The sequence below is a fragment of the Thiothrix unzii genome, assembly GCF_017901175.1.
Classification (GTDB): Bacteria; Pseudomonadota; Gammaproteobacteria; order Thiotrichales; family Thiotrichaceae; genus Thiothrix; species Thiothrix unzii.
In genome coordinates this window covers 2,863,416-2,921,086 of record NZ_CP072793.1, presented here as the reverse complement: position 1 = coordinate 2,921,086, position 57,671 = coordinate 2,863,416, and the positions used below count along the sequence as shown (strand labels likewise).

At 51.0% G+C, this 57,671-nt stretch carries 52 protein-coding genes and 1 riboswitch (2 of these 53 cut by a window edge); of the genes, 26 read left to right on the top strand and 26 right to left on the bottom strand.

The genetic code is table 11. From position 1 onward, the window contains the following. Window positions 1-528 carry the 3' portion of a DUF6174 domain-containing protein gene (locus J9260_RS14575; protein WP_210218445.1) on the top strand. 153 nt of this gene lie to the left of the window's left edge, so only the last 528 of its 681 coding nucleotides appear in the window; its start codon lies beyond the left edge, outside the window; the stop codon is at window positions 526-528. A 131-nt stretch (window positions 529-659) separates the two neighbouring features. Next, a complete protein-coding gene (locus J9260_RS14570; RefSeq protein WP_210218444.1) occupies window positions 660-1,055 on the top strand; it encodes a hypothetical protein in 396 nt (131 codons plus the stop codon). A 5-nt stretch (window positions 1,056-1,060) separates the two neighbouring features. Here the strand turns inward: J9260_RS14570 and J9260_RS14565 are convergent, their stop codons facing one another. Continuing rightward, window positions 1,061-1,990, bottom strand: a complete 930-nt coding sequence (locus J9260_RS14565) for a histone deacetylase family protein (RefSeq protein ID WP_210218443.1) — start codon at window positions 1,988-1,990, stop codon at window positions 1,061-1,063. Window positions 1,991-2,098: 108 nt separating this feature from the next. Between J9260_RS14565 and J9260_RS14560 the strand changes: the two genes are divergently transcribed. From J9260_RS14560 to J9260_RS14535, 6 genes are all read left to right on the top strand, one after another. Continuing rightward, window positions 2,099-4,810 (top strand): bifunctional acetate--CoA ligase family protein/GNAT family N-acetyltransferase, encoded by a 2,712-nt coding sequence (locus J9260_RS14560; protein ID WP_210218442.1) that lies wholly within the window; start codon window positions 2,099-2,101, stop codon window positions 4,808-4,810. A gap of 14 nt (window positions 4,811-4,824) precedes the next feature. Continuing rightward, entirely contained in the window at window positions 4,825-5,604 is a 780-nt protein-coding gene (gene thiD / locus J9260_RS14555) for a bifunctional hydroxymethylpyrimidine kinase/phosphomethylpyrimidine kinase (protein ID WP_210218441.1), read from the top strand. 92 nt (window positions 5,605-5,696) lie between these two features. Then, on the top strand, window positions 5,697-6,311 hold the full coding sequence (thiE, locus tag J9260_RS14550; RefSeq protein WP_210218440.1) for a thiamine phosphate synthase: 615 nt from the start codon (window positions 5,697-5,699) through the stop codon (window positions 6,309-6,311). 83 nt (window positions 6,312-6,394) lie between these two features. After that, window positions 6,395-7,675, top strand: coding sequence for a glutamate-1-semialdehyde 2,1-aminomutase (hemL, locus tag J9260_RS14545; RefSeq protein WP_210218439.1), 1,281 nt, complete (start codon window positions 6,395-6,397; stop codon window positions 7,673-7,675). Window positions 7,676-7,777: 102 nt separating this feature from the next. Continuing rightward, on the top strand, window positions 7,778-9,043 hold the full coding sequence (locus J9260_RS14540) for a S1 family peptidase (RefSeq protein ID WP_210218438.1): 1,266 nt from the start codon (window positions 7,778-7,780) through the stop codon (window positions 9,041-9,043). Beyond that, complete coding sequence (locus J9260_RS14535; RefSeq protein ID WP_210218437.1) at window positions 9,031-9,984, top strand: FHA domain-containing protein; 954 nt, start codon at window positions 9,031-9,033, stop codon at window positions 9,982-9,984. Before J9260_RS14540 ends, J9260_RS14535 begins: the two co-directional genes overlap by 13 nt. A gap of 2 nt (window positions 9,985-9,986) precedes the next feature. On the opposite strand, the gene J9260_RS14530 is transcribed toward J9260_RS14535, so the two are convergent. The 5 genes from J9260_RS14530 to metK all read right to left on the bottom strand — a co-directional run bounded on the left by J9260_RS14530 (window position 9,987) and on the right by metK (window position 15,668). Further along, window positions 9,987-10,718 carry a 16S rRNA (uracil(1498)-N(3))-methyltransferase gene (locus J9260_RS14530; protein ID WP_210218436.1) on the bottom strand — a complete coding sequence of 244 codons (732 nt, stop codon included), beginning with the start codon at window positions 10,716-10,718 and terminating at the stop codon, window positions 9,987-9,989. Further along, window positions 10,718-11,590, bottom strand: a complete 873-nt coding sequence (gene metF, locus J9260_RS14525) for a methylenetetrahydrofolate reductase [NAD(P)H] (protein WP_210218435.1) — start codon at window positions 11,588-11,590, stop codon at window positions 10,718-10,720. The genes J9260_RS14530 and metF overlap by 1 nt, the downstream gene beginning before the upstream one ends. Next, window positions 11,583-13,013, bottom strand: a complete 1,431-nt coding sequence (locus J9260_RS14520) for a class I SAM-dependent methyltransferase (RefSeq protein ID WP_210218434.1) — start codon at window positions 13,011-13,013, stop codon at window positions 11,583-11,585. Before J9260_RS14520 ends, metF begins: the two co-directional genes overlap by 8 nt. A 66-nt stretch (window positions 13,014-13,079) precedes the next feature. Then, window positions 13,080-14,486 (bottom strand): adenosylhomocysteinase, encoded by a 1,407-nt coding sequence (ahcY, locus tag J9260_RS14515; RefSeq protein ID WP_210218433.1) that lies wholly within the window; start codon window positions 14,484-14,486, stop codon window positions 13,080-13,082. Between the two features lie 18 nt (window positions 14,487-14,504). Beyond that, on the bottom strand, window positions 14,505-15,668 hold the full coding sequence (gene metK, locus J9260_RS14510; RefSeq protein WP_210218432.1) for a methionine adenosyltransferase: 1,164 nt from the start codon (window positions 15,666-15,668) through the stop codon (window positions 14,505-14,507). Between the two features lie 26 nt (window positions 15,669-15,694). Continuing rightward, window positions 15,695-15,768: riboswitch (S-adenosyl-L-homocysteine riboswitch) on the bottom strand. A 111-nt stretch (window positions 15,769-15,879) separates the two neighbouring features. On the opposite strand from metK, the gene hisB reads away from it, so the two are divergent. Together hisB and hisH are read left to right on the top strand one after the other, a co-directional pair. Next, window positions 15,880-16,473 carry an imidazoleglycerol-phosphate dehydratase HisB gene (gene hisB, locus J9260_RS14505; protein ID WP_210218431.1) on the top strand — a complete coding sequence of 198 codons (594 nt, stop codon included), beginning with the start codon at window positions 15,880-15,882 and terminating at the stop codon, window positions 16,471-16,473. After that, entirely contained in the window at window positions 16,473-17,111 is a 639-nt protein-coding gene (gene hisH, locus J9260_RS14500; RefSeq protein WP_210218430.1) for an imidazole glycerol phosphate synthase subunit HisH, read from the top strand. Before hisB ends, hisH begins: the two co-directional genes overlap by 1 nt. A gap of 6 nt (window positions 17,112-17,117) precedes the next feature. Here hisH and J9260_RS14495 read toward each other — a convergent pair whose 3' ends face one another. Then, window positions 17,118-17,738, bottom strand: coding sequence for a histidine phosphatase family protein (locus J9260_RS14495; RefSeq protein WP_246499463.1), 621 nt, complete (start codon window positions 17,736-17,738; stop codon window positions 17,118-17,120). Window positions 17,739-17,864: 126 nt separating this feature from the next. Here J9260_RS14495 and J9260_RS14490 point away from each other — a divergent pair, with 126 nt between their 5' ends. Further along, window positions 17,865-19,736 carry a tetratricopeptide repeat protein gene (locus J9260_RS14490; RefSeq protein WP_210218429.1) on the top strand — a complete coding sequence of 624 codons (1,872 nt, stop codon included), beginning with the start codon at window positions 17,865-17,867 and terminating at the stop codon, window positions 19,734-19,736. Window positions 19,737-19,746: 10 nt separating this feature from the next. Here the strand turns inward: J9260_RS14490 and J9260_RS14485 are convergent, their stop codons facing one another. Further along, on the bottom strand, window positions 19,747-21,330 hold the full coding sequence (locus tag J9260_RS14485) for a flotillin family protein (RefSeq protein ID WP_210218428.1): 1,584 nt from the start codon (window positions 21,328-21,330) through the stop codon (window positions 19,747-19,749). Window positions 21,331-21,452: 122 nt separating this feature from the next. Here J9260_RS14485 and J9260_RS14480 point away from each other — a divergent pair, with 122 nt between their 5' ends. Continuing rightward, window positions 21,453-22,496, top strand: coding sequence for a tRNA (5-methylaminomethyl-2-thiouridylate)-methyltransferase (locus J9260_RS14480; protein WP_210218427.1), 1,044 nt, complete (start codon window positions 21,453-21,455; stop codon window positions 22,494-22,496). Here J9260_RS14480 and J9260_RS14475 read toward each other — a convergent pair. Further along, entirely contained in the window at window positions 22,491-23,234 is a 744-nt protein-coding gene (locus J9260_RS14475; RefSeq protein ID WP_210218426.1) for a lipoprotein intramolecular transacylase Lit, read from the bottom strand. The two genes, J9260_RS14480 and J9260_RS14475, sit on opposite strands and share 6 nt — an antisense overlap. Window positions 23,235-23,378: 144 nt before the next feature. On the opposite strand from J9260_RS14475, the gene J9260_RS14470 reads away from it, so the two are divergent. Continuing rightward, window positions 23,379-25,001, top strand: coding sequence for an ABC-F family ATPase (locus tag J9260_RS14470; protein WP_210218425.1), 1,623 nt, complete (start codon window positions 23,379-23,381; stop codon window positions 24,999-25,001). A 19-nt stretch (window positions 25,002-25,020) separates the two neighbouring features. Beyond that, a complete protein-coding gene (locus J9260_RS14465; protein WP_210218424.1) occupies window positions 25,021-26,667 on the top strand; it encodes an RNA-binding domain-containing protein in 1,647 nt (548 codons plus the stop codon). Between the two features lie 207 nt (window positions 26,668-26,874). Here the strand turns inward: J9260_RS14465 and J9260_RS14460 are convergent, their stop codons facing one another. Both J9260_RS14460 and J9260_RS14455 read right to left on the bottom strand, forming a co-directional pair. Next, window positions 26,875-29,028 carry a RelA/SpoT family protein gene (locus J9260_RS14460; RefSeq protein ID WP_210218423.1) on the bottom strand — a complete coding sequence of 718 codons (2,154 nt, stop codon included), beginning with the start codon at window positions 29,026-29,028 and terminating at the stop codon, window positions 26,875-26,877. 53 nt (window positions 29,029-29,081) lie between these two features. Next, window positions 29,082-29,768 carry an HAD family hydrolase gene (locus tag J9260_RS14455; RefSeq protein ID WP_210218422.1) on the bottom strand — a complete coding sequence of 229 codons (687 nt, stop codon included), beginning with the start codon at window positions 29,766-29,768 and terminating at the stop codon, window positions 29,082-29,084. 79 nt (window positions 29,769-29,847) lie between these two features. Between J9260_RS14455 and J9260_RS14450 the strand changes: the two genes are divergently transcribed. Then, on the top strand, window positions 29,848-30,654 hold the full coding sequence (locus tag J9260_RS14450) for an esterase/lipase family protein (RefSeq protein WP_210218421.1): 807 nt from the start codon (window positions 29,848-29,850) through the stop codon (window positions 30,652-30,654). Window positions 30,655-31,096: 442 nt separating this feature from the next. On the opposite strand, the gene J9260_RS14445 is transcribed toward J9260_RS14450, so the two are convergent. The 4 genes from J9260_RS14445 to J9260_RS14430 form a co-directional block, all read right to left on the bottom strand. Then, the gene (locus J9260_RS14445) at window positions 31,097-31,405 is read right to left on the bottom strand and encodes a chitin binding peritrophin-A domain-containing protein (RefSeq protein ID WP_210218420.1); all 309 of its coding nucleotides are present in this window, start codon (window positions 31,403-31,405) and stop codon (window positions 31,097-31,099) included. 792 nt (window positions 31,406-32,197) lie between these two features. After that, a complete protein-coding gene (locus J9260_RS14440; protein ID WP_210218419.1) occupies window positions 32,198-32,449 on the bottom strand; it encodes an AbrB/MazE/SpoVT family DNA-binding domain-containing protein in 252 nt (83 codons plus the stop codon). A gap of 307 nt (window positions 32,450-32,756) precedes the next feature. Continuing rightward, a complete protein-coding gene (locus tag J9260_RS14435; protein WP_210218418.1) occupies window positions 32,757-33,332 on the bottom strand; it encodes an HNH endonuclease in 576 nt (191 codons plus the stop codon). 122 nt (window positions 33,333-33,454) lie between these two features. Further along, entirely contained in the window at window positions 33,455-33,925 is a 471-nt protein-coding gene (locus J9260_RS14430; RefSeq protein ID WP_210218417.1) for a PDDEXK-like family protein, read from the bottom strand. A 561-nt stretch (window positions 33,926-34,486) separates the two neighbouring features. On the opposite strand from J9260_RS14430, the gene J9260_RS14425 reads away from it, so the two are divergent. Beyond that, window positions 34,487-34,810 (top strand): helix-turn-helix transcriptional regulator, encoded by a 324-nt coding sequence (locus J9260_RS14425; RefSeq protein ID WP_210218416.1) that lies wholly within the window; start codon window positions 34,487-34,489, stop codon window positions 34,808-34,810. Window positions 34,811-34,929: 119 nt separating this feature from the next. On the opposite strand, the gene J9260_RS14420 is transcribed toward J9260_RS14425, so the two are convergent. Continuing rightward, entirely contained in the window at window positions 34,930-35,682 is a 753-nt protein-coding gene (locus tag J9260_RS14420; RefSeq protein WP_210218415.1) for a carbonic anhydrase, read from the bottom strand. A 54-nt stretch (window positions 35,683-35,736) separates the two neighbouring features. Beyond that, window positions 35,737-37,455 carry a 30S ribosomal protein S12 methylthiotransferase accessory factor YcaO gene (ycaO, locus tag J9260_RS14415; protein WP_210218414.1) on the bottom strand — a complete coding sequence of 573 codons (1,719 nt, stop codon included), beginning with the start codon at window positions 37,453-37,455 and terminating at the stop codon, window positions 35,737-35,739. 122 nt (window positions 37,456-37,577) lie between these two features. Here ycaO and J9260_RS14410 point away from each other — a divergent pair, with 122 nt between their 5' ends. After that, window positions 37,578-38,108: an anti-sigma factor gene (locus J9260_RS14410; RefSeq protein WP_210218413.1), complete on the top strand. Its 531-nt coding sequence runs from the start codon at window positions 37,578-37,580 to the stop codon at window positions 38,106-38,108. A 116-nt stretch (window positions 38,109-38,224) separates the two neighbouring features. Here the strand turns inward: J9260_RS14410 and J9260_RS14405 are convergent, their stop codons facing one another. Next, window positions 38,225-40,399, bottom strand: a complete 2,175-nt coding sequence (locus tag J9260_RS14405) for a malate synthase G (protein ID WP_210218412.1) — start codon at window positions 40,397-40,399, stop codon at window positions 38,225-38,227. 313 nt (window positions 40,400-40,712) lie between these two features. Between J9260_RS14405 and J9260_RS14400 the strand changes: the two genes are divergently transcribed. Further along, a complete protein-coding gene (locus J9260_RS14400) occupies window positions 40,713-40,976 on the top strand; it encodes a UPF0175 family protein (RefSeq protein ID WP_210218411.1) in 264 nt (87 codons plus the stop codon). A gap of 63 nt (window positions 40,977-41,039) precedes the next feature. Here the strand turns inward: J9260_RS14400 and J9260_RS14395 are convergent, their stop codons facing one another. Next, window positions 41,040-42,230: an AAA family ATPase gene (locus J9260_RS14395; protein ID WP_210218410.1), complete on the bottom strand. Its 1,191-nt coding sequence runs from the start codon at window positions 42,228-42,230 to the stop codon at window positions 41,040-41,042. 154 nt (window positions 42,231-42,384) lie between these two features. On the opposite strand from J9260_RS14395, the gene J9260_RS14390 reads away from it, so the two are divergent. From J9260_RS14390 to J9260_RS14360, 7 genes are read left to right on the top strand one after another with little or no spacing between them, the layout of a single operon-like run. Continuing rightward, complete coding sequence (locus tag J9260_RS14390) at window positions 42,385-44,334, top strand: transglycosylase SLT domain-containing protein (RefSeq protein WP_210218409.1); 1,950 nt, start codon at window positions 42,385-42,387, stop codon at window positions 44,332-44,334. Beyond that, entirely contained in the window at window positions 44,306-45,337 is a 1,032-nt protein-coding gene (gspK, locus tag J9260_RS14385; RefSeq protein WP_210218408.1) for a type II secretion system minor pseudopilin GspK, read from the top strand. The genes J9260_RS14390 and gspK overlap by 29 nt, the downstream gene beginning before the upstream one ends. Beyond that, window positions 45,309-46,490, top strand: a complete 1,182-nt coding sequence (gene gspL / locus J9260_RS14380; protein WP_210218407.1) for a type II secretion system protein GspL — start codon at window positions 45,309-45,311, stop codon at window positions 46,488-46,490. Before gspK ends, gspL begins: the two co-directional genes overlap by 29 nt. Next, window positions 46,487-46,960 (top strand): type II secretion system protein GspM, encoded by a 474-nt coding sequence (gene gspM / locus J9260_RS14375; RefSeq protein ID WP_210218406.1) that lies wholly within the window; start codon window positions 46,487-46,489, stop codon window positions 46,958-46,960. The genes gspL and gspM overlap by 4 nt, the downstream gene beginning before the upstream one ends. Further along, window positions 46,957-47,727, top strand: coding sequence for a type II secretion system protein N (locus tag J9260_RS14370; protein WP_210218405.1), 771 nt, complete (start codon window positions 46,957-46,959; stop codon window positions 47,725-47,727). Before gspM ends, J9260_RS14370 begins: the two co-directional genes overlap by 4 nt. 27 nt (window positions 47,728-47,754) lie before the next feature. Then, entirely contained in the window at window positions 47,755-49,230 is a 1,476-nt protein-coding gene (locus J9260_RS14365; RefSeq protein ID WP_210218404.1) for a SulP family inorganic anion transporter, read from the top strand. A gap of 12 nt (window positions 49,231-49,242) precedes the next feature. Beyond that, on the top strand, window positions 49,243-50,109 hold the full coding sequence (locus J9260_RS14360; protein ID WP_210218403.1) for a universal stress protein: 867 nt from the start codon (window positions 49,243-49,245) through the stop codon (window positions 50,107-50,109). A gap of 143 nt (window positions 50,110-50,252) precedes the next feature. Here the strand turns inward: J9260_RS14360 and J9260_RS14355 are convergent, their stop codons facing one another. From J9260_RS14355 to J9260_RS14340, 4 genes are all read right to left on the bottom strand, one after another. Next, window positions 50,253-50,435 carry a hypothetical protein gene (locus J9260_RS14355; RefSeq protein ID WP_210218402.1) on the bottom strand — a complete coding sequence of 61 codons (183 nt, stop codon included), beginning with the start codon at window positions 50,433-50,435 and terminating at the stop codon, window positions 50,253-50,255. A gap of 172 nt (window positions 50,436-50,607) precedes the next feature. Further along, a complete protein-coding gene (locus J9260_RS14350; RefSeq protein WP_210218401.1) occupies window positions 50,608-52,002 on the bottom strand; it encodes a KamA family radical SAM protein in 1,395 nt (464 codons plus the stop codon). Window positions 52,003-52,254: 252 nt separating this feature from the next. After that, window positions 52,255-52,641, bottom strand: coding sequence for a succinate dehydrogenase, hydrophobic membrane anchor protein (gene sdhD, locus J9260_RS14345; RefSeq protein WP_246499461.1), 387 nt, complete (start codon window positions 52,639-52,641; stop codon window positions 52,255-52,257). A gap of 36 nt (window positions 52,642-52,677) precedes the next feature. Next, window positions 52,678-54,030: a dicarboxylate/amino acid:cation symporter gene (locus J9260_RS14340; RefSeq protein ID WP_210218400.1), complete on the bottom strand. Its 1,353-nt coding sequence runs from the start codon at window positions 54,028-54,030 to the stop codon at window positions 52,678-52,680. Window positions 54,031-54,166: 136 nt separating this feature from the next. Here J9260_RS14340 and nhaD point away from each other — a divergent pair, with 136 nt between their 5' ends. Continuing rightward, window positions 54,167-55,579, top strand: a complete 1,413-nt coding sequence (nhaD, locus tag J9260_RS14335; RefSeq protein WP_210220805.1) for a sodium:proton antiporter NhaD — start codon at window positions 54,167-54,169, stop codon at window positions 55,577-55,579. A 43-nt stretch (window positions 55,580-55,622) separates the two neighbouring features. On the opposite strand, the gene purU is transcribed toward nhaD, so the two are convergent. From purU to trmB, 3 genes are all read right to left on the bottom strand, one after another. Beyond that, window positions 55,623-56,486: a formyltetrahydrofolate deformylase gene (gene purU, locus J9260_RS14330; RefSeq protein ID WP_210218399.1), complete on the bottom strand. Its 864-nt coding sequence runs from the start codon at window positions 56,484-56,486 to the stop codon at window positions 55,623-55,625. Between the two features lie 48 nt (window positions 56,487-56,534). Then, entirely contained in the window at window positions 56,535-57,314 is a 780-nt protein-coding gene (locus tag J9260_RS14325) for a cadherin (protein WP_210218398.1), read from the bottom strand. A 126-nt stretch (window positions 57,315-57,440) separates the two neighbouring features. After that, window positions 57,441-57,671 carry the final stretch of a tRNA (guanosine(46)-N7)-methyltransferase TrmB gene (trmB, locus tag J9260_RS14320; RefSeq protein ID WP_210218397.1) on the bottom strand. It continues 471 nt past the right edge of the window, so only the last 231 of its 702 coding nucleotides appear in the window; its start codon lies beyond the right edge, outside the window; it ends in the stop codon at window positions 57,441-57,443.

The following is a 57,671-nucleotide window of genomic DNA, read 5'->3' as shown; positions in this document are numbered from 1 at the left end:
CCACCAGTTGCCGTTGCTCCAGAACCGATTAATTCCCCTGCGCCACCGATAGGTAACAAGCCAGACCCTAAAATGCCTCAAATCAAGCGACGTTATGAGGCAAATCTCAAGAAGTGGCAGGCAAGAAAACTGCAAAACTATACTTTTACACTGCAACGCAGTTGTTTCTGCTTACCGGAGTACACAACGCCCATGACGATTACTGTCAACAATGGAAAAATTGTTTCCGCTGTGGCAGAAAGTCTGATGGTGGAAATAAAGGACGATGGCAGTGAAACCACGCCTAAGATGGTGGATGTCAGTGATCGTGCTATGACTGTGGATCAATTGTTCAATGAAATTAAGCAAGCAATTGATAATAAAGCGGCATCAGTCAATGTAAAATATGACGCAAGATGGGGCTACCCGCGCTCTATTTACATTGATTTGGATACAAGAATGGCAGATGAGGAAATAGCCCTAACGAGTACGGCGTTGAAACCAATATCTGGTAATACCGTTATCAAGCCATTGCCTGTCACCAAGTAATCTTGAAAAGTAGACTCAGGGTGTTGAATATTTTCTGCCCTGAGTCGCTAAAAGTGTTAAGTAAGCCACAGCTTTTGCTAAAATCCGCTCGAAGTGTTCCTAAATAATAACCCGATAGAGTCTTTACCCCCATGAATGACTTTGGCAGCACCTTCTGGACTATCATTTTTATCTTTGCGCTTGCGTGGCTGGCCTACTATTTTGGCTGGCAGCGCGGTCACGCCTACGGCTATCTGGAAGGTGAGGAAGAGGGCAAGAAAAAAGGCAAAGCCGAAGGTGAAAAGCTCGGTATCACCAAAGGCGTTACCGAACGGGTATTAAACAGCATTGCTGGTTCCAGAGGTGGGGTGTTGGAAGACACTGAAAAAGCGGTGCGCGAACAGCTTTACGCCAAACTCACCGAGAAAGCACCGCCCCCTAAAAAGCCGCCCGGTTTTATGGAATCCCTAGTCGACGGCTTGAAAAAGTTGTTTTGGTGGGCGTTGCTCACCGGCATTGTGGCCTTGGTGGTTTATAACACCAAGTAACCGGCTCAATGGAATTCCGCTAATTCCTTGATATGGGTAGTGACGCTGCGCCCCAGCGGGGATAATTCGTAACCACCTTCCAAGCACGATACCACGCGCCCATCGCTGAATTCTTTGGCGATTTGACACAATTCGCGGGTAATCCACTGGTAATCGCGTTCCACCAGATTGAACCCGCCCATGTCGTCTTCAAGGTGCGAATCAAATCCCGCTGAAATCATTACCAGTTGAGGCTGGAATTCCCGTAACGCGGGCAACCAAGTAGCACTAACCGCTTCACGCCATGCGGCTCCACCCGTACCCGCAGGCAATGGTAAGTTACGCAAATTCGGATAATTGGTATCCGCGCCAGTAAACGGGTAAAACGGATGCTGGAACGATGAGCAAAACATAACGCGCTGTTCGTCGCGGAAAATTTCTTCCGTGCCGTCACCGTGGTGTACGTCGAAATCAATAATCGCAATGCGTTCCAAAGCGTAAACTTCCAGCGCGTGTGCCGCCCCGACTGCTACGTTATTGAAAATGCAAAAGCCCGCCGCGCAGTTACGTCCGGCATGATGACCGGGTGGGCGCACTGCGCAAAAAGCGTGTTTGTGTGTGCCAGCCATGACCAAATCCACAGCCATGACGGTTGCGCCTGCTGCGTGTAATGCCGCATCCAAGGAATGCACATTCATCCCGGTGTCGCCATCCAGCATCGAAAAGCCCGTTTGAGGGGCGGTGGCAAAGACCCGTTCCACGTAATCGGCATCGTGCGCCCGCAATAAGTGTTCGCGTTCGGCGCAATGCGAATCGTAATGCCGCGAAATCCAGTCAACGCCCGACATGATCATGCGATTGTTGATAGCGTCCAAACGTTCGCCACATTCGGGGTGATGGGGTGTCCCATTGTCGTGTAAATTGCAATGGGAATGGGTTATTACAGCAACTGTCATGTCTTTTTTACAGAAACCCGCGTAGAATATGTTGCAATGCAGCATCTGGCGTTTTTAGGCTTTCGTCACCGCTGCGCTTAATCTTCGTCCAGTCTAGAGGTTTGGACCATGGGTCACCATTACTTAAATCAACTTTTTACGCCACAATCCATCGCGGTCTTTGGCGCAAGTGACAGCCCCGACGGGGTGGGAACCCTTGTGTTCAAAAATCTGCTGAATGCTAAATTCAAGGGTACAGTTTACCCCATCAATCCCAAATACGCGAAAGTTCAAGAGCATGTCGCTTTTCCCAATTTAGTCGCGTTGAATAAACCTGTCGATCTGGCGGTTATTACCACCCCGGCTGCGAGCGTGCCCAGCATTCTTCAGCAATGCGGCGAACACGGGGTAAAAGGCGTGGTGGTGCTTTCTTCTGGGTTTGCAGAAACGGGCGCACGCGGGGCGCGGTTGCAAAAAGACTCGGTAGATATTGCGCAACAGTACGGAATGCACATTATTGGCCCCAACTGTTTGGGCATTATGCGTCCGTCGGTAGGGTTAAATGCCACTTTTAGCCGCAATCAGGCGTTGCCCGGTAATTTAGCACTGGTGTCGCAATCCGGTGGTATGTGTACTGCGATTTTGGATTGGGCTTCCCCACGGCAAATCGGTTTTTCCACGGTAATGACTTTGGGCGATGCGGCGGATGTTGATTTTGGTGATGTGCTGGATTTCCTCGCGCTTGACCCGAAAACCGATAGCATTTTGCTGTATATCGAAGGTGTACACGACGCACGCGGTTTCATGAGCGGTTTACGTACTGCCTCGCGGATGAAGCCGGTGGTGGTGTTGAAAGCAGGGCGTTACGAGGAAGGTTCCCGCGCAGCAAGCACTCACACGGGTGCAATTGTGGGCGGTAGTGAAGCTTTCACCGCCGCGTTAGAGCGTGCTGGTGCGGTGCAGGTTGATACCATTAGCCAGTTGTTTTCAGCGGCGCAAATTTTATCGTCAGGGTTGCGTACTCAGCAAAACCGTTTGCTGATTTTAACCAATGGCGGCGGCCCCGGCGTAATGGCAACGGATCGTGCAGTGGAAACCGGCTTGCGCATGGCAACCTTAAGTGCGCCGACGCTGGTGGAATTGAATAAGGTATTGCCACCCACTTGGTCGCACGGTAATCCGGTGGATATTTTGGGCGATGCCACCCCGGAACGTTACGCCGCCGCGCTGCAATGTTGCATGAAAGACGAAAACGTCGACGGTGTGCTGGTAATGTTGACCCCACAAGCCATGACCGACCCCGCAGGTGTGGCAAAGGTGGTGGCGAATTTATGTAAAGACCCCAAGTCCAGCAAAATCTGCAAACCAGTGTTAGCGTGTTGGATGGGTGATGAGCAAGTGGCAGCGGGACGTGAGATGTTAGCTGCTGCCAATGTGCCGCATTTCCGTACCCCGGAAGCGGCGGTTGAAGCTTTTTCGTACCTGACGCATTACCGCGATAACCAAAAAATGCTGATGCAAGTGCCGCCGTCGGTGCAGGAGCAAACCCGTGAACCCGATGTGCAGGGCGCGCGCCTGATTTTGGAAAGTGTGCTGGCGGAAGGGCGACGTGCCTTATCCACCACCGAATCACGGGCAATTTTATCAGCGTTTCGGATTCCAGCCGTGCCGACGATTTTAACCCGCAGTCCGGCAGAAGCCTTGGTCGCGGCGGAATCGCTGGGTTTCCCGGTAGTGATGAAAATCAGCTCGCCGGATGTATTGCACAAATCCGATGTGAACGGAGTACGCTTAAACATTGCCAGTGCGCACGCAGTACGCAGCATTTACCAAGAATTAATCGAAGCCACCAAGCGTGGTATGCCGGATGCTCGCATCGAAGGGATTACCGTGGAGCGGATGCACCAAAGCAATTCCGCCCGCGAATTGATGATTGGGGTGGTACGTGATCCGGTATTTGGCCCGATTATTAGCTTTGGTATGGGTGGCACTGCGGTGGAAATTCACCGTGACCATGCGGTTGCGTTGCCGCCGTTAAACGATTACATGATCAAAAAGACCGTGTGTCGCACGCGAGTAGCGCGGTTATTGGGCGAGTTCCGCAATATGCCGAAGATCAACTTCGAGGCTTTGTGGAAAGTGCTGCAACGGGTTTCCGAGATGGTGTGCGAATTGCCGGAAATTGTCGAAATGGACATCAACCCGTTAGTGGCGGATGCGGATGGCGTGGTGGCAGTGGATGCACGCTTTACCATCAATTACCCGCCAGTGACGGCACGGCGTTACGATCACATGGCGATTCACCCGTACCCGAATGATTTGGTGAAACACCTGCAATTGCCTGATGGTACAGACATTATTATCCGCCCGATTCGTCCTGAAGATGCGGAGATGGAACAGGAATTCGTGCGCAATTTGTCGAAAGAATCGCGTTACATGCGCTTTATGCAAGCCCTGCGCGAGCTTACCCCGGATATGTTGGTGCGCCTGACGCAAATTGATTATGACAGGGAAATGGCATTCCTCGCGTTAACCCGGCAAGATGGCAAGGAAGTGGAAATGGGGGTGACGCGCTATGCGATTAACCCTGATAGAAACAGTTGTGAATTCGCGTTGGTGATTGCAGATGAATTCCAAAATCGCGGTCTGGGCGGGGTGATGATGAATATTCTCATCGACACTGCCCGTGCTCGCGGTCTGCGTTACATTGATGGCGAAGTCTTAGCGCACAATCATGGTATGTTGAAACTGATGCAGCGGTTGGGTTTTGAGCGTCAAAAAAGCGACATTGAGGACGGCATTGTAATCGTGCGTAAACGCGTGGGGGAGATGTGCGGCTGAATGGAGGCGCAAACATGAGTATTCCGGTGGTAATGGTGTTAGCAGGGCATGACCCTAGCGGCGGTGCAGGCATTCAGGCTGATATGGAAGCGATTGCCAGTCAAGGTGGGCACGCGGTTTCGGTGATTACTTGCCTGACGGTGCAGGACACCTGCAACGTGCAGCGTATTGAGCCAGTGGCTGATTATTTGATTGAGCAACAGGCCGAAGCCTTGTTAGCCGATATGCCGATTGCGGCGATTAAAATCGGTTTGCTGGGCAGTATTGCAGCGGTGCAGGCGGTGCATCGCATCCTGCTGCAAGCCCCGGATGTGCCGGTGATTCTCGACCCCATCCTCGCTGCGGGTGGGGGTAAAAGCTTTTCCAGCGATTTGCTGTTGGAAGCTATTCGCGAATATTTATTGCCGCTCACCACCTTGCTTACCCCCAATGTCCCCGAAGCGGCGCAACTGGCAATTCACGGCGATACGCTTGACGCATACGCACTTTCCTTGCTGGATCAAGGTTGCAGCCATGTGTTGCTGACCGGCACTCATGCTGATACCGCACAGGTGGAAAATGCCCTGTATGGCGAAGGCAAACGCTTACGCACTTGGACGTGGGAACGCTTGCCGGAAACCTACCACGGTTCGGGTTGCACTCTCGCTTCCGCTTGTGCGGTTAACCTCGCCAAAGGCATGGATATGGTGAAAGCAGTGGCTACGGCGCAAGCGTATACGTGGGGAAGTTTGCAGGCGGGGCGTAAAATCGGGCGCGGGCAGTGGTTGCCGAATCGGTTTTATTGGATGAAATAGTATAGTGGCTGGATAATGCCGCACATGACCGTTTTAAAGCTGACTTTAACAATGGTCATGTCGTTTTTAGGGGTTTGCAGGGAAAGCGAAACATGAGTCTACGAGGTCTTTACGTCATCACCGACGGTTCAACAGGTGATGTCCTGTTGCGCAAAGTGGAACAAGCCTTACTTGGTGGTGCTGCCATCGTCCAATACCGCGACAAAACCACCGACAGCGCACGCCGCGAGCAAGAGGCGCGTGCTTTACGTGCTTTGTGTCACGAGTATAACGCTTTGTTTATCATTAATGACGATGTGGCGTTGGCAAAAACCGTGCAAGCCGACGGCGTACACGTAGGCCGCGAAGATTCCGCGCTAACAGTGGCACGCGCAGCCTTGGGCAATACGGCGATTATCGGAGTGTCGTGTTACAACCAGTTGGAACTGGCGTTAACGGCGGCGCAACACGGAGCGGATTACGTCGCGTTTGGTAGTTTTTTCCCATCGCCGACTAAGCCGAATGCGCCGCGTGCTACCTTGCCGTTATTGCACGAGGCGCGGGCGCAATTGCGTGTGCCGATTTGTGCGATTGGTGGCATTACGTTGGCAACCGCACCCGCTCTGGTGGCAGAGGGGGCGGATATGCTGGCGGTGATTTCGGACGTGTTTGCGAGTAATGCGATCACTCAACAGGCGGGTTTATACCGCAATCTGTTTTTACGCTGATATTTCTTACGGGTTTACTGGACAATACCCCCACGCTCATTGAAAATAAGCATTCTTTAATATTGTTGCCAAGGAATCCTGCCGTGACCCGTTCTGAAGCCCTGTTCGAGCAAGCCAAACGTTCCATTCCCGGCGGTGTTAATTCGCCAGTACGTGCTTTTCGCAGTGTCGGCGGAACGCCGCGCTTCATTGCGCGTGCCCAAGGTGCGTATATGTGGGATGCCGACGGTAATCGTTTGATTGATTACGTGGGTTCGTGGGGGCCAATGGTGGCGGGACACGCACACCCGGAAGTGGTGGCAGCAGTGCAGGCGGCAGCCGTTGACGGTTTAAGTTACGGTGCGCCGACTGAACTGGAAATCACGATGGCGGAAAAAATCTGCGAAATCGTGCCTTCCATCGAAATGGTGCGCATGACCAGCTCCGGCACGGAAGCTACCATGTCAGCGATCCGTTTGGCACGCGGTTTCACCGGGCGTAATTACTTGGTTAAATTTGAAGGCGGCTATCACGGGCATGGCGATTCCTTGCTGGTGAAAGCGGGTTCGGGCGCGTTGACTTTTGGGCAACCGAGTTCCCCCGGTGTGCCAGCGGAATTGGCGCAATTCACCCTGACGCTGGATTACAATAACAGCGAGCAAGTGCGTGAAGTGTTTGCGGCGCGTGGGCATGAAATTGCCTGCATTATCGTCGAGCCAGTCTCAGGCAATATGAATTGTATTCCGCCGGTAGCAGGTTTCTTGGAAACCTTGCGCGAAGTATGCGACCAAAGCGGCGCGGTATTGATTTTTGATGAAGTCATGACGGGTTTCCGCGTGGCGTTAGGTGGTGCGCAAGCGGTCTATAACGTGAAGCCGGATTTGACCACCTTGGGTAAAATCATTGGCGGCGGAATGCCGGTCGGTGCGTTCGGTGGACGGCGCGACATTATGGCGCATTTGTCGCCATTGGGCGCGGTTTACCAAGCGGGCACATTGTCCGGCAACCCGATTGCAATGACTGCCGGATTAAAAATGATGGAGATCATTTCGCGTGAAGGTTTTTACGCTGAATTGACTGCAAAAACCACGCAGTTCGTAAAAGGGATGCAAGCGGCTGCGGATGCGGCTAAGATAGCGTTCACCACACAACAGGTCGGTGGTATGTTTGGGTTATTCTTCACCACAGAAGCCCGCATTGATACTTACCAGCAGGTTACGGCTTGTAATATTGCCCAGTTTAATCAGTTTTTCCACGGTATGTTGGATCGCGGCGTGTATTTAGCACCGTCCGCTTATGAAGCTGGTTTTGTCTCGATGGCACACACTGATACCGATTTGGCTGAAACTATTAGCATCGCAGGGGATGTTTTCGCCAGTCTATAAACGGGTATCCGGGCAAGCAGGCATCGGGGCGGTTACACCGTCCTCGCACTGTTTATTTTGCATCATTATCATAAGTTAGCTTGTCCAAGCGGGAAGCAGGGAATGTACCGTTTTTTGTTAAAAATTTTGTGGGTTTGCGTGGCCTTAATGGTTGTTAGGAGTGCGCACGCTCAAATTGATTCATCTTCCATTTACAAGGACGTTGAGCAATCGGTCTATCAAATTCAGGTAGTTAATCAGCTTAGTCGTAAAAAAACCGCTATTGGTTCCGGCTTTGTGGTGCTGGAACCTAATATTCTGGCGACCAATTACCACGTGGTCAGCACTTACGTGAATGACCCGGAAGGCTTTGATCTTGATTACCTTTCCACCTCCGGCAAAACCGGCAAGTTGGAATTGTTAGCGGTGGATGTGATTCACGATCTCGCGGTATTGCGAGCCGATGAGCCGTTGGGTTTGCCATTAAGTATTGCCCCCGTTCCGCAAAAAGGCGCGCGGCTGTATTCCTTGGGTAATCCGTTGGATTTGGGTTTCTCGATTATCGAGGGCACGAATAATGGCGTGATGAAAAACAGCGATGACAGCAACATCTTGTTTTCAGGGAGTTTAAATCCCGGCATGAGCGGTGGCCCCACCCTCAATGAACAAGGCTCAGTGATTGGGGTGAATGTCGCGACTTCCGGTAATGAAATCAGCTTTTTAGTTCCCGCGCAGTATTTGGCGATTATTTTGGAGCGTTTAAAGCTGACAGGATTTGAGCCGGATGGCGACATTGACCAGCGCATTGCGGAACAGTTGCAAGATCATGCCGCGAAATACATCAATGATTTAGGCAAGGCCAAGTGGACGAATTTGTCGATTGGTAAGCTGAAAGTGCCTGGTGATATTGATGGTTTTGTGCGTTGCTGGGATAACAGCAGTAAGGCTGATCCTGACGATTTAATGCGTGTTAATTACACTCGTTGTTCCAATGACAGCAATATTTACCTTGATGACGGTTTGGAAGTAGGGTCGTTTGCTTACGAATACATTTGGTTAAGCAGCGATAAAATGATTGCGCCGCGTTTTTACCGCAGCTACGAAACGCAAAATTCCAGCGTTTTGGATAATTCCGCTGGCAAGAATGACGTGACCAATTTCGTTTGTCATACCGGATTCACGCAAGTGGCGGAACAGGAATACAAAATGACAGTATGTCGCCGCGATTATTTGAATTACGCAGGCTTGAGCGATGTGATGGTGACTGGCGCGATGGTGGGTCATAAGCAGCAGGGAATGCTATTTAACCTCGATATGATTGGGGTGGATTTTGAAAGTGGAATGCAGTTGGCGCAACGTATGCTGGGGGACTTCAAATGGCAAAAGTAATCCTCGAAGTTCAGACTCGTGGTTTGAATCAGTATCACCGTCTGGAAACGTTCCCGGTAAGCGTTGGGCGTGGGCTGGATAATGACGTAATTTTGTCAGACCCCGCTGTTTCCCCGTACCATTTGCGCTTGGAACAGGGTGAGGGTGATGCGCTGTTTCTGCACAACTTATCGCAGGAAAACGGCACGAGCATGAACGGTCATGTCGTGGGGCTACAGCCTGTGCGTTTGCCGGTTCCGAGCCGTTTGGTATTGGGTAATCGGCGTATCAATGTGTTAGCCGCTGATACTCCGGTGGCAGCGACGAATTTGCTGAAGTTCAGTGGTTTCTTTTCTGCACTGTCCAACCCGGTGTGGGCAACGTTGTTAGTGGTGTTGACGGCACTGGGTTTGTTCGCGGAAAGCTACATGAGTACTTTTTTAGCGAAAGGCGTGTGGTATTACCTCAGCGATGTATTGCTCAATATGGCGGTGTTGTTTGCGTTCGCACTGGTGTTGTCGGGGGTCACTTGGTTAGTTTCGCATCGCTGGACGTTGGTGTCGGCGGTGAGCATTACGGCGTTACTGGCATTGCTGAAATCGGTTTTCGCGGTGGTGGGCGTGAGTATTGCCTACTTTGTGAGTTCTAGTGCGCCTTCGGATTTCTTATTGGCGTTTTACAATTTAGTGTTTGTGGCCTTGATGCTGTATTTGTATCAGCGTTGGGCGAGTTATTTACGCCCGTTGCCTGCGATTGGTTTGGCATTGTTGCTGAGTTCGCCGTTGCTGGTACTGGAAGGTTTGGATTGGTTGGATCAGGTGGTCATGCAAGGCGAGTTTTCCAACGAGCCGGTGTATGACCAAACCTTGAGTTCATTTAATCTGCACGCAGCACCCACCGTATCGCTGGAAAACTATATGCAACAAGCCAGTGATGCGCTGCCTTCCCAAGTGGAAGAGTAAGTTTATAAATCGCCAAAGCGGTGCTGGAGCAATGCCAGTGCCGCGCTACTCGCTGTTTCTGCCCGCAATATCCGTGGCCCCAGTGAAACGGGCATTACGCCAGCTTGCACACAGGTTTCCACTTCTTCACCGGTAAATCCACCTTCGGGGCCAATCAATAGCGCAATCGGTGTGGGTAAATCTGCGGGTAGGGCGTTAATGCGCGGAAAATCACCGGGCGCGAGAATTATCCGCGTACCCACAAAAGGTGTTTCCAGCCAGCGTTCCAGCGTTAACGGTACTTGCACGGTCGGCATTCGGGTGCGTCCCGATTGTTCGCAAGCCGCCACGACAATGCCTTCCCAATGCTGCAATTTTTTATCCACCTGCTCTTTACCGATGCGTACCACGCTACGTTGCGTAATTAGCGGCTGGATGGTGTTTACCCCCAACTCCACGGCTTTTTGCAGGGCAAAATCCATCTTGTCGGGTTTAATGACGGCTTGCACGAGGGTGAGGTGGACAGGGGATTCAGTCTCGATTGAGGAAACGCTGTCGATCAGCACCGATGCGCTACGTTTGCTGACGTTGCTTATCTGTGCGAGATATTCCCCGCCTTCACCGTTAAATAGAATCAGTGGCTCGCCCACGCCCAAGCGCAAGACTTGGATGGCATGGCGAAACGTCGTGTCGGGCAAGGTGAATTCCTGTCCGACAGCGAAAGGTTGCGGCACATAAAAACGCGGGACGCGCATTAGTCTGCTAACCCGATGTTTTTCCAAATACTCATGGTCGGTTCAACCCGATTCATGGTGTAGAAATGCAGCCCCGGCGCACCCGTTTCCAGCAAGTTTTCACACAGCAAGCTGATGAATTCCTCACCAAATTTGGCGATGGATTCCACATCATCCGCATACGTTTCCAATTGCTTACGCAACCAGCGCGGAATTTCTGCACCGCACATATCCGAAAAGCGTGCCAGTTGTGAATAATTGGTGATTGGCATAATGCCGGGGACGATGGGGATTTCCACGCCCTTTTTCACGCATTCATCCACGAAATGCCAATACGCATCGGCATTGAAGAAGTATTGCGTAATCGCACTGTTCGCACCTGCATTGACCTTGCGCACAAAGTTGTCGATGTCGACTTTGAGGTTAGGCGCTTGCGGGTGCATTTCGGGGTAAGCCGCCACTTCGATATTGAAATGGTCGCCGGTTTCCTTACGGATGAATTCCACCAATTCGTTGGCGTAGCGGAATTGCCCCAAATCGCGTGAACCGGATGGCAAATCACCGCGCAAGGCGACAATATGCTTGATGCCGTTATTGCGGTACGTATCCAAAATTTCGCGGATTTGTTCAGCACTCGAACCGACGCACGACAAATGCGGCGCGGCTTCAATGCCAGAATCGCGTTGGATTTCTAGCACGGTGTTCAATGTATTTGCTTGCGTTGAGCCGCCTGCACCGTAAGTGACGGAAAAGAAACGCGGGTTTAATGCCGCTAATTCGTTACGTACTGCGCGTAAGTTTTCCGCGCCCTTGTCGGTTTTGGGCGGGAAAAACTCGAAGCTAAAGATCAGATCATCGTGATTTACGTGATCGTGTTGATGGTCGTCAGTCATAATTTAATCTCAAAAAACGTGAGCCAGCCTGTAATAGTTTGGCTTTTGTGCGCTGCAACCAATGCGTTGGTGTTGCAACAGCAGGAAGCTGCAATTCCGGTATTTTCACAATAAGCTGGGCAGTCATTTCATGCAAGCGTGAAGCAATGCTACCCGGAGCACGCAGTGTGTCAGTCATTTCCTCGCTAATTTGATCGAATAAACGATGGTAAACAAATAAGCTAAGGAAGTCTGTTGCCAACCCTTTTGCCACTAACAGTTGTGCTAACTCAAGGTAGTGCTTAGAGTCTCCGGTTGCTTGCAGATCACGTGCCAGCCAATAAAGGTAAAAGGGTAAAGCGTAAGGCATGAATTTACCATACGTGACTAAATGGTTGGCTTCAAGCACATTGCCTAACCACGCATCTGGCTCATCAATGTCAATGCCGAATTGTTCCATCAAGCCTGAACGGATCAATACCATGACATCATTAGCAACAACGTGATTAATACTCCGGCTGCTGATGTAATGGTTTAACAAATGCCCCAAATGCGTTCTTGCGTCCTCAACTGGGGTGGCACACCTATGCTGATAATAATTCTGAAGCCGATAGCTGACTAGCACGCTATTACTGAAATCAATAGGTTTATCAGCTAAAACCGCCACATTGGTCATGCCAAATGGCTCAATATGCGACCAAGCAAAACCCGCTTGGGTTGCCAAATCGGCCAGTTTTTCAGGCGACAGCAAGAAGTAATGTGCTCCGGCTGATAAGGCAGCGTATAACTCCCCTGGCGGGGTTTCGGGTGTTAACGAACCTGAACGTGGCGTTGTCAGCAATACAATACCGTCAGGTGCGAGGTAACTTTTCAGCTCTTGCAAAAAACCTAGCGGTTCTGGAACATGCTCCAGCACTTCGGTGGCAAAAATGAAATCAAAGGTCTTGCCTTGAATTTCTTCTGCCTCATGCATGTAGCGGTGCAAAATTGGCGTTTCTAACAAACGTGCACCCATTACGCCGTAAGCGGAAGGTTCTAAACCTACAACGTCCGCCCCCCATGCTGTTCGGCAATAATCCAGCGCAACCCCAGCATTACAACCCACTTCCAAGACCGAGCGGAAACGGCTAAATGGCAAGCGTTCCAGTAAACCAATTTTCCAATCTAATCCACCAACAATTTCGAGATAATGGTAAATCAGATAAATGAAATTTGGGTCTTGTAGCACTATCTCAGTGGAGGGATAAGGGACGTTATGTTGTTGTGCATCTGGAAACCAAGCACTACCGCATTGCTTACAATGGGCGGTATTCAGATAACCGTAATCGGCGTGCCAATGGGCAGCCTGTAACACAATTTCGTTGCCGAGGGTGTTACCGCACAAGATGCAGGGAGCATCGGTTGGTTGTGGTGGGTTTAGCCAAATAACCCGTTCAGTTTGCATTGGAATCGCAGCCCGGTTATAGGCTGGGAGAGAAAAGTCCCTCCCGCCCTTTTATTTACTTATTTATTAATAACGGTAATGGTCAGCCTTGTAAGGCCCTTCCACTGCGACGTTAATGTACTGCGCTTGCTTTTCGGTCAAGGTGCTGAGTTGCGCGTTGAGGGTTTTCAACTGCAACCGTGCAACTTTCTCGTCCAAATGCTTCGGCAGGGTGTAAACGCCAATCGGGTATTTGCCGGAATCGCGTTCAGTCCACAACTCGATTTGCGCAATCGTCTGGTTCGCAAACGAAGACGACATGACATAAGACGGATGCCCCGTCGCACAACCCAGGTTTACCAAACGCCCTTTTGCCAGCAGCGTGATGCGCTTGCCGTCAGGGAAGATCACGTGGTCAACTTGTGGCTTGATTTCGTCCCACTCGTACTGTTCCAGTGACGCTACGTCGATTTCGTTATCGAAGTGCCCGATATTGCAGACGATGGCTTCGTTTTTCATCGCAGCCATGTGGTCATGGGTGATGACGTGGAAGTTGCCGGTCGCGGTGACGAAAATGTCGGCTTTGTCAGCCGCGTATTCCATTGTCACTACACGGTAGCCTTCCATTGCCGCTTGCAGTGCGCAAATCGGGTCGATTTCTGTTACCCAGACTTGAGCAGACAGTGCGCGTAAAGCTTGCGCAGAGCCTTTGCCTACGTCGCCGTAACCGCAAACCAGTGCGACTTTGCCCGCAATCATTACGTCGGTAGCACGCTTGATGCTGTCAACCAATGATTCGCGGCAGCCGTACAGGTTGTCGAATTTGGATTTGGTGACGGAATCGTTGACGTTAATGCCGGGGAATTTCAGCTCGCCACGCGCGTGCATCTGATACAAGCGGTGAACCCCGGTAGTGGTTTCTTCAGTAACACCACGGACTTCTGCCAAACGGCTGCTGTACCAGTTCGGGGAAGTTTCCAGACGCTTGCGGATGGCAGCGTACAAATAGGTTTCTTCTTCAGATTCAGGCTTGGCAACCAAGCTAGGGTCTTGTTCAGCGCGTGCGCCCAAATGCAGCAGCAGCGTTGCGTCGCCGCCGTCATCAAGGATCATGTTGGCTTGTTCGCCATTCGGCCACTCGAAGATTTTGTGGGTGTAATCCCAGTATTCTTCCAGTGATTCGCCTTTGTACGCGAAGACCGGAACGCCTGCTTGCGCAATGGCGGCAGCAGCGTGGTCTTGCGTAGAGAAGATATTGCAAGAAGCCCAGCGCACGTCTGCGCCCAGTGCGGTCAGGGTTTCGATCAACACGCCAGTTTGGATGGTCATGTGCAGTGAACCCGCGATACGCGCCCCCGCCAACGGCTTGGATTCAGCAAATTCGCGGCGAATTGCCATCAAACCGGGCATTTCGTGTTCAGCAACGTTGAGTTCTTTACGACCCCAAGCAGCCAAACCCATATCGGCGACGATATAGTCGTTAAAAGTAGTCATATTGTCAGTCTCCTAATCTTATAAGCCAGCAGCAGTGCGTAAAGCGTCAGCGCGGTCAGTGCGTTCCCAAGGCAGGTCGAGGTCATCACGACCGAAGTGACCGTAAGCGGCAGTGCCACGGTAAATCGGACGCAACAGATCCAGCATTTTGGTGATGCCATAAGGACGCAGGTCGAAGTGTTCGCGTACCAGATTTTCGATCAGAGTTTCATCGACCTTGTTAGTGCCGAAGGTTTCAACCGTGATGGAAGTTGGTTGTGCTACACCGATAGCGTAGGAGACTTGAATTTCGCAACGGTCAGCCAAGCCCGCCGCGACGATGTTTTTCGCCACGTAACGGCCTGCGTAAGCCGCAGAACGGTCAACTTTTGATGGGTCTTTGCCGGAGAATGCGCCGCCGCCGTGACGTGCCATACCGCCGTAAGTGTCAACGATGATCTTACGACCAGTCAGACCGCAGTCGCCCACAGGGCCGCCGATTACGAAGTTGCCGGTTGGGTTGATGTGGAATTTGGTGTCCTTGTGCAGCCATTCAGTTGGCAGGACAGGGAAAATAACGTGCTCCATCACACCCATGCGCAGGTCATCAAGGCTGATGTCTGGGCTGTGTTGGGTGGACAAAACTACTGCGTCGATAGCAACGATTTTGCCGTCTTCGTAACGCACAGTAACTTGGGATTTTGCATCCGGGCGCAACCAAGGCAGTGTGCCGTTTTTGCGCATATCCGCTTGTTGCTTCACCAGACGGTGCGCATAAGTCAGTGCTGCTGGCATCAAAACGTCAGTTTCATTGCTGGCGTAACCGAACATCAAGCCTTGGTCGCCCGCGCCTTGGTCTTCTGGCTTGGCACGGTCAACGCCCATCGCGATGTCAGGGGATTGCTTGCCGAGTGCATTGATCACTGCGCACGTGTGACCGTCGAAGCCGATTTCGGAATTGTTGTAGCCGATGTCATTGACCACGCCACGCACGATACCTTCGTAGTCGATTTCCGCAGTGGTAGTAATTTCGCCTGCCAGTACGACCATGCCGGTCTTGGTCAGGGTTTCGCAGGCAACACGTGCATAAGGGTCTTTAGCAATGATCGCATCCAAAATGGCATCGGAAATTTGATCCGCCATTTTGTCTGGGTGGCCTTCAGAAACAGATTCGGACGTGAAGAGGTAACTTCTCTCAGTCATTAATGTTCTCCTAAAACTAAAAATTAAATGACTGAGCGTCGTTAACTGTGACCACTACTTGAGCCTGGCGGGTGTTCCCGTCGCAACGCTCCTCAAGGGTGGTATCTAAATTCAGTGGAGTATGATAGACGAAACATTGGAGCAATGCATCATGTGTGCCGATAAACTTCGCTGTGATAGAATCGGGACAAATTTACTTTACAGGTTTCCTATGACTGAACGCACCGCCAGCGTGGCACGCAACACGCTCGAAACCCAAATCCGCATTACCATCAACCTCGATGGCACGGGCAAATCACGCTTTGCGACCGGCATTCCCTTCCTCGAACACATGCTCGATCAAGTGGCGCGTCACGGCATGATCGACCTCGACATCGAATGCAAAGGCGACCACCACATTGACGACCACCACAGTGTCGAAGACATTGGCATTACCTTGGGGCAAGCGTTCGCACAAGCCGTTGGCGACAAAAAAGGTATTCGTCGCTATGGTCATGCTTACGTGCCGTTGGATGAAGCCCTGTCCCGCGTGGTGATCGACTTTTCCGGCAGACCGGGCTTGGAACATCAGGTGGAATACCCGCGCTCCAGTATTGGCGCGTTTGAAACCGACCTGTTTTACGAATTCTTCCAAGGCTTTGTGAATCACGCGCTGGTGTCGCTGCATATCGACAATTTGAAAGGGCGCAATTCGCACCACATTGCCGAAACCGTTTTCAAAGCCTTCGGGCGGGCGTTGCGTATGGCGTTAGAGCTGGATCCGCGCATGGCGGGGATTATGCCGTCGACCAAGGGGAGTTTGTAATGCAAAAAATCGCCATCATCGACTACAACATGGGCAACCTGCACTCGGTGGAACGTGCCGTTTCGCACGCTGCTGCGGGCAATGCCACGGTAGCGATTACGTCTGACCCAGACATCATTTTAAAAGCCGACCGCGTAGTATTTCCGGGGCAAGGCGCGGCGCGTGACTGTATGCGCGAACTCGAAACCCGTGGCATGGCGGAAGTGGTACGCGAAGTCATCCAGACCAAACCCTTCCTCGGCATTTGCATGGGAATGCAGGTCTTGATGCAGCATTCCGAAGAAAATGGCGGCATCGAATGTTTAGGGCTGTACGAGGGCAATGTGCGCTATTTCGGCACGGTGCATCACGAAATCGGTGTGCGCCTGAAGATTCCGCAAATGGGCTGGAATCAAATCTGGCATCAAGTTGAACACCCGCTGTGGCAAGGCATTGCGGATGGCGCACGCTTCTATTTCGTCCACAGCTATTATGTTGAGCCGGTCACGCCGGACTTGATTGCAGGCTCGACCGAATACGGCATCAGCTACGCTTCAGCGATTGCTAAAGACAATGTGTTTGCGATTCAGGCGCACCCGGAAAAATCGGCGGATGATGGCCTGAAATTGCTGGAAAATTTCGTCAACTGGCAGCCGTAAAGCGCGTTACGCTTGCGGCAACCCATGCCCCACTAGCGATGCAATCCCATCCGGGTAAATACGTATCCGGGTGAGTTGCGCATAGCCAATTTCAAAGTGCAGGCTTTTTTGGTACAAAATATCCAGAACCTTTGCCAGCACCACCCGCATTACACCCGCGTGGGTTAACACTAAAACCCGTTGACCTGCGTAGTCGGTTTGCAGTTGCATCCATGCCTGATTGACCCGTGCAATGAAATCTTCCATTGCTTCGCCGTGGGGGGCGATAAAGCGGCGCGGTTGATACCACAACTGTTGCAGTAACTGTGCGTCTTGTTCCCAAATAGCGGCTTGGGTTTGTCCGACCCAATCCCCGAAATCCATTTCCCCGAAACGTGCATCGACCGCAAACGGGCAATCCAGACGTTGTGCTAATAAGCGTGCGAAATCGTGACAACGGCGGCTGGGCGAGGTGATGATGGCATCCCATTGACCGGTTTGGGTGGCGAGGGTCAGTTGTTTCCAGCCGGAAATGCCCAGCGGTTCATGGCTGGGGGCGCAAAATAAATCGGGGGTTGCCACTTGCCCGTGTCGTAAAAGGTCGATGGTGGTGGGTGAAAGCGGTGCGGTTTCGGGTTGTGTTGTCATTCCATTGTTCACATTTTGCCTGTCTGTCGGCATTTTGGCACACAATGCCGGTTCATGGGGGATGCTTTCCTGCATTTCCGCCGAGCTTACCTATACTCAGGATAAACTTGCTAAGAGAGCCTGCGCATGACCACAGAAACAGAAACTGATCCACCGATTATCCAGTCACGCATGGCGCGGATTGCCAAGCGCGTGGGGGATGCCGCGCATCGTTCTTTGGATGCGATGAAGCTAATGACTGAACGCCTGATGGGATTATTGCGTTTATTTGCTACGGTCGGCTTGACCTTGATTGTCAGTCTGGTGGTGTATAAAGCGATTCAAAGTGCCGATGTTGTGGTGGTTAAACCGTTTTCAGTGCCGAAAGCGATTCAGGATATTAGCCCGGATAGCGGGCGCATTATCGCGACGCAACTGGATATTGAGCTGAAAGAGGCAGAACTGTCGATTTACAATACCATCAAGGGCGGCGAACAAGCTTGGCAAGGGCGTTCGCGCACAGATCGTGTGGAATTGGCGCAAATTACCGGCAGTGCCGGAGACTTTTTGCTGGGTTCCAATATCAAATTGCCGGAAACCGGGATTTCCATCAATGACGTGGTGGAGTTTATCGCCAGTGTGTTCGGGCGGCGCAATATTATCGGTTCGGTTTACCAAGATCAGGGTAAATTGCACTTGCGGGTGGAGTTGGGCAGCCAAATTTTCTCTTACGAACGTCCGCTGGATGCGTCGCGTGAGAAAACCCTGAACTTTGATTTAATTGAGCAAATGCTGGAAGACAGCCGTTCGGATTTACTCAGTGCCGCGTCACCGCAACACAATTTGTATTACTACTGTTCCGGGAAAACTGACCGGGTATTTCACCAAGATAGCCGTTTCACCCAATGGTTTGATTATTGCGCTCGCTTGAATAATCCACAAAGTGACATTGAAGATTTAACCCAACTGATTGATACCTTGGATGTCCTGAATGCGGATAGCGAAGCCGTCACCGAGGGGAATTTGATCCTCAGCAATGTGTTATCGAATACCTTGGCAAACGCACGCCAAAAACTGCAACCCATTTGCCCGGATTATGAGCTAACTAAGGTGTGCAAACCGCGTGTGGATACCGCACAAGCCACGGTTGCTGCAATGGTTGTTGAGCCAGCACCTGCACCCCAGCAAGATAATGCACAGTCATTAACCTTGCCGAGTCTTTACGGGAATAGCGTGCCTTCTATGCGAGTCCCTGATGTTGTTGCTTCTAGCACTGATCCTGTAGGCAGTGGCGGCAATGTCCCTGTCGCAGGCTTGGTGAGTTTGGCGGATTTGCAAAGTTTGTGGGAAGGGTGCAGCAGTCGGGTGATTACCTCTGCCGAATTGCTGGCTTCCAATAAAAGCGAGGCGGAAGCGACGTTTTTGTTTAACAATAAATTGACAGCGCAGGCGGTGGAAAAATACCGTGAAGCCTTGCAGCAAAATTGCCGTAATGCTTTTGCTTGGGCAAATTTGGGGGTGCTGCTCAACGGGCATTACCAAGGTGAAACGGCGGTGTTTGCATTGGCAACGGCTTCCGGTATCAATAATCGTGCGGATTGGATTCCGAACAGTTGGTGTATTGCGCAAGCTTACAATGATCCGCCTGCGCAGATGGTGCGGCGTTTAACCGAAGCCAAACCTGACGATGCTTGTAGCATTGCCCGCGCGATTAATCCGGCGAATAAAGTCATGTTGGATAAGCAGTTTTATCTCGCCGTTGCCGATCGCTTTTTTGATGTCGCTGATTACGCGCAAGCGGCGGAAACCTATCAAATCGCGCTCAGTGTCGATAAAAAGCGCGATTGCAATACCAGTAAAGCGGTTAACCGCTTGTATACCTTGGAAACCAAATACAAAATCAAGGGAGCCTGGCAGGCAGCTTGTGCGATTCGCGACAGTGCCGTGCCATTGCTGGATGGGAAAATAAGTAGTTGCGAGCCGGAATTAGTAGCGTTGCAATGTCCGGCGACACAATAAAGCAAGGCGATTAATCGCGGTCATTTACCGCAAAGTCATCGTCATCATCCATGCTGGGCTGCTCCCGTTCGCGGGCGGGAGTAGGTTTTGGTGCAGGTTGTTCTGGTTTCGGGGTGCGTAACTCAGTGCGTAAGTCGCGGGTCATGTCGCTGAGTGTGCCACCACTTAACCCCACTTCGTTCAACAAGGTTTCAATCAACGGTACTTGGGCGCGGTAACGTAGCGCACTGTCGACCACTTGATCTGCCAAACTGCTGCCCGATGAACCACCACCGCCGCTATTACCACTTTCGCCACCGCCATTATTGCGCCCACTGCCGATGGCATTGTTAAGCCCGTCAATGTGCATGATTTTAATGCCTTCGATATTTTCAATCGGGCGCACACTTTCGCGGATAATATTGGGCAATTGTTTGACGATTTCGAGTTTGACCTGCATCGCGATTTGATCGTTGGAAAGCAGGTTGGAAGCTTCGTTCAAAGCGCGTTTCCCAGCGGCTTCGACTTCGTAGCGGATTTGGGCGGCTTGCGCGGCAAGTTTTTCAACATCGGCATTGGCTTCGGCAATAATGCGTTGGCGTTGCGCTTCTTTTTCGGCACTGATGATTTCGATAATGCGTGAGCGTTCGGCTTCGGCACGTTCACGGGCGGTGCGGATTTCCTCGAAAATCTTTTCGGATTCGGCTTTAACTTTGTTGGTGGCTGTCCATGCCAAGGCGACTTCACGCTCTAATTCGGCTTGGCGCACGGTGGCTTGCTGTTGAACTTGCTCGATCAACAAGTCTTTATCAATGGTGATTTCTTCGATTTTGCGCTGAGTTTCGGCTTCATTTTCAGCCTTTTTGCGCTTGGAATCGTTTTGCGCCTGGGTTTCTTCAAAGTCCAGTTGCTCTTTTTTCTTGGTGGCTTCGAGATTTTTTTGCTTAATGGCAACTTGGTTGTCTTGCGAGATTTGGTTACGGCGTTTTTCACTTTCGGAAACGATTTGTTCCAAAATCGACAGGCCGCGTGCGTCAAACGAGTTGTTGGCATCGAAATAGCTTTTATCGGTCTGGTCTAGGCGCGTCAGGGAAACAGACACCAGTTCCAAACCGTTTTTGCGGAATTCGGCATTGACGGCTTCTTCAACGTTGCGCTCAAAATCGGCGCGTTTTTGATGCAATTCGTCCAGTTCCATCCCCGCTGCTACCGAGCGTAGGGCGGCGACGCACGGGGCTTCAAACACCAGTTTGACCTGTACTTCATCCAGGGTACGTTTACCCAATGCACGCGCGGCGGTGCTGATGGCGTGTTCGTCGGGGGCAACGCGCAGGAAGAATTCCGCTGTTACATCCACCCGCAACGGGTCTTTGGTGACGAGGGCTTGTTCCATTGCGCGGGTAATTTCAATGCGCATGGTTTGCATATTGACCGGCAACATATCGTGAACCACGGGTAACACGAACGCGCCGCCGCCCATAATGACTTTTTCCCCGCCGAGTCCGGTGCGTACATACGAGGTGTCTTTTTGTGCGCGGGTGTAAAATGCCGAAAACGCCACGCCGAGTAACGCTAACAGGATCAGCACGCCGATTAGTGCGTAGTACAATTCCATATTTTTCCGCCTCTGCCATGCAGGTTGATGAGCTTGATTATAAACAGGAATCCGCGCAGTGTGGGGATTAATCGGAAAATACCCTATAATGCACAGTCTATTCACCAACCAGTAATTCGCCCATGACCCGACAATACCGCGCTGTTTCGCTGATTTCCGGCGGTCTTGATTCCATGCTCGCTACCAAAGCAGTATTGGAGCAAGGCATCCACGTGGAAGGCATTAATTTTTTCACCGGATTTTGCGTCGAAGGCCATACCCACGCGATTCGTAAGCAGCACGGCGATAAACCCAAGCGCAATAATTCCCTGTGGGTCGCGGAGCAATTGGGAATTAAATTACATATCGTTGATATTGTTGATGATTACAAAGATGTGGTGCTGAACCCTAAGCACGGTTACGGCGCGAACATGAATCCGTGTCTTGACTGCAAGATTTTTATGGTGAAAAAAGCCCACGAATGGATTCAGCAAAAAGGTTTCGATTTTATCATTACCGGCGAAGTGGTAGGGCAACGCCCCATGTCGCAACGCGCGAAAACCATGCCGATTATTGCTGAGGAATCCGGCGCAATGGACGTGTTATTGCGTCCGTTATCCGCGCACAATTTACCGCCAACTAAACCGGAGCGCGAAGGCTGGATTGATCGCGAAAAGCTGTTCGGTTTCAGCGGGCGCAGCCGTAAGCCGCAAATCGCGCTGGCGACGCAGTGGGGTATTGACGAATACGCGCAGCCTGCGGGTGGCTGTTGTTTCCTCACCGATGCCAATTACACCGATAAATTGAAAGATTTGTGGGCGCACCGTCCCAACCGCGATTACGAGTTGGACGATATTATGCTGCTGAAAATCGGGCGGCACTTGCGCCCACGCACCCATTTCAAAATGATTGTGTCCCGCGAAGAGGGCGAAACCAACTTTCTGGAAGGTTACAAAAACCAGTTCATCTGGATTAAAACCGCCAGCCATTCAGGGCCGCTGACGATTTTGGACGGCAAAGACATTAGCGACGATGACATCACCTTGGCTGCCCAACTTGCCGCGAAATTTAGCAAAGGCAAGCACGCAGATCAGGTGGTGTGCAAAGTTGCCCGCCCCGGTGAGAGTTTCCGTGAAATTACGGTGAGCCCTTTTGCCGAGGAGATTCCACCAAATTGGTTGTTATAAGTGCCGGGTACGCCGTTGTGCCAGATAGTGATAAAACGTCAACAGCAGCACCGTGATCACCACCGCCAGCCCCAGTAGCATGATCGCAATATAACCAAACAGCAGCGGTGCTTGCATCATGGTGCTCATCAAGGATTCCTCGTAATAAAAGAACCAAGGATGATCAGCCGGGAATATCCAGATGTGTAATTGGTAAAACACTTCGGTAGCACCCAGCGACAGCACGGCGGTGGTGAGCAATGCGAATAGCAGTACGTATCCCGCCAGTTGTTTGATGCTGGGTAATGCTTGGCGGTAGTACAGCGACAACACAAACACCACGACCCACAGTGGTAGCATAAAGGCGGCGGCGAAGGTGATTTTGTCGATCAGGTGAGCAACATCCTGCAAATGCGTCACTTCGGCAGCAGTAAACAGGGTGGTAATCGCTCGCCCTTGCGGGTCGTGATAGGTTAATTCCGCCAGCCCTTGGCCTTGGTGGTGAATCGCTTCCACAATGCCGTGGAATAACCGCGCCCGTTCGGCAGTGTCGGTCACTGCAAAATCAGGTTTGTTGAAGTTTTTGGGCGCGTATTCGGCAATATGCCCCGCGATACTGGTGTGATCGTGCAGCCATGCATAGCCAAAATCCACGGTTGCCAGCAATACCCAGCTGAGCGATAACGCCACCAGCAGTGTCAGGAGCAAAAAGCTCAGCCATTGGGCGAAATGCCGCAGAGAAAAGTTGACCAGTTTCATGTAAGACCGTGGATTGAAATAAAATGATGTCTTACTCTATCACGTAAAAACACCCGGCGAATATTTCAGTAGTAGCTGTGTCAGTAACCCGAAAGTGCTACAGTAGCGCACCTTACGCCCAATCAGATTTCAAGAGGATTCCCAGTGCTAGTTGCTGCCAATGTCACCATCCAGTTCGGTGCTAAACCGCTATTCGATAACGTTTCCGTCAAATTCGGCGACGGCAACCGCTATGGCTTGATCGGCGCGAATGGCGCGGGCAAGTCGACCTTTATGAAAATCCTCTGTGGGCTACAAGAGCCGACTCACGGTAACGTTTCCAAAGACCCTAACGAGCGCATGGCGTATTTGCGCCAAGATCAGTTTGGCTTTGAAGACGTGCGTGTGCTTGACGTGGTGCTGATGGGGCATGGCGAAATGTGGAAAGTCATGTCTGAAAAAGACGCGATTTACGCCAATATGGAAGCCACCGAAGACGATTACATGAAAGCGGCGGAACTCGAAGGTCAGTTCGCGGAAATGGACGGCTACACCGCCGAATCGCGTGCCGGTGAATTGCTGCTGGCGGTGGGCATTCCCATTGAACAGCACAACGGCCCGATGAGCCAAGTTGCCCCCGGCTGGAAATTGCGGGTATTGCTGTGCCAAGCCCTGTTCGCCAACCCTGACATTTTGTTGCTGGACGAACCAACCAATAACCTCGACATTAATACCATCCGCTGGTTGGAAGAAACGCTCAATAACCGCGATTCCACCATGATCATCATCTCGCATGACCGCCACTTTTTAAACCAAGTGTGTACCCATACGGCGGATTTGGACTTCGGTAAAATCCAGATTTACTCCGGCAACTACGACGACTTTATGGAAGCTTCCACCCAAGCGCGTGAACGCCAAGCCAATGCCAACGCCAAGGCGAAAGACCGCATTCTGGAATTACAAGATTTCGTGCGCCGCTTTTCTGCGAATAAATCCAAGGCCAAACAGGCTACCAGCCGCCGCAAGCTGATCGAAAAGCTCAAGCCGGAAGACATTAAGCCTTCTAGCCGTCAGTACCCGTGGATTCGCTTTGAGTACGATGAAAAAGAACGCCTGCACCGTTTCGCCGTGGAAGTTGAAAACCTCAGCTTTGGCTACGAAGGTATGGATAAACCACTGATCAAAAATTTCAGCTTTGCCATCGAAGCGGGTGAAAAAGTCGCTATCATCGGCGAAAACGGCGTGGGTAAAACCACCTTGCTGAAACTGCTCGAAGGCAAATTACAGCCACAAAAAGGCAGCATCAAGTGGGCAGAAAAAGTCCGTATTTCGACTTACGATCAAGACCATGAAGACGATTTCAAAAGCGACATTAATCTCACCGATTGGATGGCGGATTACGTGCGGAAAAGTGGTTACGAAGGTGAAGATGCTGAAACCCAAAACCGTGGCACACTCGGACGCTTGCTGTTTGGTGGCGATACCGTGAAAAAGCCGGTGCGGGTGTTATCGGGTGGTGAAAAAGGCCGGATGATCTTCGGGCGCATGATGCTCTCGCGCACCAACGTGATGTTGATGGACGAACCCACCAACCACTTAGACATGGAGTCCATCGAATCCCTTAACGGTGCGCTTGATCGTTACGACGGCACACTGATGTTCGTGTCGCACGACCGGGTGTTCGTCGGCTCGTTAGCAACCCGCATTTTCGACGTGAAAGGTGACGGTACGATTGTCGATTACCGTGGCACTTACGAAGAATATTTGAGTAGCCAAGGCTTGGATTAATTGTCTTTTTGAGCTGCGCATGGACATCAATACGAAACTGCAAACCCTGCTGGAATTATCCGCCGAAAACGAGGTGGTTGAATTCAAGGAGGCTAAAAATAGCTACGACTTCACCAAGCTGGGGAAATATTTCTCCGCTTTGAGCAATGAAGCCAACCTGAAGCACCAAAAATCCGCATGGTTGGTATTTGGTGTGAATGATAAACAGGTGGTGGTAGGTTCGCAGTTTCGCTCTGTGCGCAAGGATTTAGATCACCTCAAAGAGGAAATCGCTAACAAAACCACCAATCGCATTACCTTCATCGACATCCACGAGATGGAAGATGCTGGGCAGCGTGTCGTGTTGTTCGAGATTCCCGCCGCCCCGAAAGGCATACCCCTCGCCTTTGATGGGCATTATTACGGGCGTGATGGCGAAGCCTTGTCACCGCTCAATCTGGAAGAAATCGAGCGCATCCGTCGCCAAGCAGTTCTGGACGACTGGAGTGCGGCACTGGTGACAAAAGCTACCTTGGATGATCTTGATCCAGACGCAATCCTGCTTGCCCGTAAAAACTTCAAAAACAAATTCCCTGACAAAGCCGATGAAGTGGATGTTTGGAATGATGCCACGTTCCTCAACAAAGCCAAGTTGACCATCAAAGGTAAACTGACCCGTACTGCGTTGCTGTTGTTAGGCAAGGATGAATCCGAACACTTTTTACTGCCTGCTGATCCGAAAATCCGCTGGTTGCTGAAAGACAGCAATGGTAATGACCGTGACTACGCCCTGTTTGGGATTCCGTGGCTGTTGGCAGTGGATAAGGTGTTCAACAAAATCCGAAACATCAAATATCGCTACCTACAGAAAGGCACACTGTTCCCGGAAGAGGTTGACCAGTACGCACCGTATGCCATCCGTGAAGCCTTGAATAACTGCATTGCGCATCAGGATTACACACTTGCCGGGCGTATCAATGTGGTGGAGCACGATGAAAGCCTGACCTTCACCAATTTGGGCAGTTTTGCCCCCGGTGATGTTGAGCGGGTGGTACGTGAAAACGCGCCGGAGGAGTATTACCGCAACCCGTTTCTTGCTACCGCGATGTTTAACTTGAAAATGGTCGATACGGCTGGGGGCGGCATTCGCAAATTGTTCCTGCTCCAGAAGCAACGCTTCTTCCCCATGCCAGACTACGAGCTGACCAATACTCGTGTGGTGTTGACCTTGACCGGCAAGGTGCTGGATTTGGATTACGCCAACTTGCTGGCACAGCACGGTGATCTCAGCCTAGACGAAATCATCGCGCTCGACAAAGTGCAAAAGAAACGCCCACTCAGTATCACCGAAGAAAAGCTACTCAAAAACAAACGCTTGATCGAAGGGCGCAAACCCAACTTTTTCCTTGCCAAATCCATTGCGCAAACCACTGGGCAAAAAGCCTTCTACAGCAATAACACCGCATTCGATAAGCAGTATTACCTAGATCTGATCTGCAAAGCGATCAATGAACATGGCTCCATGACCCGCAAAGATATGGATGAGTTGCTGTGGAATAAACTACCTGATTGGATGAGTGATGCACAGCGTAAGACAAAAGTAGGTAACTTGCTGTCACAACTCCGAAAATCCGGGAAAATTGTTAATCATGGTTCGTATGGCAAGCCATTATGGCTGCTCTCTTAACATAGAAACCGAAGAAAGATTTAAAGAGAGATTGATTGTTTTTGGATATTATAAGGTGTTGATTTTTAATAACCTCCTCTCTTAATTTGATTGTTTTTTGCTCTTTTTTTAAAAGAGACGTTCCGCTATGACCGGGTAGCTGGCTATTTCCGTTCCAGTTCTTTAGCACAGGCAATCTGTGGTTTTTCCGCGTTTATGAGGGGTTCTTCACCCCTTACGCTGCGCGTCCAGCACTGACGGCAATTGCAGCAGCTTTTCCAGCACATCGCCCAACTGACTCACATCACGAATTTCGATGGCGAAATCCATTACCGCGTAACACGGGTCTTGGGTGTCACGGGTATGCAAACTGCGAATATTGACCTGTTCCCGCGCCAGCAGGGTGGCTATGTCGCCCAATACCCCCGATTTATTGAACGTGGAAACGGTAATGTCGACTTCGTAAGCTTCGGTATTGGTTCCCCACGCGACTTCGATAATGCGTTCTTCGCGTTCGCGGCGCAGGTTGGCGAAATCCGGGCAATCCAGCCGATGCACAATGACCCCGCGCCCTTGCGACAAATACCCCATGATCGGGTCGCCAAACACCGGGTGGCAGCACGTTGCCATTTGGGTAAAGAGTTTGCTGACTCCGCGTACTTCAATACCGCTACCCGACAAGCCGCTTTGTTTGAAAGTACGCAGTTTGAATTCCGGCTCGTGTGAGCGCAGTAAATACCCCCGGATTTGCGCCGAAGTAATATCGCCGCGCCCCACCGCAATCACCATGTCGCGTTCACTGCTGCGGTTAAATTGCAACGCCAGTTCGGTGTAATCGAGTTTGCGTAAATTGAGTAAGTGGCGTTCTTTTTCCAGCACTTTTTCGCCATCACGGAAGTTTTGCTCGTGGTTTTGCTGGCTAAACCATTGGCGAATCTTTTGGCGGGTACTGGTGGATTTGACGTAACCCAAGTCGGGGTTTAACCAATCCTGACGTGGGCGTTCTTCGCGTCCGGTGAGGATTTCCACCTGTTCGCCGTTTTTGAGTTCGGTATTTAACGGCACAATATTGCCGCTGACTTTCGCACCCCGGCAACGATGCCCGACGCTGGTGTGTACGTAATACGCAAAATCAATCGGGGTCGCACCCTTGGGCATGTCGATAATGCGGCCTTTAGGGGTGCGCACGAATACCCGGTCATTGAAAACTTCGGTGCGGAAATCTTCCAGCAATTCCTCGTCGGATTGGTTGGACTCCAGCATCCGGCGCACGGCGGTAATAACCCGTTCGAGTTGCGGGTCAATTTTGCCGCCCTCTTTGTAACGCCAGTGCGAAGCCACCCCTTGTTCGGCGCGTTGGTGCATTAAGCGGGTACGAATCTGCACTTCCACCGGCTTGCTTTGCGGCCCCAGCACCACGGTATGAATCGACTGATAGCCGTTGGGTTTAGGGTTGGCAATGTAATCGTCAAACTCTTCGGGGATCGACCGCCAGTTTTCCTGCACTAAACCCAGCACTTCGTAACAAAGCTGTTTCTCGTCAACGATAACGCGCACCGCCCGCAAATCGTACAAGTTGTCGATTTCAACGTGTTTGCGGCGCAGCTTTTTCCAAATGCTGTAAATGTGTTTGGGGCGACCGTAGATTTCCGCCTTAATGCCGTGTTCGGTGAGCAGGTTTTCGACGCGCTGAATGAAGTCGATGATGAATTGTTCACGCTCAATGCGTTTGCCGGTCAACGATTTCGCAATCGCCTTGTAAGTGTCAGGCTGCAAAAAGCGAAACGCGAGGTCTTCCAGCTCCCATTTAATCTGGCTAATGCCGAGGCGGTTTGCCCAAGGTGCAAATAAATTGCTGGTTTGGCGAGCCACGCAACGGTGCAGTTCGGAAACTTCATGGCGCGACAGCAAGCGCAAATATTGTAAATTCCACGCCAGTTTAATCACAATCGCACGTAAATCGCTCACCATTGCCAGCATCATGCGCCGCAATTGTTCGCCTTGCTCATCATCGCTGATGCGCGGGTCGGTGTGTTCGGTGCAGTCGTGGAAGTGTTGCAGGTTGCGGATGTTTTCGCACAAACCGCGCACCGTCGCACCGTAGGTTTTAGCAATGCTGTCTAAACTTAGCTGCGCATCCAGCCGCTCATCGCACAGTAACGCCGCGATCAGGGTGGTTTGATCCACATCCAAATGCCGCAGGATTTCCGCCACATCCAGACTCGCGGGTTGCAACGGGTTGGAATTGCGGGGTAACGCCAGTACCGTATCGACGGCATTTTCCAGCGCGATTAACTCTTGTTTGCCACCGGGAACGGTAAAACGCTCAATCCACGCTTGGCGGGTGCGGGATTCGGTATTGGAAAGGCCGATGTGTTGCATGTTGGCAAAATTCCTCTATGCCCGAATAGTCATAAACTATGGTAATAAACTTATTATAATAATGGTATTACCGTTTGTAATTCTGCGAGGTTATTGATCACCGCATCCGGTGCTTGTCCGCCCGGCCAAGGTCGTTGTTCCGGGTTAAACCACACCGTGCGCCACCCCGCATCCGCCGCCCCTTGAACATCACGCAGCGGGTCATCCCCCACATAAACCGCTTCGTGTGCGGCGACATCCGCCATTGCTAAGGCTTGCCGGAAAATCTCAGGGTGCGGCTTTGCCACGCCTGCGGCTTCCGCACTGTGGACAAAATCAAACAAATGCCCGATGCCAATATGCTGTACGCTGGCATTACCATTGCTGATCACGCCGGTAATAAAGTGCGCTGCTAAATGTTCCAGCACTTCGCGTGTTCCATCAAACAGCGTCACCGCATTGCGTGCCTGCCAAAATACCGTAAAGCCGGTTTCGCACAAGTTTTCCGCCGGGTAGTCGTGGGCGTGTGCGAGTGATTCTAGCCAGTTTTTACGCAATTGTGTCAGATTGTAGTGCAATTCAGGGCGTTGACGCATGTAAGCAACGCGGTTTTCGATCAGAGCCGCCGCAGTGTATTGTGTCGTAATGCGCGGGTAATGCGCCACTAACCATGCGTAAAAATGCTGTTCGGCGTGTTCAATCACCGGGCGGCAAGCCCACAAAGTATCGTCAAGATCAAAAGCGACACAGCGAATGCTCATGGTGAAACTCGTGGATTCTAGTAAAATCGCAATGGTAACACCGACTAACGCAGGATAACGAGAAACGGAGGACAACGTAATGTTAAGGTTTTGGCTATTGCTCACGCTCAGCGTGCTGTGTCTGCCTAGCACTTTATTTGCGAAAACGCTGGTGTTGGTACATGGCTTCCAGTCAAACGGTATGAGTTGGCGGATGAGCGGTGTAACACCAGTTTTGCAGCAGGTGGGTTGGCGCGACGGCGGTAATTTCCTGCTAACCTCAATGGGGTCTTATAATCCAATGCCGCATTTGGGTGCTGGCGCGGAAAATGTTTTTTACACGGTGGATTTGCCATCGCGTGCGCCCGTGGCGTTACAGGCAAGTTTACTCGACACCCATTTACAGCAGATTTATCAACACCGCCAAGAGTCGCTGGTGTTGGTGGGGCATTCGGCGGGCGGAGTGGTGGCGCGTCATTGGTTAGTGACTACGCCGAGTGTGCCGGTTGATACGCTGATTACCATTGCCACACCGCATTTAGGCTCGTTGTTAGCCAATATCGCGGAACGCACCACCGACAGTATGCTGGGCACAATGGCTGACAAAACCGGCTTGGGGAAATGGACGAAAGATGCCGAAAACGTTTACCGCGATTTACGCCGCGAAAAGCCCGGTCGGTTTTTGTACTGGCTCAATCACCAACCGCACCCGCCGTTGCGCTACGTGTCGATTGTGCGCGACAACCAACCGCGCCCGGATCAGTTTGATGTTGCGGTTCCGCGTTACAGCCAAAACATGAATAACGTGTTCGCGCTGCATGGCGTTTCGGAAGTCGTGGCGGTCAAGGGTGAGCATTTCACCGGGGTGGCTGATGGGTATGCGTTAGCGCGGTTGTTGGCGCAGTGAGGGGTTTTTGTTTCAGATAACGTGCATTGGGATTTTGAGATTTGGCAAATAGCAAAGCAGTTCTAGGGTAAATTACCTCGCCTCTCCCTGATATTTCTAGGAATAGTGACTTGTCCTTTGGTGGTTACTCTCATGGCGCATGTCCTCTATACGTAAGTAAGACCTTGCAGGTATTACTTGTAGTGGCAGCAGGCAACTATGTATCTGGTGTTGTTCATGATCTTTTCCGAGTATCAGCGCAGTACACAAACTCAGATGTCCGGTGTTTGAATTTAACACTGTTTTTCCCGTGTTAGCACATGACGGAACAATCTTTATTCGGTCTTCGAATCGGCTCAAACTTATCTGTAATTTAAAAGGTCAACACAAAGCTACGCTGGAACATTGGGTTAGACTTGGATAAATTGGCTGGGGTTCGCACGCTCGCCCCAGCCTACGCGCTTTACTGCTGCGGCTTTGATTGATCTTGATCTACATTGCATTTCGCATTTTCGGGCCAATCGCAGACCTCAGTTTCAGCATTGAAGTGTAACCCAGAAGGACAATCCTTATAGAAAGGAACCCCATTATCACAAACATAATATGACCCGCAGTCATCTGGGTTTGGAAAACTTACATATACTTCATTGTTAGAAGGGCATTGTTCACTACCTGCATAGACTGTGGTCACAGGTAAAGTACCCATTGTTATGGCAGTCAAAAAGTTCAGCGCGAAGTTACGGCGAATAAAACAAAACAAATTATAACGCATTAAAAGTCCTCCAAAACGATCATGAAAAAGTGTGATTAACCTTAATGTAGTTTATTCACTCAGATTTTTAAAATCTGGTGAAATTCATCTTCAATTTTAAAAGCCAATAGTTGGATATGCAGCCTTTTGCTTTTGCCGATAACTCGTTGTCAACATGAGACTTTATCCGTTCTGGCGATTGATTGCTCACGATTATAGAGCCGATAAACGGTGTTTGTGTAGCATTTTTTTAGATTTTTACGTTGCTATGGTGATTTACGCCGCGAAAAACCCGGTCGGTTTTTGTACTGGCTCAATCACCAACCGCACCCGCCGTTGCGTTACGTGTCGATTGTGCGCGACAACCAACCGCGCCCGGATTAGTTTGATGTCGCGGTTCCGCGTTACAGCCAAAACATGAACAACGTGTTCGCGCTGCATGGCGTTTCGGAAGTCGTGGCGGTGAAGGGTGAGCATTTCACCGGGGTGGCTGATGGGTATGCGTTAGCGCGGTTGTTGGCGCAGTGAGGGGTTTTTGTTTCAGATAACGTGCATTGGGATTTTGAGATTTGGCAAATAGCAAAGCAGCTTTTCTGGTTTTAATATCGCTTGCGATTTTTGTCAGTGGATGCGAATCAAGCTCCGACAGGATGGCGTTATCTGCAAACATAAATTTGTATGATAAGCCGGAGGAGGATGGTGGTAAGGTTATTTATGTGACGAAGAGTGAAGTTGTTTGTCATATAGCGACGACCAAAATGCTTAAAATGTTTCGGTATCATAAATTGAAGTGCGGGGATGTTTTGGGTTGGTTTATTGATGGGGATCAGTGATGATCATTGGAGGCCATTCCCTTGTAAGACCCATGATCTGATCTGTTGATATTTTAGCCGTTGCTATGCCCCTAAATTTGTGAAATTTTCTTGTGATTGTCGGTTCATCAACCCTGATGATATAGAATCGTCCGTCTTCTTCCCTAAAGTCGATTTCAGTTTCAGAGGAAATGCCTAACTTCTCCCTGATATTCCTAGGAATAGTGACTTGTCCTTTGGTGGTTACTCTCATGGCGCATGTCCTCTATACGTAAGTAAGACGTTTACAGTATTACTTGTAGTGGCAGCAGGCAACTATGTATCTGGTGTTGTTCGCGATCTTTTTCGCGCACGAGCGGAGCACACAAACTCAGATGTCCGGTGTTTGAATTTAACACTGTTTTTCCCGCGTTAGTGCATGATGAAATCATCCTTATTCGGTTATTAAATAATTGCCCCTGAATAATATATTATCGACAAATAAAAATTATTAACCTATTGGTTTTTAAGTGTTAATGAGGAGTTCTGATGCCAATGAATAAATTGAGTGTGGTATAATGTCATTGTCCAAAATGAAGTTCTCGATGGCAATTAGGACATAAAGCAATAGTATTCTCGATTGTATCTTCGCCACCATCTCTTAATGGAATTATATGATGAACTTCAAGGTATGGTTCTCCATTCTTTTTTTTAAAAGGTGCTTCATTTTTACATCTTCCACAAGTACCGTTTGCTTGATATAGAGTCTCTGCTATAACATCAGGATTTCTGTTGTATCCTTTAATAATAGAAAAGAGTATGGCTGGTTTTTTTGATGCATTTTTTAGTCTGATTCTTCTGTTCTCGACAGTATCATTTTTTGATTTGTCTACCTCTTCATAAAAATTCAATTCTGTTTTTATATCGTCAATATTTATTACTGAATAATCAAGATCGGAAAGTCCAATTCTAGCATCTCTAGTGTTGAAATTGCTTGGCTTTATTCCTGTTGCTAATGACCATATAGCCTTGGCAGGATAACACTTTCCAGTTTTATTTGAAACATACCACCGCTTTGGTTGTTTGTATCCATCTGGTCTTTTCCCTGCATCGAATAAGGAAAGTGCTGCTTCAATATGTGATGTTTTTATTTTCAATCTTCTTTCTCCTGGTTATTAAAGATAATAGTAAGAATAATTTGCCAATCTTTTCTATATAAAAGAGACTTATCACTGATTCTCAGTATGTGGATGGTTGCTGAGTATAAATAACATATGGCTTAAGGTTGTTCTTGTGTTGGCCAGCAGTCTTTATATTTTAAAACTTGAGAAGGGCTAATTGCGCAGCCTCTCCAACCTTTTGGATTGTTTTCCCATGCTTCCCAATACAGGGTGTTTTCATTATCAATTTTAGCCCCGTCAGTTTTATTTTTTGCGATGCTTTGTACTAGTTTTTTCCATGCTGGAACATTAAGTACATAGAAATCAGGTAGTTCATTTAGCTCTTTATCTTGGAAATCAACAAAAACTAATAAATCGCCGGTATCAGAGATGCCTGTGACTTTAGGCCATTGTCTACCCGTTTTAGCTTTAACAGATACACGAAATAATTGTCCCGTAGATTCAACTAAAATATCTGTCTTTTTATGATTTCCTAAAGTAAGTTGTGCATAGAATCCTCGACGGCATAGTTCAAAAGCTACAGCATATTCTCCAGCTAATCCTATTGTTTCTTTACTATTTGAGTTCATCTGTGAATCTTCCTTTTGAGTTCATGGGGTGAGCTTTCTTTGATGAAGGATAATAGTTTGATATACCGCATCCAAAAATATCGGAATATACAGCCATTACTGATCCAGTATTCAGAAGCTGCCGATCTGGATATGCAGCCTTTTGCTTTTGCCGATAACTCGTTGTCAACATGAGGCTTTATCCGTTCTGGCGATTGATTGCTCACGATTATAGAGCCGATAAACGGTGTTTGTGTAGCGTTTTTTCAGGTTTTTGCGTTGCTACGCTGTGCGCCAACTTTGGATTTGCCTGCCATTACTTGATCGACGGTGCACTTGAATTAATTGAGTGGAACTTCCACGTCTGTTGCCCCACTATCCAAGTAAGTACTGGCAGTGAAGATCAAAGTCTTGGGTTTCGTTCCCTTCGGTACGCTGAAAACCAGTGCAAAGTCCACCACTGCGTCCGGCATCTACGACGATCAGCGCGTCATTGTCACCCTTCGATTTTCAAGTGTTTCTTACAGAAAAGCATATTATAATTAACCTTAATCATTTTTAGGTTAACCAAGGCGTTCAAGTATGTTGACATTATCCGCTCGCACGGTGATTACGCTGGAAGTTTTTGGTCATATGATTCGCGCTGCACGTTTGGAAAGAAAGATGCCGCAAGCCGAACTCGCAGAACGTTTGGGCGTTAGCCGCCAAACTATCAGTGCCCTCGAAAGAGGGGATGCGAAGGTAGCTGTTGGTGCGGTTTTTGAAGCAGCGACGATTGTTGGCATTCCTTTGCTGACTGACAATGCCCGTGACTTGCAACGCCTTTCTACTACCGTTGCAAATCTTGCCAGCTTGCTGCCCGAACGTGCCCGCACTGCTAAAGTGGAGTTGGATAATGACTTCTAAGCCGCAGTTAGCAGATAGTGCTTAAAGGCAGGCATGACCCCCATGAACGTCAGCGTCTGTGGCAACGGGCTGTTTTCAACCCGTTTTGTTTTGGGAAATAACTGATTAAATCAGTTCTGTTACTGCAACACAGGCCGCGCATTTGTCGCTTGCAGCGGGCGGTTGTTCGGGTGGTGCATAATGTGGGCAAACTTTTCGATTTGCTCTTTAGAAGCTGTTACCGGATTTTTCATCACGATCCAGCGCACGCCTTCGGTACACGGTGGCGTAGTCAGCGAGCCGTTGAAGCGGTAGTAGTCGCGGTTTTCCGGCAATAAGGCGGTCACATCCACTTTGCTGTCCAGCGGGTCAACGGTGTTGGCGTTGGCGGGCATTTCTGCCCAGACTTTTTCCAATTCAGGGTTGGCTTCACCTTCTTCAAACATTAACGCTACCACGGTTAAATCCCCGGTATTGTCTTTGTGGACGAGGTGCGCCTCCATCGGGAAGGCTTTGCCATTAATATGATTTTCGCTGGGGGCGTGGAAATGGAATTGTTTCAGGCTGAACCATACGCTGTCTAATTTGACCGCGTTACCATCGGCGTAATTGACTTGAATGGTATGCCCGTTATTTTCCACGTCTTTGCCGAGGCCGCTGCCGTATTTGAATTCCAGCGGCGGCAATTCTGCTTCGGTGAACCCCGCTAAATTAATGGGGGATTGGTTTTTACCGGAACACGGCGAGAATTCCGGGGTTAATGCTGCCCAGTTACGCGGGCCTGCTTCACCGTCGTAACTCCAATGTGCTTTGTTATTATGGGCGGTTTCATGCGCTTTCTCGCCACAAGCAGCCAGCAAGCACAGGGTTGATAATAAAATAACTTTCTTCATGCGGACGCTCCTTAAACAAGTCGGGGTGGTGAAAGGCATGTTTTATGCCTGAGTTTACAAGCCTTGATGCACTTTGCGATACGCCGTCAGCAATCGCTGGTGCGTTTCAAAGCCGTACAGCTCCAGCGTTGGGGCGGTGATTCCCCAAAAACGGGTCGCGCCCGACAGCAAGTCGCGGGCGTGTTGCACGCTGGTTTCGCCGTACATCAGGGTTAAATTCGTAAGGTAAGGCGTGGGATTCTGCATGGCTAATAGGTCTTCAATGCAGCGGTAAACGCGGCGGCGGTCGTCATTGATTTGCTCAAAATGGCGCACCCATTGGCAACCTTCCAGAATTGCGTCTTCATTGCCGCTGGCTAATGCCAACAAGGTTTTGAGTTCGCCGACACGTAAATCTGCCCACAAACTGCCCGCATCCGGGGCAAGCCCTAACAGGGCGGCGACGGGTTGGTGTTCGTCCAAACCCACGTCTTCAATAGCATCCAACAGATCAGCGCATTCTTCTTCCGATAATTCCGGCAGGTTTAAAATGGCCTCGCGGAACTCATTTCCGGCACTGTTGTTATCCCATTCCAGATCATCCACTTGGTAAATTTCCGACATGCCCGGTACGAGAATACGGCACGCATACACGCCCAAATGGGTGTAATCCATAACGTAAATGTCGAAATCTTCCGCGTGTGCAATGTCGATTAAATACTGGCATTCGGCGGCGGTCGTGCCGCTAAAATCCCAGTCCACAAACTCATGATCCGGGGTATTGCGCAAGAAATCCCAGTGAATCGGGCCGCTGGAATCAATAAAATGGGTTTCCAGATTTTGCGGGGAAGCGACATCTTCCAGATCAAAACTGGGGGCGGAAAAGCCAGCAAGGCGATCCAACGCGCGGCCTTGCAACAGCTCCGTCAAAGCGCGTTCCAATGCCACTTCAAAACGTGGGTGCGCCCCGAAACTGGCGTAGCAGCCCTGATCTTCGGGGTTGAGTAAGGTCACGCACATCACCGGGTATTTCCCGCCGAGTGATGCATCTTTCACTAAAATGCCGAAACCAGCGGCGCGTAATTCCGCAATGCCCGCGACAATGCCGGGGTAACGCGCAATCACTGCGTCTGGTACATCGGGCAAGCACGTGCCTTCAGCAATAATGCGGAATTTGACGTAACGCTCGAAGATTTCCGATAACGCTTGAGTACGCGCTTCGGTAGGGGTGTTGCCTGCGGACATGCCGTTGCTGACGTATAAGTTACCAATCACATTGACCGGAAACCACACGGTGGCTGCATCGCGCTGGCGAACCAAGGGCAGGGCGCAAATACCGCGTTGCGCATTGCCGGAATTAATATCCACCAATTTACTCGCCGCTAAGGTGGATTCCGGGTCATAAAATGAGCGGGTGGCATCATCCAACAAACCGTCCGGCCAAGTGTCCGCGTCTTCCAAATCAAACCAGCGTTCTTGTGGATAGTGGACAAACGGCGCGTTGGCGATAGTTTCACCAAGATAAAAATCCGCCCAAAAATAATTGGTGCTAAGCCGTTCAAAATACTCACCCAAGGCACTCGCCAACGCCGCTTTACGTGATGCGCCTTTGCCATTGGTAAACAACATTGGGCAATCGCGGTCGTGAATGTGTACCGACCACACGTTCGCAATGGGGTTTAACCAGGAGGCTTCCTCAATGTGGAAACCTGCCGCGAGTAATTTGGCTTGCAGGGTTTCGATGGAGGCTTCAAGGGCGGCATCCTTGCCGGGAATAAAGGTTTGTTGTTGCATGGGGAACTCGTTGGGTGGTCATTCGTCAAAGATTTGGGCTATTTTAGCGCAGCGCACCAATGTGCGTCCGATTATCCATTATAATCGAACCATTTAGCGAATCTTTAGGAAAGTATCGACCCATGATGGCAAACAGCGAGGGAAGCGTGAACACCGCAAGCAATGGAATCTGGCGTTACGGGCTATACGCGCTTATCGCCGCCTTGTTGCTGGTGGCTCTGGGTTTCGGGGTGCGCTACTGGGAACCCGCGCAAGCCAGTGCAGATAATGGTGAATTGTCAGTATTACGTGAGCGTTTACTCAGCGACTCCAGCAGTGTGCGTGGTAATTGGTTACGCACTCTCAATCCTTTGGTGCAAGACGTGCAGGGCGATTTGGTGTGGAATAGCACCCAAAGCCAAGGCGTAATGCGTTTCGTGGATTTACCTGCGCCTGCTGCCGGACAGTTTTACCAACTCTGGCTTTACGATACCCGCAGTGCCGATGGCGTGCCGGTTTCCGGGGCGGTGGTGCGTAATGGTGCGGGCAAGGGCGAGTGGTTCGCGGCGATTAAAACTGAAAAAATGGTGCTTGCGCCGTTTAAGTTTGAGCTGCACTTACATGCGGATAAATCGGCTGAAAAATCACAGTTGTTGTTGATGGTGCAGCCTTAGTGAAGACCCTCACCCCAACCCCTCTCCCGCTAAGCGGTAGAGGGGCTAAGACAAGATAGGTTATCTCTTGCTCCCCTCGCCCGCTTGGCGGGAGAGGGGTTGGGGGTGAGGGTTCCTTAAAAGAACAACGCTACCTTAGCTTCTGCACGGTACTTGTGCAGCAACGGTTCGGTGTACCCGTTCGGTTGTTCGCGTCCTTTAAATACCAGATCACACGCAGCTTTGAATGCGACGCTCTTGTCGAAGTTGCCGCTCATTTTGGTGTAAGTCGGATCGCCTTCGTTTTGCGCGTCCACTTTAGTCGCCATGCGTTTGAACGCTTCCATGATTTGCGCTTCGTTACAGATGCCGTGATGCAGCCAGTTTGCCATGTGTTGGCTGGAAATGCGCAAGGTTGCACGGTCTTCCATCAAGCCCACGTCGTTGACATCCGGCACTTTGGAACAGCCGACGCCTTGGTTGACCCAGCGCACCACGTAACCGAGGATGCCTTGCGCGTTGTTGTCCAGTTCTTGCTGGACTTCTGCCGCGCTCCAGTTGGGGTTTGCTGCCACGGGAATGCTGAGGATGTCGTCAATATTGGCACGCGGACGGCTTTTCAGCTCTTCCTGACGCGCAAATACGTTGACCTTGTGGTAATGCAAGGCATGTAACGCGGCTGCGGTTGGGGAGGGAACCCACGCAGTATTCGCGCCCGCCAGCGGATGCCCGATTTTGGTTGCCAACATATTCGCCATTTGATCGGGAATTGCCCACATGCCCTTGCCGATTTGCGCATGACCCGGCAAACCGCATTCTAAACCGATGTCGACGTTCCAGTTTTCGTAAGCTTGAATCCAAGCAGAAGACTTCATGTCGTTCTTGCGGATCATCGGGCCAGCTTCCATTGACGTGTGCATTTCGTCGCCGGTGCGGTCGAGGAAGCCGGTGTTAATGAATACCACACGCTCTTGCGCTGCACGGATGCACTCTTTCAAGTTGACCGTGGTGCGGCGTTCTTCGTCCATAATGCCGACTTTCAGGGTATTGCGCGGCAGGTTGAGTGCGTCTTCGACTCGACCAAATAATTGGTTGGTGAATGCGACTTCTTCAGGGCCGTGCATTTTCGGTTTAACGATATAAACCGAGCCAGTGCGCGAGTTTTTCGCAGTGGTGTCACCCTTGAGGTTGTGGATTGCAATCGCCGCTGTCATGTAAGCGTCCATGATGCCTTCGGGAATTTCCGCGCCGTTTTGGTCGAGGATTGCCGGATTCGTCATCAAGTGACCTACGTTACGCACGAACAATAAACTGCGCCCCGGCAAGCTGATTTTGCCGCCATTCGGTGCGTTATATTCGCGGTCAGGATTCATGGCACGGGTAAAGGTCTTGCCGCCTTTGGTCACGGATTCGGTCAAGTCGCCTTTCATCAAACCCAACCAATTGGTGTAAATCAAGGTTTTATCCACCGCATCAACGGCGGCTACCGAGTCTTCGCAGTCCATAATGGTGGTCAACGCCGCTTCCATCAGGATGTCGTTAACACCCGCCGCGTCGGTTTTGCCGATTGCGCCGTCACGGTTAATCTGGATTTCAAAGTGCAGGCTATTGTTTTTCAGCAGGATAGCGGTTGGGGATGCAGCATCGCCAGTGTAACCCGCCAACTTTTCAGGTTGCGCCAAACCTACTTGGCTGCCATCCGCGAAACTGACTTGTAGTGCGCCATTGACCACAGTGTAAGCGGTCGCGGACTTGTGCGAGCCGCTGGTTAATGGCGCAGCTTCGTCGAGGAAGTTACGGGCAAATTCAATGACTTTCGCGCCGCGTACTGGGTTAAAGGTTTTACCCGCTTCCGCGCCATCGGTGGACGGAATAGCATCTGTGCCGTAAAGCGCGTCATACAAACTGCCCCAGCGTGCATTGACCGCATTCAACGCGAAACGCGCGTTCATTACTGGCACAACCAATTGCGCCCCGGCAGTTGCGGTAATTTCGGTATCCACATTGAGTGTAGTGACGGCAAACGCTTCGCCTTCCGGTAACAAATAGCCGATTTCCTGTAAAAAGGCTTTGTATGCCGCGAAATCAAACGCGCCTTTATTAGCCACATGCCAAGCGTCAATTTGCGCTTGCAGGGTATCGCGTTGCGCCAGCAACTCACGGTTGCGGGGGGCGAGGTCATTAACAATGGCTTCCAGCCCAGCCCAGAAAAGATCCACGGGAATATCCGTCCCCGGAAGGGCTTGATTGTTCACGAAATCATGTAAAAGTGTTGACACTTGCAAGCCGCCAACCTGAATTCTGTCACCCATTGCTCACGTTCCTCAAAGAAATAAATAGAATTGTCGACATGATAGCTTATATCGCAATATTAGCCATCACGAAAATTACTATTCTCAATGGTGAGTATTGAGGTGCGAATGTGTTGCTGCTTCACCGTTATGCCTCATCTTCGACTTCTGCGGGCTACCACTCAATACAAAAATCCAAACAACCACAGCGGAATCTTCCCCTCCACCCCACAACCAGCCCATCCGCCACCACCCACGTTTTTAGGCTTATGGCTTTTCCTCGGGGATAACCCTACAATCAAACACATATCCATCACCCCGCCGAGGGCAAAACATGCAAATAACGCTTGAAATACCTGATCACGTCCTGCTGCCACAACAGGACAAAACTAGCCTCGCGCAGCTACTCAAGCTACATACTGCTTTGCTGCTGTTTCAATCTGGTCAGTTGTCGCGTGGCGCAGCCTGCGAATTTGCAGGCGTAGACATTTACACGTTCCTTACCGCCTGCAAGCAGCACCGCATCGAAACCATCAGCACCGATATGGATGAAATCGAAGCCGAAGTCATCCGTTTCAAACAACTTCGCGCCGCATGATTGTCATTGCAGATAGTTCGGCACTCGTCGCCGTCTCAACATATCGCTGATGCAGGCTGTAACTCAATACAAAAACCCAAACAACCACAACGGAATCTTCCCCTCCACTCCAATTTCTAACCCATCCGCCACCACCCAAGCCGCCGTTTCATCCTTAATCTGCTTCTTCGACTTGGCTTTGCCCCCAACCTCAAACACATACTGCCCATCAACCAAAAAATCCCCACTTTTTGGATAATTCAACGTGTGGTGGTAAGACAGCATCGAAGCAAAAAACGTCTCGCGCAGCGTTCCCGCTTTAGGCTGGTTGCAAAACACGGCGAACAGGTTGGTGTTATCCAGATACAGTTTTTCCGGCTTGGAAATAATGCTGACCCCGCTGGATTTCGCCCCCAACAAGCGCAGCAACCCCGCCGCCTGTAACAAACCAAGGTATTTGTAGAGGGTTTTCTGGTTCAGCTCTACCGCACCGCACAGTTTGGACACATTGATGTCGTAAGGCTCACTTTGGCACAACATCACCATCAGCTTTTTCAGCGCATTCACCTTGTCGTAGTCAATCGGGTAAAGCGCGGGAATATCCGTCTCAATCACCTGCATCGACGCATTCAGCAAGCGCGGCAAATAAGTTGAACCCGCCTCGCGGTAAAACGGGTAAGCACCGTGTTCCAGATACGCGGGCAAATACGCCAAAGGTTTGATCCGACTGACGATTTCCAACGCCAATTGCGGATGGTGTTGGAGCAGGGTATCCAGCGTCACCGCCTCAAAGGTTTCGCCCGTTTCCAACTCCAGAAATTCGCGGAATGACAATACCGGCAAACGGTACAACATCGCCCGACGGCTCAAATCCGCCTTGGCATTGTCAATGGCGGTTGCCGATGAACCTGTGAAAATGACCTTGAGGTTAAAATAGCTGTCGAAAATCAGCTTCAGGTCGCGCTCAAAGTGTTGGCATTTGTGGATTTCGTCGATGATGAGCAATTCACCGCCGATTTTCTGGAATTCATCAGCGATGGTAAACAGCCCGTGCTGCCCGACCAAAGGGTGGTCAGCAATGACATACAGCACCTTGGTTTCCCGTGCCACGGATTTGAGGTATTGCAGCAGCAAAGTGGTTTTACCCGCCCCGCGTGCGCCCATGATGCCGATCAAGCGTTGCGAAAAGTCGATTTGCCGGAACAGGAAACGCTGGTAATCCGGTAACTTTTGCGTCCTGATTTGATTGGAAAGGTGCTGTAGTGGTTCAATCATCTTACTGCAATACCTATTTTAAAGTGATTTTTTAGTATTATAATGATAAAAATATCCAGTGTCTTGTGGTGATTGAGAGAGCCAAAACCGAGAATTTGAATCCAAGGCAACATTTGTGAGAACCTACACCCCTCATTCCACCATGAAGCCCTTAATGATTAAAAAACTGCTTATTTGCCTGTGCCTCGGCGCACTTACCCTAGGTAACGCCCACGCTGCACCACTTGACGTTACCCGTCAGCAATTCCAGCAAGTGCGGGCGGATTTACAAGCCGGTAAGGTCGATAGCTTTGTAGCATTGCCCGCCGCGCTGCGTGCTTACCCGTTGTACCCTTGGTTGGAATACGAATACCTCAAGCTCAGTGGTGCAGCGATTCCTGATGCGCAATTAGCGACCTTTGTGCAACGTTATCCGCATTCGTTGTTGGCGGATGAGTTTTACCCCGTATTAGCCGCGCGTTTAGCCAGCAAACAAGCGTGGAATGCCTTGCTGGAAAATCTGCCTGCAACAGTAAACTCAACCGAAGTGCGTTGTTACCGCGCTCAAGCCTTAGCCGCAACGGGGCAAAAAGAAGCGGCGTTGAGCGAGGGTAAAGCGGCATGGCTGCAAATTGAGAAAAACTTTCCGGCAGCGTGCGTGCCTGTCACCGCGTTATTGCGTGCTCATGTGCAATTGTCTACCGACGATTATTGGCAGCGAATTCGTGCGGCGGTGGAAAAAAATCAAAGTACGCTTGCCACCCAATTAGCCGCTGATTTACCGCCGGATCAGCAAGCCGCCGTTGCGGTATGGGTAGCGATGCGCCAAGACCCCGTACCTGCGTTAGAAAATGCCTTGAAACAGCCCGAATCTGCGGCACTACGCGGTGCGATTGCCTTCGGTTTGGAGCGCATTGCTAAAAAGGAATCCGCCACTGCCGAAAATGTGTGGCAACGCGCCCGCCAAATCCTGCATTTCACCGAGCAAGAAAGCGCGGCGGTGGAAAGTGCGCTGGGTATGCATCAGGCGATGCGCCACGACGCGGCAGCGATTGCACGCTTGGCAGCGATTCCCGATGCGTTGCGTAGTCAGGAAGCGAGTCAATGGCTGGTGCGGATTGCCGCCCGCGAAAACGATTGGGCGCGAGTATTACAAGCGGCGCAAAGCATTAAAACCGACAACGAGCGTGATGCGGCTCCTTGGCAATATTGGCAGGCACGCGCTTTGGAAGCACTGGGGAAAAAGCCGGAAGCCGCCAGTATGTACGCCAACATTACCCAGCACACCACCTTTTACGGCTTTTTGGCGGCGGATCATTTGGGGCAGGATTATCGCACACTGGCAGACGCACCCGTGGATCGCCAGCAGCGTGTCGCCGGTTTGCAACGTGTTGCCGCAGTGCAGCGGGCGTTTGAATGGTTTGCGTTAGGTGAGCGTGAGCAGGGGCGTAAAGAGTGGTTTCGCGCTTTAACCCCGATGGATCAGCCCGGTAAATTGGCGGCGGCGGAATTAGCGTTAACCTCCGGCGATCCGAATCTGGCGATTTGGACATTATCGCGTGCTAAAGCGTGGGGCGAAGTGAATTTACGTTTCCCCGTGGTTCATGCGGATTTGGTGCAAAAACAAGCCGCCGCGCAAGGCGTGTTGCCCGCGTGGGTGTTGGGGGTGATGCGTCGTGAAAGTGCGTTTGATGCGACAGCCGCTTCGAGTGCCAATGCGTTTGGGTTGATGCAATTGATTTTGCCCACCGCTAAAGATGTGGGGCGCAAATTGGGGATTAGCATCAATACCAAAGACGATGTGTTCCCGCTGGAAACCAATGTGCAATTGGGCAGCGCGTATCTGGCGCAAATGCTGACGCGCTTTAACGGCGATTACGCACAAGCTACCGCTGCTTATAACGCAGGCCCCGGACGACCGCCGCAATGGTCGCCGCGCCAAACCTTGAGTGCGGATCAATGGGTGGAAAGCATTCCGTTTACCGAAACCCGTGATTACGTGCAGGCGGTGATGGCCTACACTACGATTTACGATTACCGTTTGAATGAGGGAAAAGGTCGGCGATTGTCTGAACGCTTGCCGCCAATAGCACCGAATGCCAAGAAACTTAGCCCCGACCCGTAAACCGCAACGCGGTATCGCGATTCTCACCGTATTGGTGATGGTGGCGTTGGTGATGACCTTAGCTGCGGTCATTTTTGCGCGGCAAAGTCGTGCGGTGCGTCAGCAGGATAATTACCAGTCATTAGAACGTGCTTGGCAATACGCTTTGTCGCTGGAGCAATTCGTGGGGATGGAATTGCAACGTGACGCAAAATCCAATCAATACGATGCGTTGAATGAAGGTTGGGCAACCGTTTTGCCGAGTTTGCCAATTGAGGAGGGCAGCGGGGTGAAAGTAGGAGAATTCAGCGGCAAGTTGGAGGATTTACAAGGGCGTTACAACCTCAATAATGTGATTAATGAGGAGGGTTTGCTCCGCCCGGATCAGCAGATTGCGTTGCAACGGGTGGTATCAGCGGCTGAATTGCCCGTCGGTTTTGCTTCCGCAGTGGTGGATTGGCTGGATAAAAATGAAGTGATTTTCGACAGTGAAGGTGCAGAAAGCGATTATTACTTGTCCAGCCCGATACCGTACCGTGCGGCGAATATGGCGTTTAGCGACGTGAGTGAACTACGTTTGCTGCGTTTGGAATTGCCGAATGAGGATAAAACTGCCGCGTTGCAACGTTTACAGGCAATGGTTACGACCTTGCCAGTGCAGGCGACGGTGACAACGGTGAATGCGAATACCGCGAGTGCCGAGGTGTTAAAAGCGTTGGGTTTGAGTAGTCAGCAAGCCGAGTTGATTTTGAGTGAGCGTGAAACCGATCCCTACGAAACCGCGCAGGATTTAGCCGACAAAGCCAGTTTAACCTCAGAGCAAAAGCTGTTGTTGGGGGTGTCTTCGCAGTATTTCCGTTTGCAAGGTGAGGTACGTATGGGCAGGGCGCGAGTCCACCTTAATAGCGTATTTTTTCGTGCGCCGAACAAACCCATCCGTGTCATAATGCGCCAATTTCAACGGGTTGATGACCCTAAACCACCAGCGACTGACGATGCTAGTAATACGCCTGCAAAATCCTGATGATGTCGAACCGGCTTGGGCCTTGCTCACTGGCGCGGTTGCCGATTGGCAGCACGGCAGTTGGGACACGCTTTTACCCCTAGCTCAGGGGCAAACCGTGGTGTTATTGATCCCCGCGCGTGAGGTGTTATTAACCCAAACTACGATTAATACCCGCAATCAACGCCAGTTGCAGCAAGCCGTGCCTTACGCACTCGAAGAGGCATTAGCCGACGATGCGGAAAATCAGCATATCGTGTGGCAAGCGCGGCGTGATTCGCCCCTGATTGATGCGGCGATTGTGGCACGTGAGCGGTTGCACGCATGGCAAAATGCCTTAACCCAGCGCGGATTACGCCCCAGCACGATTTTACCGGATGTATTCGCGTTGCCGTGGGAAGCGGAATTATTGACGCTGTGGCAACAAGGCGATCATGTGTGGGTGCGTACCGGCGAGTTGGCGGGGTTTAGCTGTAATCGCAGTGCGTTACCATTGGTATTGGCGAATTTACGGACGACGTATCCCGCGCCGGTGCGGGTGCGCTGGTATTCGGATCAGCCGGAAATGTGGCAGGCGGATGAGGCGTTTACCCTGATCCCGGAAATTCACACCGAACAACTGCACGCCAGCAGCCTGAATAGTGCGATGCCGTTGAATTTATTGCGCGGTTTGCAAAGTGAACACACCGCAACGCGCCGTGAACAATGGCGGCGGTGGCGATTAGCCGCCGTGCTGACGGCGGTAGCGGTGGTATTGGGGTTCAGCACTTACGGTTTGCACATTTACCGGATGCAGCAGCAATTAGCCGCTCTGGACGCGCAAAACCTGAGCCTGTTTAGTGAGCTATTTCCAGAACAAAACAATGTGGATGTGCGGGCGTTATCGTTGCGTTTCGACTCGGCATTACTGGCGGTGAAAGGCAAGGGCGGAACGCAAACCCAGCGCAGCGCGTTACAACCGTTAGCGACATTTGCCCAAGCGTTTGCGAGTAATGCGGGCTTGAGTGTGGATGCGATTCAAACCCAAGCGGGGAGCGTGTCAGTGACCCTGCAAGCCAAAGAACAGCAAGCGGTGGATAACTTACGCGCCGCTTTGGGTGAGGGCGTTGCCCTGAAATCTTCACGCAGCGGCGATACCATTAAAGCCAGCCTGACTTTGGGGGATAAGCCATGAAAGTGTGGTGGCAAAATCTCAACGAGCGCGAACGCCTTTGGGTCACGCTTGCCGGGGTGCTAGTCGCGGCAATGTTGTTGTGGTTAACGCTGGGCAAGGCATTGCTAGGCCATTACCAATTGCTGCAACACGATTTAACTACAGCGCGTGAAGTGCAACAAAAAATGCAGCAGCAGCGCGACACCATTATGCAGGCACGGGGCAAACCTGCGGCATCCGCCAGTGGTGAAAACTTGTATGCCGCTGTTGCCGGTTTATTGGCGCAATACCAATTGGATGGCGCGGGCAGCAATAGTCAGGAAAAAGATGAAAATGCGGTCGGCCTGACCTTAACCGGCAAACCGTTTGACGCAGTGGTGCGGTTTTTGGCGCATTTAGAACGCGAATACGGCGCGTATGCCGTCAGCATGACTTTGAAACCCACCGATAAAGGCGGTCTGGTGGATGCGGAGATTCAGTTAAAGCGATGAAAAAGCGCGTACTCGTGATGGCAGGGATAGCCAGTTTTCTAATTACCGCCGTGTCGCAAGTACCGGCACACTGGGTAACACAACGCGCAGCGACACTGTTACCCGTTACCTTACAAGGGGTTAGCGGCACATTGTGGCAGGGTTCAGCGCACAGTGTGGTCTGGCAAAATATGCGGTTGCGTCAGGTGCAGTGGGATTTTCAGGCATTGGCCTTATTGCGCGGTAAAGCAGCGGTAAACGTGCAGGCACAATGGGCTGCCGGTGGTACGCTCGATGCCGCTTGCGCATTCGGCGTGACGGGCGCGGTGCAGTGTGAACAGGTAAAGCTTGCCGATATTCCGGCGCAAAGTTTAGCCCCGTATTTACAGCGTTATCAAATCCCGCCATTGCGGGGGCAGTTGCAGGCAGCTTTAACCGATGTGGCTTGGGCGCAAGGCTCCATCCCGCAGGCTAATGGCACGCTGACTTGGCAGCAGGCGGGCATTACCCAATCGCCGCAGATATTCGGTGATTACAATGCGGTATTGACGGCGGATGAGGCAAGCGGGCAGCAACTGACGTTGAGTTCCGCGCCCGATGCTGCGTTGACACTGGATGGAACCGGGCAACTGCAACCCGATGGACAATACCAGCTTACCCTCAACCTCCAACCTATTCCCACCGCCGCCGCTCAATTAAGCCAAGGCTTAAGCTGGATTGCCGGAGCACCACAGGCAGATGGGCGTTACCGCATTGAAAAGCAAGGCTCGTTGCCGCTCGCTCAATAAATTCATTTTCAAATCGTGGACTACAGTATGCAATCTCTCCAACAGGATTGGTTCGGCAATGTCAAAAATGACCTGCTTGCCGGACTCGTCGTCGCTTTGGCACTCATTCCCGAAGCCATCGCTTTTTCAATTATTGCGGGCGTTGATCCGAAAGTGGGGCTGTATGCCTCGTTCAGTATGGCAGTGGTGATTGCATTTGCGGGCGGTCGTCCGGGGATGATTTCCGCTGCGACGGGCGCAATGGCCTTGGTCATGGTGATGCTGGTGAAAGATCACGGTTTGCAGTATTTGTTTGCGGCAACCTTGCTCACAGGCGTATTGCAGATTGTGGCGGGGATGCTGCGCTTGGATTTGCTGATGCGCTTTGTGTCGCGGGCGGTGATTGTTGGTTTTGTGAATGCGCTGGCGATTCTGATTTTTATGGCGCAATTACCGGAGCTGGTCGGGCATGGCTGGCTGGTGTATGCAATGGTTGCCGCCGGTTTGGGGATTATTTACCTATTCCCGTATGTGACCAAAGCCGTGCCATCGCCGTTGGTGGCAATCGTGGTGTTGAGCGCGGTGGCGATGGCGTTTGGGCTGGAGATTCGCACGGTTGGCGATATGGGCGCGTTGCCGGATAGCCTGCCGGTGTTTTTGTTGCCGGATATTCCGCTGAATTGGGAAACGCTGACGATTATTTTCCCCGTGTCGGTAACGCTGGCGGTGGTGGGTTTGCTGGAGTCGTTGATGACGGCGACGATTGTGGATGATTTAACCGATTCCACCAGCAATAAAAAACGCGAGTGTGTGGGGCAGGGCGTGGCGAACATTGCCACGGGTTTCCTGGGTGGCATGGCGGGTTGTGCGATGATTGGGCAGTCGGTGATCAATGTGAAATCTGGCGGGCGCGGGCGGTTGTCCACGTTTGTGGCGGGTGCATTTTTGCTGCTGATGATTGTGTTCATCGGCGACTGGGTGGCGCAAATCCCGATGGCGGCATTGGTGGCGGTGATGATCATGGTGTCGATTGGCACGTTCAACTGGGATTCGGTGCGTAAATTGCGTGAACACCCGAAAAGTTTCAATGCCACTATGATTGCTACGGTAGCAGTGGTGGTGGCGACGCATGATCTGGCGCAAGGCGTATTGGTCGGGGTGTTACTGTCAGGCTTCTTCTTCGCCAACAAGATTGGGCGGTTTATGTTTGTGAAATCGCGTTCGGAAGACGAGGGGCGGATGCGCGTTTACGACGTGGTGGGGCAGGTGTTTTTTGCGTCAGCCGATGCATTTATTGCCTCGTTCGATTTCAAGGATGTGCTGGATAAGGTGCAAATTGATGTCAGTCGGGCGCATTTTTGGGATTTAACGGCGGTGGGTGCGCTCGACAAAGTGGTGGTGAAGTTTCGTCGTGAAGGTACGGAAGTGGAGGTGGTCGGTTTGAATGAAGCCAGTGCTACCTTGATTGACCGTTTCGGGACGCACGACAAAGCCGATGCCACCGACCCGCTGGCAAGCCATTAAGGAGCAACCCCCATGAAACCTGAAAACAAGATTTTGGCGTGCGTTGACCAGTCACATTACGCCAATCATGTGGCAGATTATGCAGCGTGGGTAGCTTCCCGCATGGGTTTGCCGTTGGAATTCCTGCATATTCTGGATCGTCACCCCGAACGTTCACGCCACAATCACGACCACAGCGGCGCGATTGGGATGGATGCGCAAAACCTGTTGCTGCAAGAATTGTCGGCGGAAGATGCCGCGTTCAGCAAGCAAGCGCGTGAACAGGGGCGCGTCTTCCTGAATCGCTTGCGGGAGCGTGCCATTGCCGCTGGAGTGGAAGCCCCCGACATGCGCCAACGCCACGGTGCATTGACCGATACGCTGATCGAACAGGAAGACGCGGTGCGCATGTTCATTCTCGGTCGGCGCGGGCAATCGGCGGAAACCACCCAGCGCGACTTAGGGCGCAATGTGGAAAACGTGGTGCGTGCCTTGCACCGCCCGATCCTAACGATCACCGACGATTTCAAAGTGCCGGAACGGGTAATGATTGCGTTTGACGGTGGCGGTTTGTCGCGCAAAGGCGTGGAACTGATTACGGCTTGCCCGTTATTTGTGGGTTTGCCGATTCATGTGATTACTTCCGGCGAAGCGGGCAAAGGCTTGCGCAAACAGTTGGAGTGGGCGAAAACCACGCTGGAAGCGGCAGGGTTTGAAGCGCATACCGCGTTGTTGGCGGGCGATCCGCAACAGGTGATTGCCGCGCAAGTGCAGGAACGCAATATCGACGTGTTGATCATGGGCGCGTATGCGCATTCGGCGTGGCGCAGTTGGCTGTTTGGTAGCAAAACCAATGAGTTGCTGCGTCTGGCGCGAATTCCGACACTGCTATTACGCTGAAAATGGTCGAGATTAAGCCTCAGTTCGGGGCATTTTGTGTTAGTATTGCCCCCGCTTGAAGTTTTACTGATCTCCACTTAGTAAACAGGCTTATAGTCACTTTTCCCTAGGTTCAAACTCTCTCTGGGGTTGAGTGGCTTTTTTTATCCTGTATTTTCAGTAATTTCTGGTGCTTGTTTTTCTTCTTGCGCCATTTCAGACGTAGATGGTTTATCACCGAGTCCTGCCATTAAAGCACTGCCCAGTAGCACTGCACACAATACGACAATGAATTTTGTATTCTCGGAAATATGCGGAAATACCACAGGGTAACGGTTGTTTTTCATGAGATTTATCCTTCCAATGGCAATCACTGCGCCCTTTCAAATAAAGGGCTGACCTTGAGTAAAGCAGTTAAACTGGCAAAGCGCAAATTTTTTGGGCACGAAAGTGTAAAAAACTCGCAGGATGTGCAGCATCTTTTGAGGATGTTTTGCGCACATCCCGCTGGTTATGAAATTAACACTCCCCTTCCAGCTCGTTGAGAATTTCCTGACGGTGCGCAATCATGTCGGCGTATTCTGCCTCGTAGAAAAACTGCTTTGCACCAAACGCCGGTTTAAGGTGATTCAACCAGGTTGCCTGTTCATCGTATTTGGCAAAAAATGGCTTTTGCACCCAATTAGGATTGCGCCCCTGAATGAAACGCAGCACAAATACCTTTTCACCATCAATTTTGGTTACGCCCTGAATCTCTATTTTGCCGGGGCTGGCACTCATGGAAGGGCCACGCGCAGTACGCGCTAAACCAGAGACACGCCGCATAGCGGTGCGGTAAATTTCCCAAGCTTTGGCAAGCGGCACTTCAAAGTAATGCTGTGCGCCAGTATCACGTTCCACAAACATGTAGTACGGCACAATGCCCAAGCGTACTTGTTCGCGCCACATTTTCGCCCAAACCTCAGCGTCAGCATTGATATGGTTGAGTAACGGCCCTTGGCTGCGGATGATTGCCCCGGTACTGCGCAAGCGGCGGATGGCTTCGTGCGCCATTGGCGTATCCAGTTCGCGCCAGTGGTTGTAATGCGCCATGATCGCCACATGTTTGCCCGCTTTGACCAAGGATTCCAGTAAGCGCAATAAATCATCCGCGTCGGGGTCGGTGACAAAACGTTGAGGCCAGAAACTTAATGACTTGGTGCCAATACGCACGGTTTGCACATGTTCCAACCCCGGTTTGAGTAAGCCGCGCAAATACGGCTCAAAATTGGCGGTTTTCATCACCATCGGGTCGCCACCCGTGAACAGGATGTCGGACACTTGGGTGTGGTGTTTGAGGTAACGCAACAGTTCATCGGATTCCTTGCTGGCAAAGCGTAAATCCTTGTCGCCCACAAATTGCGGCCAACGGAAACAGAAGGTGCAATACGAATGGCAGACTTGCCCTTGGCTGGGGAAAAATAGCACGGTTTCGCGGTATTTATGCTGCAAGCCCTGTACACGTTCGCGATGGAAAATCGGAACATTCAGCTCCATTTGTCCGGCAGGGTGGGGGTTGAGTTTGGTGCGTACTGTTTCGACTGCTTGCGCCAATTGTTCGGCGGGGGCTTGGCGTTTGATTAAATCGGCAATCAGGCTGAAATCGTCCTCTGCCAGCATTTCCCGTTGCGGGAACAGTAGCCGGAACATCGGGTCGTCGGGAATGTTTCCCCAGTCGATCAGGTTTTCCAGTACGTAATCGTTGACGCGAAACGGCAACACGTTAGCAATTACCTGCATCTCGAAACGCATGTTAGCGGGTAATGCCTGTACTTGCGGAATACGTTCCAGATGCCGTGCAGCATACACCTTGAACGGTTTTTGATGGTCAGAAGCCAATAATTGATTGGCGGTCATTTTAATAGGTTGTGTCATAACAACTCTCCTCTGCGTAATACCCGTTAATGAATGGGCATTTGAAAGCAAACGGATACAGGTCGTGAGCCAGTATCCGGCGAAAGACACGCACTTATGAGGGAGTAAGCTCAGTGCGTGCCGAAGGAACGGGGCAGAACAATAATGCACGAAAATAGTGCATTAATTGATTGTGGTTGATGTTACCACATTGGGGAGCGTGATGTAGGGTGTGCAGTATAGGTTCGTACCACATCCCTTGGTGAGTTCTTATCAAGACACGAATGCCAACCGCAATAATACAATGGTGCACAATGTGCCTAACAGAATCAGCAAGAATCGGAGCGTGATCAATATTGCTTGCTTGATACCAAGGTGGTGGATGTAATCCTCGACAATGACCTGCAAACCAAGGCTGGCATGATAGGCAGCAGTCACGATAAACAGTACCGACAATACGGTATGGTGTGGCAGGGTAAACCAGATTTTTACCGTGAGGTAATCTTGCCCAATCAGCGAGGCCAATGAGAAGACTACCCACAGTGTTAAGGGGATCAAGGCAATAGCCGTGACCCGTTGTAGCCACCAGTGATGCTGACCGGCTTTGATTCCGCCCAACCTGTGCGCTTTTTTCATCCGGTTATTTTGCGTTGTGTTCATCATTGCCCCTTATAATATGATGCGCTGTAGTGCTAACTAACCCTTGCGAGAGTGTGTACTTGCCACCGTTGCCGCTAATTCGCGCTCGGCGGTTTCGTCCAGCACGATGTCACCCGTAGTAACGCCTGCGGTCGGGTCATTGTAAACGCTAGTGTCTAATTTTCCTTCGCTTTTCGCTACAATTACCGACACTACTGCGTCACCTGACACATTCACCGCAGTGCGCATCATATCCAGCAAGCGGTCAACGCCCAGAATCAAGCCGATACCTTCCACCGGCAAGCCGACTTGCACAAACACCATTGACAGCATAATCAGCCCTACGCCCGGCACACCCGCTGTACCAATCGAAGCCAATACCGCCATTGCAATCACCACGAGGTAATCGCTGGTGCTTAAGTCAACACCGTAGACGTGCGCGATAAACACGGTTGCCACACCTTGCATGATTGCCGTGCCATCCATATTGATGGTTGCGCCAAGCGGCACGGTGAAGGAGGCGACGGAATTGTTGACTCCCAAGCGTTCGGTGACAGTACGCAAGGTGACAGGAATTGTGGCGTTAGAACTGGCAGTGCTAAAGGCGAAGACCTGCACATTGCGCATCTTGCTGATAAAGCGCAGCGGGTTCAGTCCTGACAGTAATTTCAACAGCAGCATCATCGTGCCGAATAAGTGGAACACTAGTGCGGCGATCAACACCAGCACGTAACCGACCAAGACGCTGAGTAATTCAAAACCCAGTTCCGCCATCGCTTTGGCAATCAGCGCGAATACCGCGTAGGGGGCGGCTGCCATCACAATATTGACCATTTTCATCATGACTTCGTTGGCGAGTTCCGCGCCTTCGACCAGCGGTTTGGCTTTTTTGCCGACCATCAAAATGCTGACTCCGGCGAGAATCGCGAAAAAAATCACCTGCAACATTTCGCCGTTTGCCATCGCCGCAATCGGGTTGGTGGGAATGATATTGGTGAATACATCTAGCAGGGGCGGGGCTTCTTTACCCGTGAAAGTGCTGGCGGTGCTGGCTTGCATTCCTTGCCCGATACCAGCGGTTACGCCAAAAATAACAGCGGTAGCAACCGCGATGGCGGTGGTCAATAGATACAGTACGAAAGATTTTGCCCCGACGCGCCCCAAGGTATTGAGGTTGCCAATGCCGCAAACCCCGCAAATCAACGAGAACAATACCAGCGGTACGACTAACATTTTCAGTGCGTTAACGAATAACGTGCCGACGGCTTTGAATAAACCGTTGACGATGTATTCATTCACAAAACTGCCAGCGGCATTCAGCCCGCTAACGTTGATTAACAGCCCGACGGTAATGCCGAGCAGCATGGCAATGACGACTTGGGCGGTTAGGGTTAATTTGGTGGTGCTCATCAAGGTGTGTCCTCGTTTTTTGGGTGGAGTATTGGAGGGTAGCACATTAAGGGTTGATGGGGTTTTACGGGTAGTGCAACGCAGCAAGCAGTGTTAACATGATGGCGTTTTATTTCACCAAAAGGCTTTGATTATGATGAAGAATCCGTTCCGGGGATGGCTGCTCGGCCTGCTCCTCTTGGTTGGTTGGTGTTCGCCATTGCTGGCAGTTGCGAGTGGTGGCGGCAGCGGCGGTGAAGCGATAAATCTTACGGGAACGGGTTTCGGCATTACCGCGCTGATTCTGTTTGTGTTCGCGTATGCCGTGGTCATTGGCGAAGAACGTTTGCATATGCGTAAGTCTAAGCCAGTGATTGTAGCCGCAGGGATTATCTGGGTGCTGGTGGCCTTGGCTTACGGTCAATTGGGTATGCAGGAACAGATGACCGCGATTCTTGATCATAACTTATTGGAATACGGTGAGTTATTTTTATTTTTGTTAGCAGCAATGACGTTCATCAATACTTTAGAAGAACGCAATCTGTTTGCAGCGTTACGTTCATGGTTGGTGTCAAAAGGTTTTTCCCTGTACTGGATTTTCTGGATTACCGGGGTTATGGCATTCTTTATTTCCCCTGTTGCCGATAACCTCACCACGGCATTGCTTATGGCGGCGGTGTTGATGGCAGTTGCTGCGGATAAACCAGCGTTCGTGGCAATGGGTTGCATCAATTTGGTGGTGGCGGCAAATGCGGGTGGCGCGTGGAGTCCGTTTGGTGACATTACTACCTTGATGGTGTGGCAGGCGGGTTTGGTGAAATTTGGTGAGTTTTTCGCGCTGTTCATTCCGTCATTGTTAAACTGGTTTATTCCCGCCTTGATCATGTCTTTCTTCATTGAAAAAGGTAAACCGGCAGCGGTGAGCGATCATGAGGAAGTAAAGCAAGGTGGTTTTATTATTTTGGGCTTGTTTATTGCAACCATTGCTACAGCGGTCGTTTTCCACAATTCATTACATTTACCACCGGTGTTGGGAATGATGACAGGCTTGGGCGTATTACAACTGTACGGTTGGTATTTGAAGGTTTCTGATCATAATCCCGGTAATGATACCGAGGAAGGTGTGGGGAGGTTTGATATTTTCAATCAAGTGCAACGCGCGGAATGGGATACGCTAATGTTCTTCTACGGCGTAATTCTGTGCGTCGGTGGTTTGGGTGCATTCGGCTATCTGGCGATGGTGTCTGAATTGCTTTACACCGACATGGGCGTGACTTGGGCGAATGTGATGATCGGGTTGTTGTCGGCAGTGGTGGATAATATTCCGGTGATGTTTGCGGTGATTACCATGCACCCGGATATGTCGCACGGGCAGTGGTTGTTAGTGACCTTAACGGCGGGTGTCGGTGGTTCGTTGTTGTCGATTGGTTCAGCAGCAGGCGTGGCTTTGATGGGACAGGCACGCGGCGTTTACACCTTTGGCTCACACCTGAAATGGACTTGGGCAGTCGCATTGGGTTACATCGTGAGCATTTGGGCGCATTTGTGGATCAATGCCGCACTGATGTAACGCACGACGTTTCGATGTAAAAAAGGGGCTTTTGCCCCTTTTTTTATTTGAACACCACGGTTTTATTGCCATCCACAAATACGCGCCGCTCAATGTGCAAACGCACCGCTTTTGCCAGCGCACTGTTTTCCAAATCGCGCCCTAACGCGGCGAGGTCATCAGGTAAATAGGTGTGGTCGACGCGCTCAACGGATTGCTCAATGATTGGGCCTTCGTCTAAATCGGAGGTGACGTAATGCGCGGTTGCGCCAATCAGTTTTACCCCACGGTCGTAAGCTTGGTGATACGGGCGTGCGCCTTTGAAACCGGGTAAGAACGAGTGATGAATATTGATGCACATGCCTTCGAGTTTACGGCAGGTGTCATTCGAGAGGATTTGCATGTAACGCGCTAATACCACCAGTTCGGCCTGCATTTCTGCAACGATTTCCAGCATTCGCGCTTCTTGATCAGCTTTATTGGTTTTGTCGACGGGCAGGCAAATAAAGCGGATGCCTTCGCGTTCCACCACGGAGCGCAATTCGGTGTGGTTGGATACGACACACACTACCTGCATATTTAAATCGCCTTTGTGTTTGCGGTACAGCAAATCCACGAGGCAATGATCGGCTTTGGATACCATCAGCATGACGCGGGTAGGGCGTGCGGCATTGGTGATTAACCAACTCAGGGTAAATTGTTGGGCAACCACCGCGAATTGTTGGCGGATATTGTCAATCGCATCGCTGGATGTATTCGCAGGGCGGAACATAATGCGACAGAAAAACTTCTGGGTCATTTCATCGTCGTATTGCGCCATTTCAGTAATGTAGCATTGTTGGGCGGCGAGAAACCCGGTAATGGCGGCAACAATCCCAGTAGCCGCTGGGCAGGTGACGGTCAAAATATAAGTGGTCGGCGTGGTCATGGCACTTGCCTGTTTATTGTTGGAAAGTGCCAGTTTAATACGTCTTCATTATGCTTTGCAGCTCAATTTATTTTGGTAACGACCGATCAGCGCGTCAATTTCTTTTTGGCGAGTCACGCTGGTGGCTTCAGCCTTCAATACTTTCAGGGCGGTAATTCGTTTCATGTTGTCAGCATCTTTGCTGGTCGGTACACACGCTGCGGGCGTTGTGGTAACTGTTGTGGTCGTTGTGGTGGCAGTCACGCTAGGTGCGGAACAAGTGACCGCATCACCGTAGTTACCAATGTAAGCGTTAGTCATTTTCCAGCCGACGTTTAAGAAATCGTTGCCGGGGTTAGTGCCAGCCGAGTTAGGTAATTGGTTGAAAGCGTCTTTGCTGTCGATCAGTTTAACACCGGCAACACAGCCTTGTTTGCTGCTAAAGGTCAGGATTTGTTTTTCTTGGCCTGCTACCCAACCGAAGGCGGAGACTTTGGAGCCACTGAAATAGTAACCGAGTGAAATGTAGTCCGCCGCTTGGTTTTCTTTCGGTGCATCCACCCGTGAATGATCAACCCAGTTAATGCCGGGGATATTGCTGGAAATATTTTCAACACTAAAGCGTTTTGCATCAGCCGCGTGTGGAACCACCAAGGTGACTTGCGCAGACAGCAGCATATCAGGGCTAGGGACAGAATCCGGGGTCATGTAAACCGCGTATTGGTTGCTGGCAGCATCAAAACCGACGCGGAATTTAACTGCCGCCGCTGCATCGACAGAAGCAACCGCTAATGCGGAGAAAGTGATAACTTGTGCAGCACGAGTCAAGGTATTGCGAATTGCGTTCATGGTTTGGCGTCCTTATTTTAAGTTATTGAAATTAAACACTTTGTTTGTTTTGATTCAGTATGTGTTTAGTTTCCGCCAGTACCCGCATGAACACAATTCAGACGAAGATAAGTGGTACGTTTTGCTTTATAAGTGGTTTTTATCCACTCGTGTATACAATAAATCCCAAACCCCATGCCCCAAATTCAGGCCGCGATGCTCAAATTTTGTTAGTGGACGTGTGGCTGGACGTGCCGAATAGGGGGGATTTTCCGCAAGATTGTGGAAATCTGGGCTGGTTTTCAGCACTTGCGCCATCTGTTGCGCATAATTTTCCCAATCGGTCGCCATGTGGAACACGCCGCCTATCCGTAAGCG

Excerpts from the sequence above, each read along its gene's own strand:
- hisH (WP_210218430.1), top strand. The coding sequence starts at position 16,473 with ATGCAAAAAATCGCCATCATCGACTACAACATGGGCAACCTGCACTCG.
- J9260_RS14495 (WP_246499463.1), bottom strand. The coding sequence starts at position 17,738 with ATGACAACACAACCCGAAACCGCACCGCTTTCACCCACCACCATCGAC.
- J9260_RS14480 (WP_210218427.1), top strand. The coding sequence starts at position 21,453 with ATGACCCGACAATACCGCGCTGTTTCGCTGATTTCCGGCGGTCTTGAT.
- metK (WP_210218432.1), bottom strand. The coding sequence starts at position 15,668 with ATGACTGAGAGAAGTTACCTCTTCACGTCCGAATCTGTTTCTGAAGGC.
- J9260_RS14465 (WP_210218424.1), top strand. The coding sequence starts at position 25,021 with ATGGACATCAATACGAAACTGCAAACCCTGCTGGAATTATCCGCCGAA.
- J9260_RS14350 (WP_210218401.1), bottom strand. The coding sequence starts at position 52,002 with ATGACACAACCTATTAAAATGACCGCCAATCAATTATTGGCTTCTGAC.
- sdhD (WP_246499461.1), bottom strand. The coding sequence starts at position 52,641 with ATGAACACAACGCAAAATAACCGGATGAAAAAAGCGCACAGGTTGGGC.
- ycaO (WP_210218414.1), bottom strand. The coding sequence starts at position 37,455 with ATGCAACAACAAACCTTTATTCCCGGCAAGGATGCCGCCCTTGAAGCC.
- J9260_RS14490 (WP_210218429.1), top strand. The coding sequence starts at position 17,865 with ATGACCACAGAAACAGAAACTGATCCACCGATTATCCAGTCACGCATG.
- J9260_RS14570 (WP_210218444.1), top strand. The coding sequence starts at position 660 with ATGAATGACTTTGGCAGCACCTTCTGGACTATCATTTTTATCTTTGCG.
- J9260_RS14395 (WP_210218410.1), bottom strand. The coding sequence starts at position 42,230 with ATGATTGAACCACTACAGCACCTTTCCAATCAAATCAGGACGCAAAAG.
- J9260_RS14475 (WP_210218426.1), bottom strand. The coding sequence starts at position 23,234 with ATGAAACTGGTCAACTTTTCTCTGCGGCATTTCGCCCAATGGCTGAGC.
- metF (WP_210218435.1), bottom strand. The coding sequence starts at position 11,590 with ATGACTGACGACCATCAACACGATCACGTAAATCACGATGATCTGATC.
- J9260_RS14530 (WP_210218436.1), bottom strand. The coding sequence starts at position 10,718 with ATGCGCGTCCCGCGTTTTTATGTGCCGCAACCTTTCGCTGTCGGACAG.
- J9260_RS14425 (WP_210218416.1), top strand. The coding sequence starts at position 34,487 with ATGTTGACATTATCCGCTCGCACGGTGATTACGCTGGAAGTTTTTGGT.
- J9260_RS14390 (WP_210218409.1), top strand. The coding sequence starts at position 42,385 with ATGATTAAAAAACTGCTTATTTGCCTGTGCCTCGGCGCACTTACCCTA.
- J9260_RS14520 (WP_210218434.1), bottom strand. The coding sequence starts at position 13,013 with ATGCAAACTGAACGGGTTATTTGGCTAAACCCACCACAACCAACCGAT.
- nhaD (WP_210220805.1), top strand. The coding sequence starts at position 54,167 with ATGAAGAATCCGTTCCGGGGATGGCTGCTCGGCCTGCTCCTCTTGGTT.
- purU (WP_210218399.1), bottom strand. The coding sequence starts at position 56,486 with ATGACCACGCCGACCACTTATATTTTGACCGTCACCTGCCCAGCGGCT.
- gspM (WP_210218406.1), top strand. The coding sequence starts at position 46,487 with ATGAAAGTGTGGTGGCAAAATCTCAACGAGCGCGAACGCCTTTGGGTC.
- J9260_RS14400 (WP_210218411.1), top strand. The coding sequence starts at position 40,713 with ATGCAAATAACGCTTGAAATACCTGATCACGTCCTGCTGCCACAACAG.
- J9260_RS14405 (WP_210218412.1), bottom strand. The coding sequence starts at position 40,399 with ATGGGTGACAGAATTCAGGTTGGCGGCTTGCAAGTGTCAACACTTTTA.
- J9260_RS14430 (WP_210218417.1), bottom strand. The coding sequence starts at position 33,925 with ATGAACTCAAATAGTAAAGAAACAATAGGATTAGCTGGAGAATATGCT.
- J9260_RS14420 (WP_210218415.1), bottom strand. The coding sequence starts at position 35,682 with ATGAAGAAAGTTATTTTATTATCAACCCTGTGCTTGCTGGCTGCTTGT.
- J9260_RS14410 (WP_210218413.1), top strand. The coding sequence starts at position 37,578 with ATGATGGCAAACAGCGAGGGAAGCGTGAACACCGCAAGCAATGGAATC.
- J9260_RS14455 (WP_210218422.1), bottom strand. The coding sequence starts at position 29,768 with ATGAGCATTCGCTGTGTCGCTTTTGATCTTGACGATACTTTGTGGGCT.
- J9260_RS14450 (WP_210218421.1), top strand. The coding sequence starts at position 29,848 with ATGTTAAGGTTTTGGCTATTGCTCACGCTCAGCGTGCTGTGTCTGCCT.
- J9260_RS14560 (WP_210218442.1), top strand. The coding sequence starts at position 2,099 with ATGGGTCACCATTACTTAAATCAACTTTTTACGCCACAATCCATCGCG.
- J9260_RS14355 (WP_210218402.1), bottom strand. The coding sequence starts at position 50,435 with ATGAAAAACAACCGTTACCCTGTGGTATTTCCGCATATTTCCGAGAAT.
- hisB (WP_210218431.1), top strand. The coding sequence starts at position 15,880 with ATGACTGAACGCACCGCCAGCGTGGCACGCAACACGCTCGAAACCCAA.
- J9260_RS14445 (WP_210218420.1), bottom strand. The coding sequence starts at position 31,405 with ATGCGTTATAATTTGTTTTGTTTTATTCGCCGTAACTTCGCGCTGAAC.
- J9260_RS14460 (WP_210218423.1), bottom strand. The coding sequence starts at position 29,028 with ATGCAACACATCGGCCTTTCCAATACCGAATCCCGCACCCGCCAAGCG.
- J9260_RS14485 (WP_210218428.1), bottom strand. The coding sequence starts at position 21,330 with ATGGAATTGTACTACGCACTAATCGGCGTGCTGATCCTGTTAGCGTTA.
- J9260_RS14340 (WP_210218400.1), bottom strand. The coding sequence starts at position 54,030 with ATGAGCACCACCAAATTAACCCTAACCGCCCAAGTCGTCATTGCCATG.
- J9260_RS14440 (WP_210218419.1), bottom strand. The coding sequence starts at position 32,449 with ATGAGAGTAACCACCAAAGGACAAGTCACTATTCCTAGGAATATCAGG.
- J9260_RS14365 (WP_210218404.1), top strand. The coding sequence starts at position 47,755 with ATGCAATCTCTCCAACAGGATTGGTTCGGCAATGTCAAAAATGACCTG.
- J9260_RS14370 (WP_210218405.1), top strand. The coding sequence starts at position 46,957 with ATGAAAAAGCGCGTACTCGTGATGGCAGGGATAGCCAGTTTTCTAATT.
- thiD (WP_210218441.1), top strand. The coding sequence starts at position 4,825 with ATGAGTATTCCGGTGGTAATGGTGTTAGCAGGGCATGACCCTAGCGGC.
- J9260_RS14325 (WP_210218398.1), bottom strand. The coding sequence starts at position 57,314 with ATGAACGCAATTCGCAATACCTTGACTCGTGCTGCACAAGTTATCACT.
- ahcY (WP_210218433.1), bottom strand. The coding sequence starts at position 14,486 with ATGACTACTTTTAACGACTATATCGTCGCCGATATGGGTTTGGCTGCT.
- J9260_RS14565 (WP_210218443.1), bottom strand. The coding sequence starts at position 1,990 with ATGACAGTTGCTGTAATAACCCATTCCCATTGCAATTTACACGACAAT.
- J9260_RS14360 (WP_210218403.1), top strand. The coding sequence starts at position 49,243 with ATGAAACCTGAAAACAAGATTTTGGCGTGCGTTGACCAGTCACATTAC.
- gspL (WP_210218407.1), top strand. The coding sequence starts at position 45,309 with ATGCTAGTAATACGCCTGCAAAATCCTGATGATGTCGAACCGGCTTGG.
- J9260_RS14535 (WP_210218437.1), top strand. The coding sequence starts at position 9,031 with ATGGCAAAAGTAATCCTCGAAGTTCAGACTCGTGGTTTGAATCAGTAT.
- thiE (WP_210218440.1), top strand. The coding sequence starts at position 5,697 with ATGAGTCTACGAGGTCTTTACGTCATCACCGACGGTTCAACAGGTGAT.
- gspK (WP_210218408.1), top strand. The coding sequence starts at position 44,306 with ATGCCAAGAAACTTAGCCCCGACCCGTAAACCGCAACGCGGTATCGCG.
- J9260_RS14540 (WP_210218438.1), top strand. The coding sequence starts at position 7,778 with ATGTACCGTTTTTTGTTAAAAATTTTGTGGGTTTGCGTGGCCTTAATG.